The organism is Polycladidibacter hongkongensis, from assembly GCF_001561995.1.
GTDB classification, from domain to species: Bacteria; Pseudomonadota; Alphaproteobacteria; order Rhizobiales; family Stappiaceae; genus Pseudovibrio; species Pseudovibrio hongkongensis.
Genome location: NZ_LLWC01000022.1, coordinates 56,359 through 111,910, shown reverse-complemented (window position 1 = coordinate 111,910; position 55,552 = coordinate 56,359). Strand labels below are relative to the sequence as shown.

61 protein-coding genes, 1 tRNA gene, 1 pseudogene and 1 riboswitch (2 of these 64 running past the window's edge) are annotated in these 55,552 nt (G+C 53.0%); of the genes and pseudogenes, 58 read left to right on the top strand and 5 right to left on the bottom strand.

The genetic code is table 11. The annotated features are described in order from the left end of the window. From rplA to AYK82_RS08370, 48 genes are all read left to right on the top strand, one after another. Positions 1–289 carry the 3' portion of a 50S ribosomal protein L1 gene (gene rplA / locus AYK82_RS08605; RefSeq protein ID WP_068314127.1) on the top strand. Its footprint begins 407 nt before the window's first position, so only the last 289 of its 696 coding nucleotides appear in the window; its start codon lies beyond the left edge, outside the window; the stop codon is at positions 287–289. A 317-nt stretch (positions 290–606) separates the two neighbouring features. Further along, positions 607–1,125: a 50S ribosomal protein L10 gene (gene rplJ, locus AYK82_RS08600; protein WP_068314124.1), complete on the top strand. Its 519-nt coding sequence runs from the start codon at positions 607–609 to the stop codon at positions 1,123–1,125. Between the two features lie 61 nt (positions 1,126–1,186). Then, positions 1,187–1,555, top strand: coding sequence for a 50S ribosomal protein L7/L12 (gene rplL, locus AYK82_RS08595; RefSeq protein ID WP_068314121.1), 369 nt, complete (start codon positions 1,187–1,189; stop codon positions 1,553–1,555). Positions 1,556–1,749: 194 nt separating this feature from the next. After that, a complete protein-coding gene (gene rpoB, locus AYK82_RS08590) occupies positions 1,750–5,892 on the top strand; it encodes a DNA-directed RNA polymerase subunit beta (RefSeq protein ID WP_068314117.1) in 4,143 nt (1,380 codons plus the stop codon). A gap of 106 nt (positions 5,893–5,998) precedes the next feature. Further along, positions 5,999–10,198, top strand: coding sequence for a DNA-directed RNA polymerase subunit beta' (rpoC, locus tag AYK82_RS08585; RefSeq protein ID WP_068314114.1), 4,200 nt, complete (start codon positions 5,999–6,001; stop codon positions 10,196–10,198). An 81-nt stretch (positions 10,199–10,279) separates the two neighbouring features. Next, complete coding sequence (locus tag AYK82_RS08580; protein ID WP_068314111.1) at positions 10,280–10,573, top strand: hypothetical protein; 294 nt, start codon at positions 10,280–10,282, stop codon at positions 10,571–10,573. A gap of 560 nt (positions 10,574–11,133) precedes the next feature. After that, entirely contained in the window at positions 11,134–11,505 is a 372-nt protein-coding gene (rpsL, locus tag AYK82_RS08575; RefSeq protein WP_068314108.1) for a 30S ribosomal protein S12, read from the top strand. Positions 11,506–11,518: 13 nt separating this feature from the next. Then, entirely contained in the window at positions 11,519–11,989 is a 471-nt protein-coding gene (gene rpsG / locus AYK82_RS08570) for a 30S ribosomal protein S7 (RefSeq protein ID WP_068314106.1), read from the top strand. A gap of 24 nt (positions 11,990–12,013) precedes the next feature. Next, positions 12,014–14,089 (top strand): elongation factor G, encoded by a 2,076-nt coding sequence (gene fusA, locus AYK82_RS08565; protein ID WP_068314104.1) that lies wholly within the window; start codon positions 12,014–12,016, stop codon positions 14,087–14,089. 47 nt (positions 14,090–14,136) lie between these two features. Next, positions 14,137–15,312, top strand: a complete 1,176-nt coding sequence (gene tuf, locus AYK82_RS08560; RefSeq protein WP_068314101.1) for an elongation factor Tu — start codon at positions 14,137–14,139, stop codon at positions 15,310–15,312. A 64-nt stretch (positions 15,313–15,376) separates the two neighbouring features. Beyond that, positions 15,377–15,685, top strand: coding sequence for a 30S ribosomal protein S10 (rpsJ, locus tag AYK82_RS08555; protein WP_068314098.1), 309 nt, complete (start codon positions 15,377–15,379; stop codon positions 15,683–15,685). A 22-nt stretch (positions 15,686–15,707) separates the two neighbouring features. Then, positions 15,708–16,421, top strand: coding sequence for a 50S ribosomal protein L3 (rplC, locus tag AYK82_RS08550; protein WP_068314095.1), 714 nt, complete (start codon positions 15,708–15,710; stop codon positions 16,419–16,421). Beyond that, on the top strand, positions 16,421–17,038 hold the full coding sequence (gene rplD / locus AYK82_RS08545) for a 50S ribosomal protein L4 (protein WP_068314092.1): 618 nt from the start codon (positions 16,421–16,423) through the stop codon (positions 17,036–17,038). The genes rplC and rplD overlap by 1 nt, the downstream gene beginning before the upstream one ends. Beyond that, positions 17,038–17,331, top strand: a complete 294-nt coding sequence (locus AYK82_RS08540; RefSeq protein WP_068314089.1) for a 50S ribosomal protein L23 — start codon at positions 17,038–17,040, stop codon at positions 17,329–17,331. The genes rplD and AYK82_RS08540 overlap by 1 nt, the downstream gene beginning before the upstream one ends. A 16-nt stretch (positions 17,332–17,347) precedes the next feature. Then, positions 17,348–18,181 carry a 50S ribosomal protein L2 gene (gene rplB / locus AYK82_RS08535; RefSeq protein ID WP_068314086.1) on the top strand — a complete coding sequence of 278 codons (834 nt, stop codon included), beginning with the start codon at positions 17,348–17,350 and terminating at the stop codon, positions 18,179–18,181. A 12-nt stretch (positions 18,182–18,193) separates the two neighbouring features. Continuing rightward, positions 18,194–18,472, top strand: coding sequence for a 30S ribosomal protein S19 (gene rpsS, locus AYK82_RS08530; RefSeq protein ID WP_068082314.1), 279 nt, complete (start codon positions 18,194–18,196; stop codon positions 18,470–18,472). Between the two features lie 2 nt (positions 18,473–18,474). Beyond that, positions 18,475–18,855 (top strand): 50S ribosomal protein L22, encoded by a 381-nt coding sequence (gene rplV / locus AYK82_RS08525; protein WP_068314083.1) that lies wholly within the window; start codon positions 18,475–18,477, stop codon positions 18,853–18,855. Next, entirely contained in the window at positions 18,855–19,571 is a 717-nt protein-coding gene (gene rpsC, locus AYK82_RS08520) for a 30S ribosomal protein S3 (RefSeq protein WP_068314080.1), read from the top strand. Before rplV ends, rpsC begins: the two co-directional genes overlap by 1 nt. A 43-nt stretch (positions 19,572–19,614) precedes the next feature. After that, complete coding sequence (gene rplP / locus AYK82_RS08515) at positions 19,615–20,028, top strand: 50S ribosomal protein L16 (protein WP_068314077.1); 414 nt, start codon at positions 19,615–19,617, stop codon at positions 20,026–20,028. 23 nt (positions 20,029–20,051) lie between these two features. Continuing rightward, on the top strand, positions 20,052–20,252 hold the full coding sequence (gene rpmC / locus AYK82_RS08510) for a 50S ribosomal protein L29 (RefSeq protein ID WP_068314075.1): 201 nt from the start codon (positions 20,052–20,054) through the stop codon (positions 20,250–20,252). Between the two features lie 10 nt (positions 20,253–20,262). After that, on the top strand, positions 20,263–20,505 hold the full coding sequence (gene rpsQ / locus AYK82_RS08505; RefSeq protein ID WP_068314072.1) for a 30S ribosomal protein S17: 243 nt from the start codon (positions 20,263–20,265) through the stop codon (positions 20,503–20,505). A 72-nt stretch (positions 20,506–20,577) separates the two neighbouring features. Then, the gene (rplN, locus tag AYK82_RS08500; protein WP_068314069.1) at positions 20,578–20,946 is read left to right on the top strand and encodes a 50S ribosomal protein L14; all 369 of its coding nucleotides are present in this window, start codon (positions 20,578–20,580) and stop codon (positions 20,944–20,946) included. Then, positions 20,946–21,263 carry a 50S ribosomal protein L24 gene (gene rplX, locus AYK82_RS08495; protein ID WP_068314066.1) on the top strand — a complete coding sequence of 106 codons (318 nt, stop codon included), beginning with the start codon at positions 20,946–20,948 and terminating at the stop codon, positions 21,261–21,263. Before rplN ends, rplX begins: the two co-directional genes overlap by 1 nt. After that, a complete protein-coding gene (gene rplE / locus AYK82_RS08490) occupies positions 21,256–21,816 on the top strand; it encodes a 50S ribosomal protein L5 (RefSeq protein ID WP_068314063.1) in 561 nt (186 codons plus the stop codon). The genes rplX and rplE overlap by 8 nt, the downstream gene beginning before the upstream one ends. 33 nt (positions 21,817–21,849) lie before the next feature. Further along, complete coding sequence (gene rpsN, locus AYK82_RS08485; protein WP_068314060.1) at positions 21,850–22,155, top strand: 30S ribosomal protein S14; 306 nt, start codon at positions 21,850–21,852, stop codon at positions 22,153–22,155. A gap of 12 nt (positions 22,156–22,167) precedes the next feature. After that, the gene (rpsH, locus tag AYK82_RS08480) at positions 22,168–22,566 is read left to right on the top strand and encodes a 30S ribosomal protein S8 (RefSeq protein WP_068314057.1); all 399 of its coding nucleotides are present in this window, start codon (positions 22,168–22,170) and stop codon (positions 22,564–22,566) included. A gap of 47 nt (positions 22,567–22,613) precedes the next feature. Beyond that, the gene (rplF, locus tag AYK82_RS08475) at positions 22,614–23,147 is read left to right on the top strand and encodes a 50S ribosomal protein L6 (RefSeq protein ID WP_068314054.1); all 534 of its coding nucleotides are present in this window, start codon (positions 22,614–22,616) and stop codon (positions 23,145–23,147) included. Between the two features lie 11 nt (positions 23,148–23,158). Beyond that, positions 23,159–23,518, top strand: a complete 360-nt coding sequence (gene rplR / locus AYK82_RS08470) for a 50S ribosomal protein L18 (RefSeq protein WP_068314052.1) — start codon at positions 23,159–23,161, stop codon at positions 23,516–23,518. A 44-nt stretch (positions 23,519–23,562) separates the two neighbouring features. After that, a complete protein-coding gene (gene rpsE, locus AYK82_RS08465) occupies positions 23,563–24,126 on the top strand; it encodes a 30S ribosomal protein S5 (protein ID WP_068314049.1) in 564 nt (187 codons plus the stop codon). 41 nt (positions 24,127–24,167) lie between these two features. Then, positions 24,168–24,362, top strand: coding sequence for a 50S ribosomal protein L30 (rpmD, locus tag AYK82_RS08460; protein WP_068314046.1), 195 nt, complete (start codon positions 24,168–24,170; stop codon positions 24,360–24,362). A gap of 20 nt (positions 24,363–24,382) precedes the next feature. Then, complete coding sequence (gene rplO, locus AYK82_RS08455) at positions 24,383–24,853, top strand: 50S ribosomal protein L15 (RefSeq protein WP_068314044.1); 471 nt, start codon at positions 24,383–24,385, stop codon at positions 24,851–24,853. A 43-nt stretch (positions 24,854–24,896) separates the two neighbouring features. Next, a complete protein-coding gene (gene secY, locus AYK82_RS08450) occupies positions 24,897–26,243 on the top strand; it encodes a preprotein translocase subunit SecY (RefSeq protein ID WP_068314042.1) in 1,347 nt (448 codons plus the stop codon). Next, on the top strand, positions 26,240–26,803 hold the full coding sequence (locus AYK82_RS08445) for an adenylate kinase (RefSeq protein ID WP_068314039.1): 564 nt from the start codon (positions 26,240–26,242) through the stop codon (positions 26,801–26,803). The genes secY and AYK82_RS08445 overlap by 4 nt, the downstream gene beginning before the upstream one ends. Before the next feature lie 206 nt (positions 26,804–27,009). Continuing rightward, complete coding sequence (rpsM, locus tag AYK82_RS08440) at positions 27,010–27,378, top strand: 30S ribosomal protein S13 (protein ID WP_068314036.1); 369 nt, start codon at positions 27,010–27,012, stop codon at positions 27,376–27,378. Between the two features lie 79 nt (positions 27,379–27,457). Then, complete coding sequence (gene rpsK / locus AYK82_RS08435; protein ID WP_068314033.1) at positions 27,458–27,847, top strand: 30S ribosomal protein S11; 390 nt, start codon at positions 27,458–27,460, stop codon at positions 27,845–27,847. An 88-nt stretch (positions 27,848–27,935) separates the two neighbouring features. Beyond that, positions 27,936–28,958, top strand: coding sequence for a DNA-directed RNA polymerase subunit alpha (locus AYK82_RS08430; protein WP_068314030.1), 1,023 nt, complete (start codon positions 27,936–27,938; stop codon positions 28,956–28,958). A gap of 70 nt (positions 28,959–29,028) precedes the next feature. After that, positions 29,029–29,460, top strand: a complete 432-nt coding sequence (rplQ, locus tag AYK82_RS08425; protein ID WP_068314027.1) for a 50S ribosomal protein L17 — start codon at positions 29,029–29,031, stop codon at positions 29,458–29,460. A gap of 254 nt (positions 29,461–29,714) precedes the next feature. After that, entirely contained in the window at positions 29,715–31,907 is a 2,193-nt protein-coding gene (locus AYK82_RS08420) for a methyl-accepting chemotaxis protein (protein ID WP_068314024.1), read from the top strand. A gap of 198 nt (positions 31,908–32,105) precedes the next feature. Continuing rightward, positions 32,106–34,283, top strand: a complete 2,178-nt coding sequence (locus AYK82_RS08415; protein ID WP_068314022.1) for a methyl-accepting chemotaxis protein — start codon at positions 32,106–32,108, stop codon at positions 34,281–34,283. 195 nt (positions 34,284–34,478) lie between these two features. Next, on the top strand, positions 34,479–35,924 hold the full coding sequence (locus AYK82_RS08410) for a DegQ family serine endoprotease (RefSeq protein ID WP_082733823.1): 1,446 nt from the start codon (positions 34,479–34,481) through the stop codon (positions 35,922–35,924). Between the two features lie 130 nt (positions 35,925–36,054). Continuing rightward, complete coding sequence (locus AYK82_RS08405) at positions 36,055–37,371, top strand: replication-associated recombination protein A (RefSeq protein ID WP_068314019.1); 1,317 nt, start codon at positions 36,055–36,057, stop codon at positions 37,369–37,371. 169 nt (positions 37,372–37,540) lie between these two features. Beyond that, a complete protein-coding gene (gene crcB / locus AYK82_RS08400) occupies positions 37,541–37,927 on the top strand; it encodes a fluoride efflux transporter CrcB (protein WP_425272571.1) in 387 nt (128 codons plus the stop codon). A gap of 145 nt (positions 37,928–38,072) precedes the next feature. Then, positions 38,073–39,089, top strand: coding sequence for an RluA family pseudouridine synthase (locus tag AYK82_RS08395; RefSeq protein ID WP_068314016.1), 1,017 nt, complete (start codon positions 38,073–38,075; stop codon positions 39,087–39,089). A gap of 89 nt (positions 39,090–39,178) precedes the next feature. Continuing rightward, positions 39,179–39,844 carry an HAD-IA family hydrolase gene (locus AYK82_RS08390; protein ID WP_068314013.1) on the top strand — a complete coding sequence of 222 codons (666 nt, stop codon included), beginning with the start codon at positions 39,179–39,181 and terminating at the stop codon, positions 39,842–39,844. 33 nt (positions 39,845–39,877) lie between these two features. Further along, positions 39,878–40,696 (top strand): ATP12 family chaperone protein, encoded by an 819-nt coding sequence (locus AYK82_RS08385; RefSeq protein ID WP_068314010.1) that lies wholly within the window; start codon positions 39,878–39,880, stop codon positions 40,694–40,696. A 268-nt stretch (positions 40,697–40,964) separates the two neighbouring features. Then, entirely contained in the window at positions 40,965–41,450 is a 486-nt protein-coding gene (locus tag AYK82_RS08380; RefSeq protein WP_068314007.1) for a bacterioferritin, read from the top strand. Between the two features lie 476 nt (positions 41,451–41,926). Then, positions 41,927–42,589, top strand: a complete 663-nt coding sequence (locus tag AYK82_RS08375) for a YiaD family glycine zipper/OmpA-like lipoprotein (protein ID WP_068314004.1) — start codon at positions 41,927–41,929, stop codon at positions 42,587–42,589. A 320-nt stretch (positions 42,590–42,909) separates the two neighbouring features. Continuing rightward, positions 42,910–44,442, top strand: a complete 1,533-nt coding sequence (locus tag AYK82_RS08370) for an acyl-CoA carboxylase subunit beta (protein ID WP_068314001.1) — start codon at positions 42,910–42,912, stop codon at positions 44,440–44,442. A gap of 37 nt (positions 44,443–44,479) precedes the next feature. Here the strand turns inward: AYK82_RS08370 and AYK82_RS08365 are convergent, their stop codons facing one another. Both AYK82_RS08365 and folB read right to left on the bottom strand, forming a co-directional pair. Beyond that, a complete protein-coding gene (locus AYK82_RS08365; protein WP_208976442.1) occupies positions 44,480–44,794 on the bottom strand; it encodes a hypothetical protein in 315 nt (104 codons plus the stop codon). 68 nt (positions 44,795–44,862) lie between these two features. Beyond that, positions 44,863–45,225 carry a dihydroneopterin aldolase gene (folB, locus tag AYK82_RS08360; protein ID WP_068315579.1) on the bottom strand — a complete coding sequence of 121 codons (363 nt, stop codon included), beginning with the start codon at positions 45,223–45,225 and terminating at the stop codon, positions 44,863–44,865. 282 nt (positions 45,226–45,507) lie between these two features. Here folB and AYK82_RS08355 point away from each other — a divergent pair, with 282 nt between their 5' ends. The 5 genes from AYK82_RS08355 to AYK82_RS08335 all read left to right on the top strand — a co-directional run bounded on the left by AYK82_RS08355 (position 45,508) and on the right by AYK82_RS08335 (position 50,336). Next, positions 45,508–47,523 (top strand): acetyl-CoA carboxylase biotin carboxylase subunit, encoded by a 2,016-nt coding sequence (locus AYK82_RS08355; RefSeq protein WP_068315577.1) that lies wholly within the window; start codon positions 45,508–45,510, stop codon positions 47,521–47,523. 37 nt (positions 47,524–47,560) lie between these two features. Next, positions 47,561–48,223, top strand: a complete 663-nt coding sequence (locus AYK82_RS08350) for an HAD hydrolase-like protein (RefSeq protein ID WP_068313998.1) — start codon at positions 47,561–47,563, stop codon at positions 48,221–48,223. 8 nt (positions 48,224–48,231) lie between these two features. Further along, on the top strand, positions 48,232–48,654 hold the full coding sequence (locus AYK82_RS08345; RefSeq protein ID WP_068313995.1) for a gamma-glutamylcyclotransferase family protein: 423 nt from the start codon (positions 48,232–48,234) through the stop codon (positions 48,652–48,654). Between the two features lie 81 nt (positions 48,655–48,735). Further along, a riboswitch (FMN riboswitch) is annotated at positions 48,736–48,886 on the top strand. A gap of 157 nt (positions 48,887–49,043) precedes the next feature. Beyond that, the gene (locus tag AYK82_RS08340) at positions 49,044–49,940 is read left to right on the top strand and encodes a DMT family transporter (protein ID WP_068313994.1); all 897 of its coding nucleotides are present in this window, start codon (positions 49,044–49,046) and stop codon (positions 49,938–49,940) included. A 114-nt stretch (positions 49,941–50,054) separates the two neighbouring features. Further along, complete coding sequence (locus AYK82_RS08335; protein ID WP_068313991.1) at positions 50,055–50,336, top strand: acylphosphatase; 282 nt, start codon at positions 50,055–50,057, stop codon at positions 50,334–50,336. A 4-nt stretch (positions 50,337–50,340) separates the two neighbouring features. Here the strand turns inward: AYK82_RS08335 and lipB are convergent, their stop codons facing one another. Further along, the gene (gene lipB, locus AYK82_RS08330) at positions 50,341–51,072 is read right to left on the bottom strand and encodes a lipoyl(octanoyl) transferase LipB (RefSeq protein WP_068313989.1); all 732 of its coding nucleotides are present in this window, start codon (positions 51,070–51,072) and stop codon (positions 50,341–50,343) included. A gap of 220 nt (positions 51,073–51,292) precedes the next feature. Here lipB and AYK82_RS08325 point away from each other — a divergent pair, with 220 nt between their 5' ends. From AYK82_RS08325 to AYK82_RS18335, 4 genes and pseudogenes are all read left to right on the top strand, one after another. Further along, positions 51,293–51,559: a FliM/FliN family flagellar motor switch protein gene (locus AYK82_RS08325; protein ID WP_068313987.1), complete on the top strand. Its 267-nt coding sequence runs from the start codon at positions 51,293–51,295 to the stop codon at positions 51,557–51,559. 204 nt (positions 51,560–51,763) lie between these two features. After that, positions 51,764–51,850, top strand: a tRNA-Leu gene (locus AYK82_RS08320). 250 nt (positions 51,851–52,100) lie between these two features. Beyond that, positions 52,101–52,464, top strand: a pseudogene (locus tag AYK82_RS18340) (DDE-type integrase/transposase/recombinase); the annotation flags it as partial. Between the two features lie 43 nt (positions 52,465–52,507). Further along, positions 52,508–52,723 carry a hypothetical protein gene (locus tag AYK82_RS18335; protein ID WP_244265740.1) on the top strand — a complete coding sequence of 72 codons (216 nt, stop codon included), beginning with the start codon at positions 52,508–52,510 and terminating at the stop codon, positions 52,721–52,723. 34 nt (positions 52,724–52,757) lie between these two features. On the opposite strand, the gene AYK82_RS08305 is transcribed toward AYK82_RS18335, so the two are convergent. After that, positions 52,758–53,510 (bottom strand): hypothetical protein, encoded by a 753-nt coding sequence (locus tag AYK82_RS08305; RefSeq protein ID WP_068313981.1) that lies wholly within the window; start codon positions 53,508–53,510, stop codon positions 52,758–52,760. Between the two features lie 106 nt (positions 53,511–53,616). After that, a complete protein-coding gene (locus AYK82_RS08300) occupies positions 53,617–53,841 on the bottom strand; it encodes a hypothetical protein (protein WP_068313978.1) in 225 nt (74 codons plus the stop codon). A gap of 460 nt (positions 53,842–54,301) precedes the next feature. Here AYK82_RS08300 and mgtE point away from each other — a divergent pair, with 460 nt between their 5' ends. Next, positions 54,302–55,552: the 5' portion of a magnesium transporter gene (gene mgtE / locus AYK82_RS08295; RefSeq protein ID WP_068313976.1), read on the top strand. The gene runs 162 nt beyond the window's last position; 1,251 of the gene's 1,413 nt are visible here — the first part of the coding sequence; its start codon is at positions 54,302–54,304; the stop codon falls past the right edge of the window.

Sequence of the window (55,552 nt, the reverse complement as noted above, 5' to 3'; positions counted from 1 at the left end):
GATGCCAAACCCTAAGGTTGGTACTGTGACCCCTGACGTGACCAAGGCTGTTAAGGACGCCAAGGGTGGCTCTGTGCAGTTCCGCGTAGAAAAGGCCGGTATCATCCATGCAGGCGTTGGTAAAGTTTCCTTTGAAGCTGGTAAGCTTGAAGAAAACATTAAGGCTCTGGTGGATGCGGTTGTTAAAGCTAAACCAGCTGGTGCAAAAGGTACCTATGTGAAGCGCGTCGCGCTTTCTTCCACAATGGGTCCTGGCATTAAGCTTGATTTGGCGTCCGTTACCGAGTAAGGAACGGCCCTAAAGAATTGCCTCCCGTGAAAACGGGAGGTTTTTGTTGGCCTGAAACTCTTTAGGCTAACGCCCTGTCCGAGACTGCAGGTGTTGGCGCAGCCAGCTTAAGCTTTTTAAGGCCTGCATAGATGGAAAAGAATCAAGATATGGAAATGTCGCTAGAGATTTCAGTATCTGTTTCGAACCAGACTGCCTTGCCAATGTCGAGTGACGCGGGTAAGGGGACAGGAACCCTGAGCGTCGGCTAGGAGGGCTCCTCCTAATCGGCAAAGGCAAACCGGCGGCAATTCGTTGTCGCCAACTGGAGTAGGCAAGTGGAAAGAACGGAAAAGCAAAAGTTCGTTGCTGACTTCAACGAAGTGCTGTCCAGCACTGGCGTTGCTGTCGTGGCGCACTATGCGGGTCTTTCAGTTTCCCAGATGACTCAGCTGCGCGCTGAGGCACGTGAAGCTGGCGGCACCGTAAAAGTTGCGAAGAACCGTCTTGTCAAGCTTGCCCTTCAAGGCACTGACCTTGAGCACATCAGCGACCTGTTCAAGGGCCCAACTGTCATCGTGTATTCCGATGATCCAGTTGCAGCCCCTAAGGTAGCCGCTAAGTTCGCTAAGGATAATGAAGCATTTTCTATCCTTGGTGGTGCTCTGGGTACGACCAATCTCGATACTGCTGGTGTTAATGCACTGGCAGCGATGCCGTCTCTGGACGAGCTTCGTGGCAAGCTGGTGGGTATGCTACAGACCCCAGCGACCCGTATGGCGATGGTTACAAGCGCACCGGCCGGGCAACTTGCTCGCGTCTTCAATGCGTACGCCGAGAAGGACCAAGCCGCATAAGGCGGAACCACTTTAATTTTGTCAAAACCGTTAACGGTTCGAACATCAAGGTACTAAGAAAATGGCTGATCTCGAAAAGATCGTAGAAGAACTCTCCGCTCTCACCGTAATGGAAGCTGCTGAGCTGTCCAAACTGCTCGAAGACAAGTGGGGCGTTTCTGCTGCTGCACCTGTTGCTGTTGCTGCTGCAGGTCCTGCTGCTGCTGCTGCTGAAGAGCAAACCGAATTCGACGTGATCCTGGCTGACGCTGGCGCGAAGAAGATCAACGTAATTAAAGAAGTACGTGCGATCACTGGTCTGGGCCTCAAAGAAGCTAAAGAACTGGTTGAAGGTGCTCCTAAGCCAGTTAAAGAAGGCGTTGAAAAAGCTGAAGCTGAAGAGCTTAAGAAAAAGCTTGAAGAAGCTGGCGCAAAGGTTGAACTCAAGTAATCTTGAGTTTTGCTGTTGGCCCCGGAGTTATCCGGGGCCACTTTCGTACCCTGGCGGGTTTCCTGGCCGGGGTAAACGTCCCGATAGGGGCAGGATGCTCGGGAAGTTCCCGCGGGGACGGTTTCATAAAACGGTGATGTGTAGGCGTCACTGTTTCATTGAACCGTCACCTTAGAGTGATACGAGGAGCGACAATGACGCAAACGTTCAACGGTCGCAAACGGGTCCGTAAACATTTTGGATCCATCCGCGATGTAGCGGCTATGCCGAATCTTATCGAAGTGCAGAAGGCGTCTTATGACCAGTTTCTGCAGGTCGAAAAGCCACAGGGTGGTCGCGTTGACGAAGGCCTAGAGGCCGTATTTAAATCCGTTTTCCCGATTTCGGATTTTTCTGGTGCATCCCTGCTTGAATTCGTGTCCTACGAATTTGAAGCCCCCAAATATGATGTTGACGAGTGTCGCCAGCGCGACATGACTTACGCAGCGCCGCTTAAGCTGACGCTGCGTCTCATCGTGTTTGATATTGATGAGGATACCGGTGCGAAATCGGTAAAGGACATCAAAGAGCAAGATGTCTACATGGGCGATATTCCGTTCATGACAGACAACGGCACCTTCATTGTGAATGGTACCGAGCGTGTGATCGTCTCGCAAATGCAGCGGTCTCCGGGTGTGTTCTTTGATCATGATAAGGGTAAAACGCATTCTTCAGGCAAGCTGCTATTTGCAGCGCGCGTCATCCCATATCGTGGTTCTTGGCTGGATATCGAGTTCGATGCGAAAGACATCGTTTATGCTCGTATTGACCGTCGCCGCAAGCTGCCCGTGACATCGCTGTTGATGGCGCTGGGGCTGAACAGTGAAGAGATTCTGGAAACTTTCTACAACCGTATCGAGTACAAGCTTGGTAAGGGTGGTTGGGCGATGCCGTTTGATGCGGATCGTTTGAAAGGTACTAAGGCGATCAACGCGCTGGTTGATGCTGATAGCGGTGAAGTTCTTGTTGAAGAAGGCAAGAAGATCACAGCACGCGTCATCCGCCAGCTGAAGGATCAGGGTGTTAGCTCGCTAAAAGTTGAGAAGGAAGACCTGTTCACCCAGTATCTTGCTGAGGACATGGTCAACCTGCAGACTGGCGAAATCTACTACGAAGCTGGTGATGAAATCAGCGAGAAGATGGTGGACGAGTTGGTCGATCGTGGTTTCGGCGAAATTCCAGTTCTCGACATCGACCACGTTAATACCGGTGCTTACATCCGTAACACATTGGCGGCAGACAAGAACGAGACCCGAGAAGGGGCTCTGTTTGACATCTACCGTGTGATGCGTCCAGGAGAACCGCCGACCATCGAGACTGCCGAGGCGATGTTCCAGTCGCTGTTCTTCGATACGGAGCGTTATGATCTTTCTGCGGTTGGCCGCGTAAAGATGAACATGCGCCTTGATTTGGACTGTGAAGACACCGTGCGCGTTCTGCGTAAGGAAGACATCCTGTCTGTAATGAAGGTGCTACTGGATCTGCGTGATGGTCGCGGGGAAATCGATGATATCGATAACCTTGGTAACCGCCGTGTTCGCTCTGTTGGCGAGTTGATGGAAAACCAGTACCGTATCGGGTTGCTGCGCATGGAGCGCGCGATCAAAGAGCGTATGAGCTCGGTCGACGTGGATACGGTGATGCCGCAGGATCTCATCAACGCCAAGCCAGCTGCTGCTGCGGTGCGTGAGTTCTTCGGTTCTTCCCAGCTTTCCCAGTTTATGGACCAAACCAACCCATTGTCTGAAGTGACGCACAAGCGTCGCCTTTCTGCGCTTGGCCCAGGCGGTTTGACCCGGGAGCGTGCGGGCTTTGAGGTTCGCGATGTGCACCCAACGCACTATGGTCGTATCTGCCCGATTGAGACGCCGGAAGGTCCGAACATCGGTCTGATTAACTCGTTGGCGACATTTGCGCGTGTGAACAAGTACGGCTTTATCGAAAGCCCGTACCGCACAGTGAAAGACGGTATTGTCACCAATGAGGTGGTGTATCTCTCCGCTATGGAAGAGAGTAAATATTACGTCTCTCAGGCTAACGCGGAGCTGACCGAGGACAACAAATTTGCATCTGATTTGGTGCAGTGTCGTCATGCTGGGGAAAACATTCTGATCACACCGGATCGTGTGGATCTAATGGATGTTTCGCCTAAGCAGCTGGTTTCCGTAGCGTCTGCGCTGATCCCGTTCCTTGAGAACGATGATGCGAACCGTGCGCTGATGGGCTCGAACATGATGCGTCAGGCTGTGCCGCTTGTACGCGCTGAAGCGCCATTCGTTGGTACCGGTATGGAGCCAGTCGTGGCTCGCGATTCCGGCGCAGCGATTGCGGCGAAACGCGGCGGTGTGGTTGATCAGGTTGATGCGACGCGTGTTGTTATTCGCGCCACCGAAGATCTGGACCCATCCAAATCTGGCGTTGATATTTACCGCTTGTTGAAGTTCCAACGCTCCAACCAAGATACCTGTATCAACCAGCGTCCGCTGGTGAATGTGGGCGACCGGGTTTCCAAAGGCGATATTATTGCTGATGGCCCGTCTACCGATCTTGGCGATCTGGCGCTTGGCCGGAACGTGCTTGTCGCGTTTATGCCGTGGAACGGCTACAACTTCGAAGATTCCATCCTGCTTTCTGAGCGCATCGTGCGTGATGACGTGTTCACCTCCATCCACTTGGAAGAGTTTGAGGTGATGGCACGTGATACCAAGCTTGGACCGGAAGAGATCACTCGCGATATTCCGAATGTTTCTGAAGAGGCTCTGAAGAACCTTGATGAAGCTGGAATTGTTTACGTAGGTGCTGAAGTTAAGCCGGGCGATATTCTCGTTGGTAAGATTACACCGAAGGGCGAAAGCCCAATGACACCTGAAGAAAAACTTCTGCGTGCCATTTTTGGTGAAAAAGCTTCTGACGTTCGTGATACCTCCATGCGCCTGTCTCCAGGTGTATCGGGTACGGTTGTGGAAGTGCGTGTCTTTAACCGCCACGGGGTGGAAAAAGACGAACGCGCTATGGCGATCGAGCGCGAAGAGATCGAAACTCTGGCAAAAGACCGTGATGATGAACAAGCGATCCTTGATCGTAACGTCTATGGTCGTTTGGCCGAGATGCTGATTGGCCACGTTGCTGTTGGTGGCCCTAAGGGCTTCCGCAAAGGCGTGGAAATCTCTGGCGATGTTCTTAACGAGTTCCCACGTTCGCAGTGGTGGCAGTTTGCCGTTGAAGACGAAAAGCTGATGGGCGAGCTGGAAGCGCTGCGTGGGTCTTATGACGAGAGCCGCAAGCGCCTTGAGCAACGCTTTATCGACAAGGTTGAGAAGCTACAGCGTGGTGATGAATTGCCACCTGGCGTAATGAAGATGGTGAAAGTCTTCGTTGCGGTTAAGCGTAAGCTCCAGCCTGGCGATAAAATGGCCGGCCGTCACGGTAACAAAGGTGTGGTCTCCAAGATCAACCCATGTGAAGACATGCCATTCCTTGAGGATGGTACCCATGTTGATATTGTGTTGAACCCGCTAGGCGTGCCGTCTCGCATGAACGTTGGTCAGATCCTAGAAACGCACCTTGGTTGGGCGTGTGCCGGAATGGCCAAGAAGATCGGCGAGCTTTACGATGAATACCGTAAGAACGGTGAAATCGAGGCGATGCGCACCGAGATTGTTGAGCTGTATGGCGACAACATCAAGGGTGACAACGTTAAAGCGCTGGATGATGACGGCATTGTCAAGCTAGGCGAGCAGCTGAAAGACAAAGGTGTGGCGATTGCAACACCAGTGTTTGATGGTGCAAGGGAGCCGGATGTTGCGTCTATGCTGTCCACCGCAGGTCTGAAGCCTACCGGTCAGTCTACCTTGTATGATGGACGTACCGGTGAGCAGTTCGACCGTCAGGTGACTGTTGGCTACATCTACATGCTGAAGCTGCACCACTTGGTTGATGACAAGATTCACGCCCGTTCCATCGGCCCTTACTCGCTTGTGACCCAGCAGCCGCTGGGTGGTAAAGCGCAGTTTGGTGGCCAGCGCTTCGGTGAGATGGAAGTGTGGGCACTTGAAGCTTACGGTGCTGCATATACCCTACAGGAAATGCTGACTGTAAAGTCGGATGACGTGGCAGGGCGTACCAAGGTGTATGAAGCGATTGTTCGCGGTGATGACACCTTTGAGGCTGGTATCCCCGAGAGCTTTAACGTTCTTGTCAAAGAAATGCGGTCGCTTGGCCTTAACGTCGAGCTGCAAGACAAAGAACAGAAGCAAGTGTCTAATGATGATGCTGAAGCCGTGGATGCTGCGGAATAGTCTGCCTTACAGCAGAGTGTTTTGCCGCAAGACCTTTTAATCTAGCCGGACACAGGGAAGCGCGTGAGCTACGTGCTTCCCGCCCGCGCATCTAAGGAGAGAGCTGATGTCGCAAGAGGTAATGAACCTGTTCAATCAACAGGCTCCTGCACAGACGTTCGACCATATCCGAATTTCGATCGCCAGCCCGGAAAAGATCCTTTCCTGGTCCTTTGGTGAGATCAAGAAACCTGAGACGATCAACTACCGCACCTTTAAGCCGGAGCGGGAAGGGCTGTTCTGTGCCCGTATTTTTGGTCCGATCAAAGATTACGAGTGCTTGTGCGGTAAGTATAAGCGCATGAAGTACAAAGGCGTTATCTGTGAGAAGTGTGGCGTTGAAGTCACGCTGTCTCGGGTACGCCGCGAGCGCATGGGCCACATCGAGCTGGCGGCTCCTGTTGCGCATATCTGGTTCTTGAAGTCGTTGCCATCGCGCATCGGCCAGTTGCTGGATATGACGCTGAAGGATCTTGAGCGCGTTTTGTACTTTGAAAACTATATCGTTATTGAGCCCGGCCTGACGCCATTGAAACAGCACCAGCTGCTTTCAGAGGAAGAGCATGTTGCGGCGCAGGACGAGTACGGTGAAGATGCGTTCACCGCGATGATCGGTGCGGAAGCGATCCGCGAGATTCTCGCCAGCATGGACCTGAAGGCCGAATCCGAAAAAATCCGTCAGGAAATTGCCGAGGCAACCACCGAGCTGAAGCCTAAGAAACTAGCTAAGCGTTTGAAGGTTGTGGAAGCGTTCATCGAGTCCGGTAACCGTCCGGAGTGGATGATCCTGACTGTTGTGCCGGTGATCCCGCCGGATCTGCGTCCGTTGGTGCCGCTGGACGGTGGCCGGTTCGCGACGTCGGATCTGAACGATTTGTATCGCCGTGTTATCAACCGTAACAACCGCCTGAAGCGTCTTATTGAGCTGCGTGCGCCGGATATCATTATCCGTAACGAAAAGCGCATGCTGCAAGAGTCTGTTGATGCGTTGTTTGACAATGGTCGTCGTGGCCGTGTTATTCAGGGTGCCAACAAGCGTCCATTGAAGTCGCTCTCTGACATGCTGAAGGGTAAGCAAGGTCGCTTCCGTCAGAACTTGCTCGGTAAGCGCGTTGACTACTCCGGTCGTTCCGTTATTACCGTGGGTCCAAACCTGAAGCTGCACCAGTGTGGCTTGCCGAAGAAGATGGCGCTTGAGTTGTTCAAGCCGTTTATCTACTCGCGCCTTGATGCGAAGGGCTATTCCTCGACTGTTAAGCAGGCGAAGAAGCTGGTTGAGAAAGAGCGTCCGGAAGTTTGGGATATTCTTGACGAGGTGATCCGCGAGCACCCAGTTCTTTTGAACCGTGCGCCAACGCTACACCGTCTTGGGATTCAGGCATTTGAACCTACGTTGATTGAAGGTAAGGCTATTCAGCTGCACCCGCTCGTCTGTTCTGCGTTTAACGCTGACTTCGATGGTGACCAGATGGCTGTTCACGTACCGCTTTCGCTGGAAGCCCAGCTTGAAGCGCGTACGCTGATGATGTCTACCAACAACATTCTGCACCCAGCGAATGGTGGCCCGATCATCGTTCCTTCGCAGGATATTGTGCTAGGTCTTTACTATCTGTCGATCATGTCAGAGAACGAGCCGGGCGAAGGCATGGCTTTTGGTAACCTTGGCGAGTTGCAGCAGGCGCTGGATAACGGCATTATCACGCTGCACACCAAGATCCGTGGCCGCTTTAAATCTGTTGATGCAGAGGGCAACGAGACCTCCGAGATCCATGAGACCACGCCTGGTCGTATGATGATCGCGGATTTGCTGCCTAAGCACTTTGAAGTCACCTTCGACATCGCTAACAAGCTGATGACGAAGAAAGAGATCTCCAAGATGATCGACGCTGTGTATCGTGCAGCCGGTCAGAAAGAGACCGTGATCTTCTGTGACCGCGTGATGCAGCTTGGCTTCAAGAACGCTTGTCTTGCCGGTATTTCGTTTGGTATGGATGACATGGTCATTCCAAATACCAAAGCTGGACTGGTGGATGATACCGCCAAGATGGTTGCGGAATACGAGCAGCAGTACAATGACGGTCTGATTACCCAGGGCGAGAAATACAACAAGGTTGTTGACGCTTGGGCGAAGTGTACCGACAAAGTCGCTGACGAGATGATGAAGCGCATCTCCTCTACCGAACATGATGAGGAAACTGGCCGTGAAAAGCCGATGAACTCTGTTTGGATGATGGCTCACTCCGGTGCGCGTGGTTCACCTGCACAGATGAAGCAGCTGGGTGGTATGCGCGGGCTGATGGCGAAGCCGGATGGCGGCATCATCGAAAACCCGATTATCGCGAACTTTAAAGAAGGCCTGTCGGTTCTGGAGTACTTCAACTCCACGCACGGTGCCCGTAAGGGTCTGGCTGATACGGCTCTTAAAACCGCGAACTCCGGTTACCTCACCCGCCGTCTGGTGGATGTGGCGCAGGACAGCATCATTCTGGAGCGCGATTGTGGTTCGCAAAACGGTATTACCGTTGCCCCGATTGTCGATGCCGGTAACGTGATCGCGACCCTTGGTATGCGTATCCTTGGCCGTACCACCGCAGAAGATGTGGTGAACAGTGCGACCGGTGATGTGATTGTACCAAATGGTACGTTGCTTGACGAAAAAGACGTGGAACTGATCGAGGCTGCCAAAGTACAGTCCGTTAAGATCCGCTCTGTGCTGACTTGCGAAACCAAGACCGGTGTATGTGCTGCCTGTTATGGCCGTGACCTTGCACGTGGTACGCCAGTGAACAATGGCGAAGCTGTTGGTGTTATCGCGGCGCAGTCCATTGGTGAGCCGGGCACGCAGCTTACCATGCGTACGTTCCACATTGGTGGTACAGCGCAGGTTGTTGATAGCTCGTTCATCGAGGCGAACTATGACGGTACGATCAAGACCCGCAATCGCAATGTGGTACGGGACAGCTCCGGCAACTTGATTGTTATGGCGCGTAATATGTCTGTCATCATCATTGACAGTGACGGCAATGAGCGTTCCGTTCATCGCCTGACATACGGCTCCAAGCTGTTTGTCGATGAAGGTGACACTATCAAGCGCGGCGACCGTATTGCCGAGTGGGATCCATATACCCGTCCGATCCTCACCGAGGTTTCCGGTCGTGTGGGCTTTGAAGATCTGGTGGATGGTGCCTCTATTCAGGAGAATACCGACGAAACCACCGGTATCACCAAGCGTGTGGTTATCGACTGGCGGTCGACCCCTCGTGGTGCGGATTTGAAGCCGGCGATTGTTGTGCAGGACGAAAGTGGCAAGTTGCAGAAGCTGCAGCGTGGCGGTGACGCCCGTTCACTGTTGTCTGTTGACGCTATTTTGTCGGTACAGCCGGGGGATCACGTTCAAGCTGGTGACGTGCTTGCACGTATTCCAATGGAGAGCGCGAAAACCAAAGACATTACCGGTGGTCTGCCACGGGTTGCGGAACTGTTCGAGGCCCGCCGTCCGAAGGATCACGCGATCATTGCCGAAATCGACGGGACGATCCGTTTTGGCCGTGACTACAAGAACAAGCGTCGTGTGGTGATCGAGCCGCATGATGAAGCTCTTGAGCCGGTTGAATACCTCATTCCGAAGAACAAGCACTTCCATTTGCAAGAAGGTGATACTATCGAAAAGGGTGAATACCTGATCGACGGTAACCCAGCACCGCATGACATCCTTGCAATTAAGGGTGTGGAAGCGCTGGCAGCGTTCCTCGTGAACGAGATTCAAGAGGTTTACCGTCTTCAGGGTGTGGGGATCAACGATAAGCACATTGAGGTTATCGTTCGCCAGATGCTGCAGAAAGTCGAAATTACCGATGCTGGTGAAACCGAGTTCTTTGCCGGTGAGCAGGTTGACAAGATCGACTTTGAGGAAGCCAACCAGCGCGCGATCGATAATGCACGCGATCCAGCCAAGGCGGTTCCAGTGCTGCTGGGTATCACCAAGGCGAGCTTGCAGACCCGTTCGTTCTTCTCTGCTGCGTCCTTCCAGGAGACCACCCGCGTTCTTACCGAAGCTGCGGTTGCGGGCAAACGCGATCCACTCGACGGCTTGAAAGAGAACGTCATTGTGGGTCGTCTGATCCCGGCAGGTACCGGCGGGGCGATGAACCGGATCCAGAAAGTTGCGATGAAACGCGACGATCTGATTATGGAAGCGCGGCGCGCAGCATCAACCGCCGGGGCGGCGGACTCGATGCTCGAAGATTTCTCGCAGCAAGGCGAGTAAGCCACATAAGACTAAAAGGGCCGCCCAAGAGGTGGCCCTTTCCTTTTTGCTTGGCACCTACGCCACTATGAGGATTAACTAATGAGCGATGAGAATACAAACGAAGACGCAATGGTGTTCATCATTGTTGGCCGTGTTTGGGAAGAAGACAAACTTGGCCAAGATGATGCGATTGTTGTGAACTTGTTGGTGCGTGCAGCGGATGAAGATGATGCTGTGCGTCAAGGGCTTGAGGCGTTGGCTGAAGACAGTTACGCGGAAGCCGAGTTCGAACGCATCGGGGTTTTGGACGAGGCGCCAAGTGAGAAACCATTCGACGCGGCTTATGCTGATGCGCTGCAAGGGGTGGTCGCGGTTATTGCGTTCAATGAATAGCCTGCGATAGGCAGTGCTAACTACAATGAGGGCGGCAGGTGCTGCCCTTTTTGTTTTTTGAGGTTCCTCCTATAGAATCAAATGCTAGCAATTTGTTAACTATAACTTTAACGCGCATGGGCTGAGTTTGCCGATGAATACGCGCAATATAATATTATTACCAGAAATTGGTCGATTATTTCCAAAACTTACCGTGGCTCTGTCGCGGTGACGTGTGGTTGCCGTAAGAGTCAATCGCAGGGGGCAGGAATCGGCCTTTTTCCGCGAAAGCACTTGACGGGGGCAGGGCATCTGAGTAGTTTCCGCGCAACCCCATGGCAGGCGGTAAGTAAGGACCGTTTCCGGTGACGCCTCGTCCCAGAATGCTAAAGCTTAAACGCTGCCGGGTTTAAAGGCGAATAAGAGTCGAATGCATGACCGCGCAACCCGCGGTCCTCTGGTTTTTTCGCGAGGGCTTTTTTTGGAGATGGCGGCGATTGCTGCTTTCTGCAAGAGGAGTTCGTTTGCGTATGTCCACCAGCTGCTGCGTCCGGTCTAAGAGCAAAAGGTAAAAGGGCAAAATGCCGACTATTAACCAGTTGATCCGCAATCCGCGGAAAGACCCTCCAAAGCGGAACAAGGTTCCTGCGATGGAAGCATGCCCGCAGAAGCGGGGCGTTTGTACACGCGTTTACACCACGACGCCTAAGAAGCCGAACTCGGCTCTGCGTAAAGTGGCGAAAATCCGCCTGACAAACGGTTTTGAAGTTATCGGATACATTCCGGGTGAAGGTCACAACCTGCAAGAGCACTCCGTGGTTATGATCCGCGGTGGTCGTGTAAAAGATTTGCCGGGTGTGCGCTACCACATTATTCGTGGTGTGCTTGATACCCAGGGTGTTAAAGACCGTAAACAGCGTCGTTCCAAGTATGGCGCTAAGCGTCCGAAATAATAGGATATAGCTTATGTCTCGCCGTCACGCCGCTGAGAAGCGTAAAGTTCTTCCGGATCCAAAGTTCGGAGACATCGTTGTTACCAAGTTCATGAACGCGGTAATGCTCGATGGTAAGAAATCTGTTGCCGAACGTATCGTTTACGGTGCATTCGACATCATGGAAAACAAAACCCGCAGCAACCCTGTTGAAGTGTTCCATCAGGCACTTGAAAACGTGATGCCGCAGGTTGAGGTTCGTTCCCGCCGTGTGGGTGGTGCGACCTATCAGGTTCCTGTTGAAGTTCGTACAGAACGTCGTCAGGCTCTGGCGATCCGCTGGTTGATTTCAGCGGCCCGTGGTCGTAACGAAACCACTATGGTTGAGCGTCTGTCTGGCGAATTGCTGGATGCGGCAAACAGCCGTGGTAACTCTGTTAAGAAGCGCGAAGACACGCACCGTATGGCGGAAGCCAACCGCGCGTTCTCGCACTATCGTTGGTAATCTCCCCGGAAAGAGGCTGGCGAAATGTCACGCACGCATAAAATCGAGGACTACCGTAACTTCGGCATCATGGCTCACATTGATGCTGGTAAGACGACGACAACCGAACGTATCCTGTACTACACTGGTAAATCTCACAAGATTGGTGAGGTTCACGACGGTGCAGCGACTATGGACTGGATGGAGCAGGAGCAGGAGCGTGGTATTACCATTACCTCTGCTGCGACCACTGCGTTCTGGAATGACAAGCGTCTTAACATCATTGACACCCCAGGCCACGTTGACTTCACAATTGAAGTTGAGCGTTCCTTGCGTGTGCTTGATGGTGCGGTAGCCCTGCTCGACGCCAACGCTGGCGTAGAACCGCAGACCGAGACTGTTTGGCGTCAGGCCGACAAGTACAACGTCCCGCGGATGATCTTCGTCAACAAGATGGACAAGCTCGGTGCTGATTTCTACCGCTGTGTAGAAATGATCGAGAAGCGCCTTGGCGCTAACCCACTTTGCCTGCAGCTGCCAATTGGCGCTGAGAGCGAGTTCCAGGGTGTTGTCGATCTTTTGAAGATGAAGGCACTGGTTTGGAAGTCCGAAAACCTCGGCGCTTCTTGGGATGAGCTGGATATTCCGGCTGATCTTGCTGACCAGGCTGCGGAATACCGTGACAAGCTGATCGAAACCGCTGTTGAAGTGGACGAAGAGGCAATGGAAGCTTATCTGGAAGGCGAAGAGCCTTCCTTTGAAAAGCTTCAGGCGCTGATCCGTAAGGGCACCATTGCTGGTGACTTTGTTCCTGTCATGTGCGGTACTGCATTTAAGAACAAAGGCGTTCAGCCACTTCTTGATGCGGTCGTTGACTATCTGCCAAGCCCGGTAGAAGTTCCAGCGATTAAAGGTATTGATGCGAAGACCGAGGAAGAAACCGAGCGCAAATCTTCTGATGAAGAGCCACTCGGCATGCTCGCCTTCAAAATCATGAATGACCCATTCGTGGGTTCCCTGACCTTTGCCCGTATTTATTCCGGCGTGCTGACCAAAGGCTCGTCTGTCATGAATACTGTTAAGGGCAAGCGCGAACGCGTTGGTCGTATGATGCAGATGCACTCCAACAGCCGTGAGGACATCGATGAGGCCTATGCAGGCGACATCGTTGCGATTGCTGGTCTGAAGGACACCACCACCGGTGATACGCTCTGTGATCCTCTGAAGCCTGTTATTCTGGAGCGCATGGAGTTCCCGGATCCGGTTATCGAGATCGCTGTTGAGCCTAAAACCAAAGGTGACCAGGAGAAGATGGGTCTTGCCCTGAACCGCCTGGCTGCAGAAGACCCATCCTTCCGCGTGAAGACAGATGAAGAATCCGGCCAGACCATCATTGCTGGCATGGGTGAACTTCACCTGGACATCCTTGTTGACCGCATGAAGCGCGAATTCAAGGTTGAGGCAAACATCGGTGCGCCTCAGGTTGCTTACCGTGAGACGATTACTGCACCTGCAGACATCGACTACACGCACAAGAAGCAGTCTGGTGGTACCGGTCAGTTTGCTCGCATTAAACTCTCAATCGAGCCTAATGAAATTGGTGCTGGGTTTGAGTTTAAAGACACCATCGTGGGTGGTAACGTACCTAAAGAATACATCCCTGGTGTTTCTAAGGGTATTGAATCGGTTATGTCCTCTGGTCCACTTGCTGGCTTCCCGATGGTCGACATTAAAGCAACGCTTACAGACGGTGCTTACCACGATGTTGACTCCTCGGTCCTGGCGTTTGAGATCGCAGGTCGTGCCGGTTTCCGTGAAGCTATTGCGCAAGCAAAACCGAAGCTTCTGGAACCAATCATGAAGGTTGAGGTTGTCACCCCTGAAGACTACATGGGTGATGTTATTGGTGATCTGAATTCACGTCGTGGTCAGATTTCCGGTACCGAAAACCGCGGTGTTGTCACCGTTATCACTGCTATGGTTCCGCTGGCCAACATGTTTGGTTACGTGAACAACTTGCGTTCCATGTCCCAAGGGCGTGCGCAGTATTCCATGGTGTTCGATCACTACGATCAGGTCCCTCAGGCTGTAGCTGACGAAGTTAAAGCGAAATACGCTTAAGCTTTTAAAGACAGTCCACAGGATCACAGAGAGAACGGAGTAATCCGATGGCTAAAGAAAAATTTGAACGTAATAAGCCGCACGTCAACATCGGCACGATTGGCCACGTTGACCACGGTAAAACCACTCTGACTGCTGCGATCACCAAGTCTTTTGGTGACTTCAAGGCATATGACGAGATTGACGGTGCTCCAGAAGAGCGTGCTCGCGGTATCACCATTTCTACCGCACACGTTGAGTATGAGACCGAAGCTCGTCACTACGCTCACGTTGACTGCCCGGGTCACGCTGACTACGTGAAGAACATGATCACCGGTGCAGCGCAGATGGACGGTGCTATCCTGGTTGTGAACGCAGCTGATGGCCCTATGCCACAGACCCGCGAGCACATCCTGCTGGCACGTCAGGTTGGCGTTCCTGCTCTGGTTGTCTTCATGAACAAAGTTGATCAGGTTGACGACGAAGAGCTGCTGGAACTGGTTGAAATGGAAGTTCGTGAACTTCTGTCTTCCTACGAGTTCCCGGGTGACGATATTCCGATCATCGCTGGTTCTGCTCTTGCAGCCCTTGAAGATCGTGATGCAAACATCGGTACTGAGAAAATTGCAGAACTGATGGCTGCTGTTGACGAGTACATCCCTACTCCAGATCGTCCGCGTGATCAGGCATTCCTGATGCCTATCGAAGACGTGTTCTCTATCTCTGGCCGCGGTACTGTTGTAACCGGTCGTGTTGAGCGCGGTGTGGTTCACGTTGGCGACGAAGTTGAAATCGTTGGCATCAAAGAAACCTCCAAAACCACCGTTACCGGTGTGGAAATGTTCCGTAAGCTGCTCGATCAGGGTGAAGCTGGGGATAACATCGGTGCACTGATCCGCGGCGTTGGTCGTGAGGAAGTTGAGCGTGGCCAGGTTCTTTGTAAGCCGGGTTCTGTTACTCCGCACACCAAGTTTAAGGCAGAGGCATACATCCTCACCAAAGAAGAAGGTGGTCGTCATACCCCGTTCTTCACCAACTACCGTCCACAGTTCTACTTCCGTACAACTGATGTGACCGGTGTGGTTACTCTGCCAGAAGGCACCGAAATGGTGATGCCGGGCGATAACATCTCCGTATCTGTTGAGCTGATCGTGCCGATCGCTATGGAAGATGGTCTGCGCTTTGCTATCCGTGAGGGTGGTCGTACCGTTGGTGCGGGCGTTGTAGCAGCAATCATCGAATAAAATAATTGAGTTAGGTGGCAGTCTCTGCTATGAGGCTGCCACTCTTACTCAGTAGGGATAAGTCATGAACGGTCAGAATATTCGGATCCGCCTAAAGGCGTTTGATCACCGTGTTCTTGACGCTTCCACCAAGGAAATCGTCAACACGGCGAAACGGACTGGCGCACAAGTGCGTGGACCGGTTCCGTTGCCAACGCGGATCGAGAAGTACACCGTACTTCGTGGGCCGCATATCGATAAAAAGAGTCGTGATCAGTTCGAGATGCGCACACACAAGCGCCTGCTCGACATCGTCGATCCAACCCCGCAGACAGTTGATGCTTTGATGAAGCTCGATCTGGCTGCTGGTGTGGACGTCGAGATCAAACTCTAGGCGGCCATAAGGGGACACACCGATGCGTTCTGGAGTGATCGCCCAGAAAGTGGGAATGACACGGGTTTACAATGAGGCAGGTGAACACGTGCCTGTAACCGTGCTGGCCCTGGACAAGTGCCAGGTCGTTGCCCACCGGACGGAAGAAAAGAATGGCTACACAGCGCTACAGCTTGGCGTTGGTGCAGCAAAAGTAAAAAATACGGATCGCGCTATGCGCGGCCACTTCGCAGCCGCGAAGGTGGAGCCAAAGCGTAAAGTCGCCGAGTTCCGCGTAACCACAGACAACTTGATTGAAGTTGGTGCAGAACTTACTGCTGACCACTTCGTGAATGGCCAGTTTGTTGATGTTACCGGCACATCTATCGGTAAGGGCTTTGCAGGTGCTATGAAGCGTCACAACTTCGGTGGTGGTCGCGCTTCTCACGGTGTATCTATCTCTCACCGTGCGCATGGTTCTACGGGTCAGTGTCAGGACCCAGGTAAAGTGTTCAAAGGCAAGAAAATGGCCGGACACATGGGTAGCGAGCGCGTTACCACTCAGAACCTCAAGATCGTTCGTACCGACGCTGAGCGCGGTCTGATCTTGGTTGAAGGTTCTGTACCTGGTTCTAAGGGCGGTTGGATCCTGGTTCGTGATGCAGTTAAAAAAGCTCTGCCAGAAGCAGCGCCAGTTCCTGGTGCCTTCCGTGCGGCTGAAGCTGCAGCGACCGAAACCGGGAAGGAAGGTGAGTGATGGAACTCGAGGTTAAGACCCTCGCTGGCGGCGCAGCCGGTTCGATCACCGTGTCTGAAGACATCTTTGGTCTTGAGCCACGTAAGGACCTGATCCAGCGCGTAGTACGCTGGCAGCTCGCTAAGCGCCAGGCTGGTACTCACAAAACTTTGGGTCGTTCCGAAGTTACTGGTACCACTAAAAAGTTCGTTCGCCAGAAAGGTTCTGGCGGAGCACGCCACGGTAACCGTAAGGTTCCTCAGTTCCGTGGTGGTGGTCGTGCATTTGGTCCGGTTGTTCGCTCGCATGCGTTCGACCTGCCAAAGAAAGTTCGCGCGCTTGGTCTCAAGCATGCTCTTTCTGCTAAAGCTGCTGCTGGTGATCTGATTGTGCTGGACGAGGCGAAATCTGCTGATGCTAAAACCAAGGCACTGAAAGGTGCACTTGCTAACCTTGGCCTGAACAGCGCGCTGTTCATCGATGGCTCTGAGGTTGATGCAAACTTTGGTCTGGCATCCCGCAATATTCCGTTGGTTGACGTGCTGCCGGTACAGGGCATCAACGTTTACGACATTCTTCGTCGTGAAAAGTTGGTTCTGACCAAAGCGGCCATCGCAGCCCTGGAGGAGCGCTTCTAATGAGTAAGATTGCTCACTACGATACAATCGTTTCTCCGGTCATCACCGAGAAGGCAACTATTGCTTCTGAACAGAACAAAGTTGTTTTCAAGGTAGCGAACACAGCGACCAAGCCTGAAATCAAAGCAGCTGTTGAAGCTCTGTTTGGTGTGAAGGTTAAAGCGGTTAATACTCTTGTCCGTAAGGGTAAGGAAAAGCGTTTCCGCGGTATCATTGGTCGTCAGTCTGACTTCAAAAAGGCTGTTGTTACTCTTGAAGATGGCGAAGCCATCGACGTGACAACCGGTCTTTAAGGGGGAGTGAGAACAAATGGCACTTAAGACATTTAATCCCACATCTCCTGGCCGTCGTCAGCTGGTTCAGGTTGACCGTTCAGAATTGTGGAAAGGCAAGCCAGTCAAGAAATTGACTGAAGGCCTGTCCAAGACCGGTGGTCGTAACAACTACGGCCGTAAAACCGCAAACAACATTGGTGGTGGTCATAAGCGCACCTACCGTATGGTTGACTTCAAGCGTCGTAAATTCGACGTTGTTGGCACCGTAGAGCGCCTTGAATATGACCCGAACCGCACCGCATTTATTGCTCTCATCTCCTATGAGGATGGTGAGCAGGCATACATCCTGGCTCCACAGCGTCTTGCTGCTGGCGACAAGGTTGTAGCTGGCGAGCACGTGGACGTGAAGCCAGGGAACGCGATGCCATTGGCATCCATCCCGGTTGGCACCATCGTTCACAACATTGAGCTGAAGCCTGGTAAAGGCGCTCAGGTTGCTCGTTCTGCCGGTGCTTACGCGCAGATCGTTGGTCGTGACTCCGGTTACACCTTGATCCGTCTGCTCTCTGGCGAGCAGCGTCGCGTGCTTGGCACTTGCATGGCAACCGTTGGTGCGGTTTCCAACCCTGATCATGCCAATATCAACCTTGGTAAGGCAGGTCGTTCCCGTTGGCTTGGTCGCCGCCCGCATGTTCGCGGTGTTGCGATGAACCCGATCGATCACCCACATGGTGGTGGTGAAGGTCGTACATCCGGCGGTCGTCATCCGGTTACTCCTTGGGGTAAGCCGACTAAAGGTAAACGTACGCGGCGTAACAAGTCGAGCGATAAGTACATCGTTCGTTCCCGTCACGCACGTAAGAAGTAAGGGGAACGGATCGTGGCACGTTCGATCTGGAAAGGGCCGTTCATCGACGGTTACCTCCTGAAGAAGGCGGAGAAGGTTCGCGAGTCTGGCCGTAATGAGGTCATCAAGACTTGGAGCCGTCGTTCCACTATTTTGCCGCACTTCGTGGGGTTGACCTTTGGCGTTTATAACGGTCAAAAGCACATTCCTGTTTTGATCTCCGAAGACATGGTTGGTCAGAAGTTGGGCGAGTACTCCCCAACCCGCACCTACTACGGTCACGGAGCTGATAAAAAGGCGAAGAGGAAATAACGATGGGCAAGCAGAAGCTTGAGCGGACGCTCGCCGACAACGAGGCAAAGGCAGTATGCCGCATGCTGCGGACTTCTCCGCAGAAGCTAAACCTCGTTGCAGCATCGATCCGCGGTAAGAAAGTTGGTAAGGCTCTTGCTGATCTGACCTTCTCTCGCAAGCGTATTGCTGGCGACGTCAAGAAAACCTTGATGTCTGCTATTGCGAACGCAGAAAACAACCACGACCTCGACGTCGACAATCTTGTTGTCGCCGAGGCATACGTTGGCAAAGCGCTTGTAATGAAGCGCTTCCAGCCTCGGGCCCGTGGCAGGGTAGGGCGGATCATGAAACCGTTCTCTAACCTGACCATCGTTGTTCGGGAAGTTGAGGAGAGCGCCTAATGGGTCAGAAGATTAATCCAATTGGGTTCCGCCTCGGCATCAACCGTACTTGGGACTCCCGCTGGTATGCTGACAAAAACGAATACGGTAATCTTCTTCATGAAGATTTCCGCATCCGTGAGTTCCTTCTTGAGGAACTCAAGCAGGCTGCCGTGTCTAAGGTCGTTATCGAGCGTCCTCACCGCAAGTGCCGCGTAACCATCCATTCTGGTCGTCCAGGTGTGGTTATCGGTAAGAAAGGTGCTGACATCGAGCGTCTTCGCAAGAAGATTGCAGCGATGACCGACTCTGAGGTTGTTCTCAACATTGTTGAGGTTCGCAAGCCAGAGACTGATGCACAGCTGGTTGCCGCTTCTATTGCTCAGCAGCTGGAGCGTCGTGTTGCTTTCCGTCGTGCCATGAAGCGTGCAGTTCAGTCTGCAATGCGTCTTGGCGCCCAGGGCATCCGTATTAACTGCGGCGGTCGTTTGGGTGGTGCGGAAATCGCACGTATCGAATGGTATCGTGAAGGTCGCGTGCCGCTGCACACTCTGCGTGCGGACATTGACTATGGTACTGCTACTGCGCACACCGCTTATGGTGCGTGTGGTGTGAAGGTGTGGATCTTCAAGGGCGAAATCCTTGAGCATGATCCAATGGCATCTGAGCGCCGCGCTACCGAAGGTGGTGGTAAAAATGAGCGCCAAGGTGGCGGTCGCCGTGAGCGTGCTGCGTAAGCAGCACCTCTTCACGACAGATCTAGTTTAAGAGAGAGAAGCGATGCTGCAACCAAAGCGAACTAAGTTCCGCAAGCAGCACAAGGGCCGCATCCATGGTAACGCCAAGGGCGGCACTGACCTCAATTTCGGCGCTTTCGGTTTGAAAGCGCTGGAGCCAGAGCGGGTAACCGCTCGTCAAATTGAGGCGGCCCGTCGTGCAATGACCCGCTACATGAAGCGTGCGGGTCGCGTGTGGATCCGTATCTTCCCGGACCTACCTGTGTCCTCCAAGCCGGCTGAAGTCCGCATGGGTAAGGGTAAAGGTAGCCCAGAATATTGGGCATGCCGGGTGAAGCCTGGTCGGATCATGTTTGAAATTGACGGCGTGTCAGAAGAAGTTGCTCGTGAGGCAATGCGTCTGGCAGCAGCCAAGCTCCCAATTAAGTGCCGCTTCGTGCAGCGCATTGGCGAGTAATCGGACATCGAAAGGAACAGGCCATGAAGGCTAGCGATGTACGGGCAAAGACCGAAGATCAACTGCGGGAAGACCTGGAGGGACTGAAAAAAGAACAGTTCAACCTGCGTTTCCAAAAGGCGACTGGTCAGCTCGAAAACACCGTGCGTGTACGACAGGTTCGTCGTGACATTGCACGGATTCAGACAATCCTGCGTGAAAAGCGCATGTCTGATAACGCTTAAGGAGCTCTAAATGCCAAAGCGTATTTTGCAGGGCGTCGTTGTCAGCGATGCGAATGACAAGACGGTTACGGTGAAGGTAGAGCGCCGCTTTACCCACCCGCTGCTGAAAAAAACTGTGCGCCGTACGAAGAAGTATCGTGCACACGATGAACAAAATTCTTACAAGGTTGGTGACACCGTCAGTATCGAAGAGTGCGCACCTATCTCTAAGAATAAGAAATGGGTCGTCGTCTCTAACGAGGCTGCGAACTAATCACGCATCCAGTTGTTCTGCCCGCTGTTAAAAGCGGGTGGATCGCTGAACTAAAGAATAAGGCGACGAGTCATGATTCAGATGCAAACAAACCTCGATGTGGCCGATAACTCCGGCGCACGTCGTGTCATGTGCATCAAAGTGCTCGGCGGTTCCAAGCGGAAGTATGCTGGCGTTGGCGACGTAATTGTTGTCTCCGTCAAGGAAGCTATCCCACGGGGCCGTGTCAAAAAGGGCGACGTGATGAAAGCTGTTGTCGTACGTACGGCGAAGGACATTCGCCGTCCAGATGGCAGCGTGATCCGTTTCGACCGCAATGCGGCCGTGCTGATCAACAACAACAAAGAACCGATCGGAACTCGTATTTTTGGCCCTGTTCCTCGTGAACTACGTGCCAAGAATCACATGAAGATCATTTCGCTTGCGCCGGAGGTGCTCTGATGCCCGCGAAAATCAAAAAAGGCGACACTGTAGTAGTGATCGCTGGCCGTGATAAAGGTAAATCCGGTGAAGTCATCCAGATGATCGCCGCCGAAAACCGCGCTGTCGTGCGTGGCGTAAACTTGGTGAAACGTCACCAGCGCCAGACCCAGCAGAGCGAAGGCGGTATTATCTCTAAGGAAGCACCGATCCAGCTTTCCAACCTGGCGATCGCAGATCCTAAGGACGGCAAGCCTACTCGCGTAGGTTTCAAAGCAAGCGAAGATGGTACCTTGGTACGCTTTGCAAAGCGTTCGGGAGATGTTATCGATGGCTGAAGCTAATACCCAACCACGGCTTAAAGCGCATTACGATGAAGTGGTGCGCAAACAGCTGCAGGAGAAGTTCAACTACTCCAACCCAATGATGATCCCATCCATTGAGAAAGTTGTTCTCAACATGGGCGTTGGTGAAGCAGTTGGTGATAGTAAGCGAGTTAAGACTGCTGCTGCAGATCTTTCCTTGATTGCTGGTCAAAAGGCGGTTATTACCCGTGCACGCAAATCTATCGCGACCTTTAAAGTTCGTGAAGGTATGCCGCTCGGTGCCAAAGTTACCCTTCGTCGTGCCCAGATGTTCGAATTCCTCGATCGTTTGGTCACCATCGCGCTGCCTCGAGTTCGTGACTTCCGTGGTCTGAACCCGAACGGCTTTGATGGTCGTGGTAACTACGCAATGGGCCTCAAAGAACACATTGTTTTCCCTGAGATCGACTACGATAAAGTTGATCACATGCTGGGTATGGACATTGTTGTTTGTACGAGTGCTAATACCGATGAGGAAGCGCGTGAACTACTGCGCGCGTTCAACTTCCCGTTCCGTGCTAAATAAGCACGGTATACGGGAAAGGAACGAGGACAGACGATGGCGAAGAAAAGCGCGGTCGAAAAAAACAAGCGGCGCGAGCGTCTTGTAGCTAAGTACGCTGATAAGCGCGCAGCCCTTAAGGCTATGGCCAAGGACGAGAACTTGTCCCTGGAGGAGCGGTTCAATGCACGGCTGAAGCTTGCTGAGCTTCCGCGCAATTCCGCGCCTATACGGGTACGCAACCGGTGTGAAGTCTCAGGTCGCCCACGCGGTTATTACCGCAAGCTGAAGATGTCACGTGTGGCACTTCGTGAGCTGGGTTCCCTGGGTAAGATCCCGGGTCTCGTGAAGTCGAGCTGGTAAGGAGTTACTGCAATGTCGATTTCCGATCCAGTCGGGGATATGATCACGCGCATTCGCAATGCGCAGATGCGTCGCAAGGGTAAGGTTTCTACACCTGCCTCCAAGCTACGCGCACGTATTCTGGACGTACTTGTTTCAGAAGGTTTCATCCGCGGTTACACCGCAGTTGAGTTTTCTGCTGGCAAGTCCGAACTTGAAATTGAACTGAAGTACTTTGATGGTGAGCCGGTTATCCGTACCATCGAGCGCGTGTCCAAGCCTGGGCGTCGTGTGTATTCTTCAGTGAAGAACATCCCTCACGTTGCAAACGGTCTGGGTGTGTCTATCCTTTCCACCCCTAAGGGTGTAATGGCTGACCATCAGGCACGTGATGAAAACGTGGGTGGTGAGGTGCTTTGCCGCGTCTTCTGATGCGGCATTGCCAACATTATTAAAACAACAACAGACAGGTTGATCTTATGTCTCGTATTGGCAAAAAGCCAGTCCCCGTGCCTAGCGGGGTAACGGCAACGATCAACGGCCAGGAAGTTGTCGTGAAAGGCCCGAAGGGGGAACTCTCCTTCGTGGCCCACGATGCTGTTCAGGTCGAAATGACGGATGATGGCATCCGCATTGATCCACGCAACCAGACCAAGCTGGCTCGCTCCATGTGGGGCATGTGCCGCACAATGATTGCGAACCTCATCACTGGTGTGACCGCAGGCTTTGAGAAAAAGCTTGAAATTACTGGTGTTGGTTACCGTGCACAAGTGCAGGGTTCTACACTCAATCTTGCTCTGGGTTTCTCTCACGATGTCAAATTTGCCATCCCTGAGGGTGTCCAGATTGCTTGCCCAAAACCGACTGAGATTGTAATCAACGGTATTAACAAGCAGCAAATCGGACAGGTCGCCGCGAACATCCGCGAATACCGTCCGCCTGAGCCGTACAAAGGCAAGGGTATTCGTTATGCGGACGAGCATATCGTTCGTAAGGAAGGCAAGAAGAAGTAACGGGTCGGACCATGGCGAATGGCAATTCTTTCGAACGTCGTCGCGCACGTGTGCGTCGTTCGATCAAAAAAGTAGCGAATGGGCGTCCAAGACTGTCCGTTTTCCGCTCGTCCAAACAGATCTATGCGCAGATTATCGACGATACCAAAGGTATCACCGTTGCTGCAGCATCTACGATCGAAACGGACATCAAGGGTACCTTGAAAACAGGTGCTGATAAGGAAGCCGCAGCGGCTGTTGGCAAGCTCATCGCTGAGCGCGCTATTGCTGCTGGCGTAAAAGAAGTCGTGTTCGATCGCGGCGGTTACATCTACCACGGCCGTGTGAAGGCTTTGGCTGATGCCGCTCGTGAAGGCGGACTGAATTTCTGATCAGCGCCTTTGCAGGTGCTCTTTAAGAAACGGAAGACATTAAAATGGCAAGACAGGACAACCGGGATCGTGAAGAGCGCGACAGCGAATTTGTCGATAAGCTCGTTCACATCAACCGTGTCGCAAAAGTAGTTAAGGGCGGTCGTCGCTTTGGCTTTGCTGCGCTCGTTGTCGTTGGTGACCAGAAGGGCCGCGTTGGCTTTGGTCACGGTAAGGCACGCGAAGTGCCTGAGGCAATCCGCAAGGCAACCGAAGCTGCAAAACGCTCTATGATCCGCGTTCCACTGCGCGAAGGCCGCACTCTACATCACGATGTAGAGGGGCGTCACGGCGCAGGTAAGGTGCTGCTGCGTGCAGCGCCATCTGGTACCGGTATCATTGCAGGCGGTCCAATGCGTGCAGTGTTCGAAACACTTGGTGTTCAGGACGTTGTTGCAAAGTCTCTGGGCAGCTCGAACCCATACAACATGGTTCGCGCAACCTTTGACGCATTGACGAGAGAAGATAGCCCGCGTTCCGTTGCAGCGCGCCGTGGCCTCAAAGTTTCCGCTTTGCAGGCACGCCGTCGTGACAATGATGATGCGGTTGTGGTGAGGAGCGAAGCGTAAGCTTCGTTCTGTCCGCAGAAATTTGAACAAGGGTTAGTGTCATGGCTAATACTGAAAAGACCGTAACGGTCGAGCAGGTCGGCAGCCCACTTCGCCGTCCAAAAGATCAGCGTGCTACGCTGGTCGGCCTTGGCTTGAACAAGATGCACCGTCGTTCCACACTGAAGGATACTCCTGAAGTTCGTGGCATGATCCGTAAGGTCCAGCATCTCGTTCGCGTCGTTGATGAAGCGTAATTGGTGCCAGGAGAAAAACGATGAAGCTCAATGAACTTCAGGACAATCCGGGTGCAGTTAAAGAACGTACTCGCGTAGGCCGCGGTATCGGTTCCGGTAAAGGAAAAACCGGTGGCCGTGGTGTAAAGGGTCAGAAGTCCCGTTCTGGTGTTGCGATCAAGGGTTTTGAAGGTGGTCAGATGCCATTGCATCGCCGTCTGCCAAAGCGCGGGTTCACCAACATCTTTGCAAAAGACTTCACTGCTGTTAACGTAGGCCGCATCCAGACTGCTATCGACGCAGGTAAACTGGACGCCTCTGCGACTGTAACTGCAGAAGCTCTTAAAGCAGCTGGCGTAATTCGCCGCGTAAAAGACGGTGTCCGTCTTCTTGCCGGTGGTGAGCTGAAAGCTGCTGTGACCTTTGAAATTGCTGGTGCTTCGAAAACTGCTGTTGAAGCAGTTGAAAAAGCAGGCGGTAAGGTCGATATCAAGGGAGCTAAGGCCGAATAGGCCTTGCTCTTTTTTTTGGGGATTTTAACGACCGGAGCGCAGTATGGCTTCTGCTGCCGAGCAACTTGCTTCAAACCTTAACTTTTCGGCCTTTACCAAGGCTGAAGAACTGAAGAAGAGGATCTGGTTTACACTGGGCGCTCTTTTGGTTTACCGGTTCGGTACTTACATCCCTCTACCTGGAATTAATCCTGATGCGCTCGCGCAGGCTTTTGGCAACGTACAGACAGGCATTATCGGCCTGTTCAATATGTTTGCCGGGGGTGCTGTCGAGCGCATGGCTATTTTTGCACTCGGCATTATGCCGTACATTTCAGCCTCGATTATTATCCAGTTGATGACTTCGGTAGTTCCTTCGTTGGAGCAACTGAAGAAAGAGGGCGAGACCGGGCGAAAAAAAATCAACCAGTACACACGCTATGGCACCGTACTGTTGGCGACTTTTCAAGCCTACGGCATTTCTGTCGGGCTAGAATCGAGTGCCAACGTCGTTGTTGAGCCGGGCATGTTCTTCCGACTTTCCACCGTGCTTACGCTGGTGGGCGGTACCATGTTTATGATGTGGCTGGGTGAACAGATTACGTCCCGCGGGATCGGTAACGGCATTTCGCTGATTATCTTCTCTGGTATTGTTGCAGGCCTGCCGGTGTCTTTGGCTTCCACGTTGGAGCTTGGCCGTCAGGGTGCTTTGGCTGGCTGGGTGATTGCCGCTGTGATTGTTATCGCAGTGATTGTGATTGCCGTTATTGTGTTTATGGAGCGGGCGCAGCGTCGATTGCTGATCCAGTATCCGCGCCGACAACACGGTAACAAGATGTATGAGGGTAACTCCTCGTTCTTGCCTTTGAAGCTCAACACTGCCGGTGTCATTCCGCCGATTTTTGCAAGCTCCTTGCTGCTGGTTCCTGCGACTTTGTCAAGTTTTCAGGCAAGTGGTGCCGAGACTTCTGCTGCAACCGAATGGCTCACAACGATCACGGCCTTTCTTGGTCATGGTCAGCCGGGCTACATGGTGATGTATGCTGCGCTGATCATCTTCTTCTGTTTCTTCTACACCGCGATTGTTTTCAATCCCAGTGAGACAGCAGACAACCTGAAGAAGCATGGCGGCTTTATTCCGGGCATTCGTCCTGGTGAGCGTACTGCCGAGCACATCGATTTTGTGTTGACGCGTATTACCGTTGTTGGTGCGATTTACATTACCCTCATCTGTCTCTTACCCGAATTCCTAATTTCGGCGACAGGTGTTCCGTTTTACTTTGGCGGTACTTCGCTGCTGATTGTCGTGAGTGTGACAATGGATACTGTTTCCCAGATCCAAGGACATTTGCTGGCGCATCAGTACGAGGGGCTGGTTAAGAAGACGAAACTACGGGGTAAACGTCGATGAGACTCATTTTGCTTGGCCCTCCTGGGGCAGGTAAGGGCACGCAGGCTGCCCGTCTGGTGGAGAAGCACGGAATTGTGCAGCTCTCAACTGGCGATATGCTGCGTGCCGCTGTAGCTGCTGAGAGCGAGGTCGGTCTCAAAGTGAAGGGTGTGCTGGATCGCGGCGAATTGGTATCGGACGAGTTGATCGTGTCGATTATTGCAGACCGCATCGAAGCGCAAGATTGTGCCAATGGTTTCATTCTTGACGGCTTCCCGCGCACCATCGCTCAGGCTGATGCTCTTGAAGAGCTGCTTGCAAACAAAGGTATCAAGCTGGACGGCGTTGTTCAGCTTGAGGTCGACGAGGCGATCCTGCTGGACCGAATCAAGACCCGTGCTGCGGAAAGCGCTGAGGTGCGTTCCGATGACAATGAAGAGGCGCTAAAGAAGCGTCTTGACGTTTACAACAAGCAAACAGCACCGTTGGTTGACTACTACAAGGGCAAAGGTTCCTTGAAGCCAGTTGACGGCATGCAAAGTGTTGATGCAGTTGCAGCACAGATTGATGCGGCTCTTTAGGGGCTTAACGATCTATTAATTTTCTGCGAGGCGCTTGCGCTTTTATGCAGAATAAAGTATAGCCGGCGCACATCGAAACCATATTCGATTGGCGCCGGTTTTCCTTGGGAAACCGAGGCCAATCTTTTTGCTGTGGGGAGAGCTTATGTTCAACCTGCAGGAAATGGGAGAGGGGACATCCCGTTCCCTCGTAAAGGAGAGAAAACGTGGCCCGTATTGCTGGCGTCAATATTCCGACGAACAAGCGCGTAGTTATCGCGCTGCAGTACATTCATGGTATCGGCCCGAAGTTCGCTGCTGAAATCACCGAAAAGGTGGGGATTGCAGCCGAGCGCCGGGTGAACGAACTTTCTGATCAGGAAGTTCTGCGTGTCCGTGAAACCATCGATGCAGACTACCTCGTAGAAGGTGACCTGCGCCGTGAAACTGCAATGAACATCAAGCGTCTCATGGACCTTGGCTGCTACCGTGGCCTGCGCCACCGTCGTGGTCTGCCGGTTCGTGGTCAGCGCACGCATACCAACGCACGTACCCGTAAGGGTCCTGCGAAAGCGATTGCTGGTAAGAAGAAGTAAGCTACCGGCTATAAATCGCTAGGTGGAGCCGCCGGGATATAAGCTACGGCGGTGCAGATATCGAAAGATAGGAAACAAGATGGCTAAAGATTCGGCGCGTGTGCGTCGTCGCGAACGGAAGAATATTTCTTCTGGTATCGCGCATGTGAACTCTACGTTCAACAACACCATGATTACCATTACCGATGCACAGGGTAATGCGATTTCCTGGTCTTCTGCCGGCGCACTCGGCTTTAAGGGTTCTCGTAAGTCGACCCCTTATGCTGCTCAGGTTGCTGCCGAAGAGGCTGGTAAGAAAGCTGCCGAGCACGGGATGCGGACTTTGGAAGTAGAAGTTCGCGGTCCAGGTTCTGGACGTGAATCCGCTCTGCGCGCGCTTCAGGCTGCTGGTTTCGTGATTACATCTATCCGTGATGTAACCCCGATCCCGCACAACGGTTGCCGTCCGCGCAAGCGTCGTCGCGTCTGATTCATTCTCAGGCAAATTGTAAACTCTTGGCCAAGTATGGTTGGCCTTAACATGTTAAGGCCGACGGGATAGCCAGAAGGGTAAAAACGTGACAATTCAAAAAAACTGGCAAGAACTTATCAAGCCAACCCAACTTGACGTACGTGCAGGTGATGACAGCCGTTTCAAAGCTGCTGTGGTTGCCGAGCCTCTGGAGCGTGGCTACGGCCTCACTCTTGGCAATGCGCTGCGCCGCGTGCTGCTCAGCTCCTTGCAGGGTGCTGCCGTTACTGCGATCCAGATCGATGGTGTGCTGCACGAGTTCTCCTCCATTCCGGGCGTTCGTGAAGATGTTACCGACATCATCTTGAACATCAAAGAGCTTGCTCTGCGGATGGATGGCGATGGTCCAAAGCGCATGGTACTGCGCAAGCAGGGCCCGGGTTCGGTTTATGCCGGTGACATTACCCCTGTTGGTGATGTTGAGATCCTCAATCCGGATCTGTTGATCTGTAACCTTGATGAGGGCGCGGAAGTGCGCATCGAGTTTACTGTCAACAAGGGTAAGGGTTATGTGGCTGCTGCGGCTAACCGTCCGGAAGATGCGCCAATTGGCCTTATTCCGGTAGATAGCCTGTATTCACCGGTCAAGAAAGTGTCCTACAAGGTGGAAAACACCCGTGAAGGTCAGGTTCTTGATTATGACAAGCTGACACTGACTGTTGAAACCGACGGTTCTGTTGCGCCTGAAGATGCTGTGGCTTTTGCGGCACGTATCTTGCAGGATCAGCTGTCTATCTTCGTGAACTTCGAAGAGCCAAAGCGTGAAGTACAGGAAGACGTGGTTGCGGAACTGGCCTTCAACCCTGCTCTGTTGAAAAAGGTTGACGAGCTTGAGCTGTCCGTTCGCTCTGCAAACTGCCTGAAGAACGACAACATCGTCTATATTGGCGATCTCATCCAGAAGACAGAGGCAGAAATGCTTCGTACGCCGAACTTCGGTCGTAAGTCTTTGAACGAGATCAAAGAAGTTCTGGCGCAGATGGGCCTGCATCTCGGTATGGAAGTGGCCAACTGGCCGCCTGAAAATATCGATGATCTAGCCAAGCGCTATGAAGACCACCAATATTGATTTAACATGGTAGCAAGTTGCTGCCCATCAGGCCCCAAAAGGGCCGTGTAGAGACACAAAGGAGAGGGCCATGCGCCACGGTAATTCCGGCCGCAAGCTCAATCGGACGTCTAGCCATCGTAAAGCTATGTTTGCCAACATGGCTGCTGCTCTTATCGAGCACGAGCAGATTGTAACGACGCTTCCGAAAGCTAAAGAGCTTCGTCCAATCATTGAGAAGCTGATCACTCTTGGTAAGCGCGGCGACCTGCATGCACGTCGTCAAGCGATTTCCCAGACGCGTGACGTTGCTATGGTACGCAAGCTGTTTGACGTACTGGGCGAGCGTTACAAAGACCGTCAGGGTGGTTACGCACGCGTTCTGAAGGCCGGTTTCCGCTATGGTGATAATGCACCAATGGCTGTAATCGAGCTGGTTGACCGCGATGTGAATGCACGCGGTGCTGCTGATCGTGCACGTGTTGAAGCTGAAGAAGCTGCCGGCGACGAAGCTGCGGCATAATAGCTTAGCTTAGTAAAGCAATCAGGAAGGCGCTCCCGTATTCGGGTGTGCCTTCTTTTGTTTTTGTAAATGGTTGATATTGAATATATTTCTGATAATTAAAAATGTAATAGCAGCGTATACAGTAACGGGAAATTGACGATTTAGCTGCATTTTTCTTTATACTAATGGTTTTACAGTACTCGACGTACAAGCATAGTTAAATTAACCTAACCACCATTGAGGCAACCGCTGATTTGTGATTGGGGAATTTAATGAAGAAGAATAGGGACACAGAAAAGCGTCGTAGTAATTCAAGCAATCGTCTTCATCGTATTGCCCTTCGGCTACCGATACTCATGACAGGTTTGGCTATTTCTGCGACATTGGTTGTATCTTTGCTTGCCTACAATCAAGGGGAGAGTACGCTTGTTGCCAAGGCGCGGCAGGAAATGTCGTTGCTGGCGAATTCGCGCGCAGAATCATTGGCGGAACGGCTGAAATTCATGGAAGCGGATATGGTCCGACTTACCCGGAGCGCTTCCATGCAGGCAACAATGGGTGACCTTAACAATGCGTTGCGTTCGATTGAAGCGGATCGCGAGGAACTTGTTAAGTACTTCCAGCCAGAAGATTCTACTGTAGAGGAGCGCCGTGAAAAAACAGGAAAAGGGCATCCTTCCGTTTATGCATGGCGGCATACGGCCGTACATCAGGATTTCATCGATACGATCGAAATTGGCCATTACAAAGACATAGTAGTGGTCAACAATGATGGCAATGTGGTCTACACCGCGAACAAGGGCTATGAATTCCTTCGCGGGGTCGCAGATAGCGGCATGCAAACCACTTATGTGGCGAAGATTGTTGACTATCTAAAGGACGCCAAGGTTGGCGAGTTTTTTATTAGTCCGATGCATGCCTATGGGCCGGATCTTGGGCAACCCTCTGTAGTAGTCGGCATTCCGATTTATCTTGAGAAATTTCAAAAAACGGTACGTAGTGGCACACTCCTTTTGCGTCTTGATACCAACTATTTTGATGCGGTCGTTGGCAATCGCAAAGGCTTGGGCGAGACAGGTCAGACCTATCTTGTAAACCTTGGCGGTATTGCGATTTCCGATATTCCGTTAAAAGAGGGCAGTTCTGCATTGGCTGCGCGTCTACCTGCCGAAGTGAATACTCTGCTTGATTTTCAGGGATTGGCGTCGGGCAAGGTGAAAAGCACCTTCACCGAATATGATGGCAAATTCTACTACGCAGCGCGGGTGCCAATGAAGGATTACCCAAGTATCGTGATAGCGGAATATGCTAAGGCTGAATCTCTCTCGGCGGTTCAAAAGCTGTTTGATTCAATGCTGGTTAGCGGGTTGTTGGTGCTGCTGGTTATAACTGTGATTGGCTATGTATTTGCGCAGCGCATCACATCGCCACTTGGCCGCTTGACAAAAACGCTGAACGATATCGAAGCCGGTAATCTTGACGTAGACATTCCGTCCGCGCGGCGTAAGGATGAGATCGGTGATATTGGGAAAGCCGTGCGGAGCTTCCGCGAGGGACTGAAGCGCGCAAAAATGCTTGATGAGGAAGCGCACCAAGCGCAGGAAGAGCGCAATAAGCGTGCTGAACATCTTGCGGAGATCAACGCTGAGTTTGATCAAGGCATACGCGGCGTGTTGCAATCTGTCTCTCGGTCAGGTGACCAGCTTGGCCAGACAGCGGAGAGCATGGCGGCAATTTCCGAACAGACGAACTCAGAAGCTCAAACGGTGTCTTCAGCCTCAGAGCAATCGCTCATGAATTTGCAGGCGGTTGCAGGGGCGGCTGAAGAGCTATCAGCTACTGTCGGTGAGATTGATCGGGAGGTACGCCGTTCCGCCGAGATATCGCAGAGCGCTGCTGAAAAAGCGAGCGCTGCGCAAGGTTCGGTGCAGGGCTTGATGGAAGCGGCCAATCGTATTGGTGAGGTGGTTTCTCTCATCAATGACATTGCGGAGCAGACAAACCTACTTGCGCTTAATGCGACAATTGAAGCGGCACGCGCTGGTGAGGCGGGTAAAGGCTTTGCGGTTGTTGCGTCGGAGGTGAAGGGGCTTGCCAACCAGACTGGCCAGGCGACCGGTGAGATTTCGGTGCAGATTCAAGCGGTGCAGCGCGAGACAGAAAAAGCTGTTGGCGCGATTGAAGAGATTGCCGAGGTCATAACGCAGATCAACGAGGTAGCAACAGCTATTGCCGGGGCAATTCAGGAGCAGTCTGTGACAGCGACAGATATTTCTGGGAATATCCAACAAGTGACTGCCGGATCTTCAGAGGTGGCGCAGGCGATTACGCGGGTGTCCAATATTGCCGCGGATGCGGGCGGGGAGGCTGAGCAGGTGCTCACTGCGGCTAATCAGCTTAACGAGCAATCTGAAAAGCTTCGGGCAATGGTGGAGAGTTATCTTCAAAATGTGAAGGAAAGCTAGCGCGAAAAAAGGAGGCCTCGGCCTCCTTTTTTTTGTCCTGCATATGGGAAAATTTTAATTAATATAATGGGTTGCGTAAAATTTGTCCCGCTAAGTCACTTTACAGTTGCAAACTGCTTGTATACGCTACTTCTGAATTAGGGGGCGAGAAAATTAGTGTGAAGCGGCCTGCAAGCCGCGTGTTTTAGGGGAAGTATTGTGGCTGCAACTACAGATATTAAAGGGGCGAAACCCGGCAGGAAGCAGAAATGGGCATTTCGTGCTTCAGGCATCGGGTTTTTATTGCCTGTTGTGATTGCTGGTCTGGCACTTGTCGGTGTCGCTGCTGTTGGTGTTTTCGCAGAGTTTACCTCGCGTCAAGTTGTACTTGGTGAAGTCGAAAAACAACTTGAACTCACAGCGGAAAGTCGTCGGGGCGCACTGCGCGCCAGAATTGACAATGCAACGCAGAGCCTTTTGTCGCTTGCCAATGGCCCTGTTCAGCAGCAGCTGACGGATGTCATTTTCCAAGCAATTGGTATTGCTGAGGGCATGGAAACTGGCCTTGAGCAGATTAAGGCTGACTTCCAAGGTGAAGATACAGATGCCTTTGAGCGCTCGGAAAACTTTGGCAGTACGACAACATTTTATGGCTACAAGCACAAAGGCATTCACCAGCCTTTTTATGATCTTTATTTTTCCGGGGCCGTGGAAGACCTCTACGTGGCAAGGCCAGATGGTTTCATCGTCTATTCTGTCACCAAGAGCCGTGAGTTTCTTACAAACATTAATGATAGTGACTATGATGGCCAAGGCATTCGCATGGCTTTTGAGCGCGGCCTGAAGCTGCGGCAGGGCCAAAGCTTTGCCACGGATTTTCGACCTTACGCTTTTGGCGATGGATCGATGAGCCTGTTTTTGTCCTACCCTATTTATAAAGCCGATCAGGTCGTTGCAGTTCAGATTGCCCGTATTTCCACCCACTTCGCAAAAGGGATATTGAGCGAAAGCTCGTTGCTGGGTGATCGCAACTTGAACTATCTAGCGACGGTAAGAGGTGAGATGCTCACCATTCCACGTGGCTTGAAAGGTGTAAAGCCGCTTGATGTGCATGTCCCCTTTGTGCAGGACGCAAAGTTGGCGCTTGGGCAAAGTAAAATCTACAGAGTGAATGACAAGCTTTATGCAGTTGAAGCAGCCGATGTGTTTGCCAATCTCGATTACCTTGTCTCTGAGCTGCCAATGGAAGTTGCGACCCAAAGCGTGACCAACGTGCGCAATGCAATCATGGTGGGGGCTGGCGTTGTCGGCTTAATTGTGCTGGCACTTGGCGTGCTGCTGGCTAGATATTTTGCAACGCCGCTGGCTGCTCTCAATCGCTCAATCGGCGATATTGCTGATGGTGATCTGGAGCGGGGTATTCCTGCGATCAAGCGTCGTGATGAAATCGGTGATATTGCGCGTGCGGTTGATTTGTTCAAGCAAGGTTTGCAGGATGAGCGCGAACTGCGCAAGGAACGTGCAAGAGAGCAGGAAGAGCGCAATCAGCGGGCGGAATTGATGGAAGAGCTTAATGCCGAGTTCGACCAGAAGGTTCGTGGAATCTTGCAGGAAGTTACCGAAGCGGGAGACACGCTCAACACAACTGCCAAGTCGATGGCGCGGATGTCCGAGCAGACCAACTCTGAAGCACAAACGGTGTCATCGGCCTCCGAGCAGTCGCTGATGAACTTGCAGGCAGTGGCCGGGGCAACGGAAGAACTGTCGGCGACTTCGGGCGAGATTGATCGCGAAATCCGCCAGTCGGCGGATATTTCCCGTGAGGCGGCAGAAACCGCAAGCAGTGCGTCCACAACCATTCACGGTTTGCAACAGGCGGCCGTTCGAATTGGCGAAGTTGTTTCTCTGATCAACGATATTGCCGAGCAAACCAATCTGCTGGCGTTGAACGCAACCATCGAGGCAGCGCGTGCTGGCGAGGCAGGGCGCGGTTTTGCCGTAGTGGCATCGGAAGTGAAAGAGCTGGCCAACCAGACCGGCAGCGCGACAGGCGAGATCTCGGCACAAATTCAGGCGGTGCAGAATGAAACGCAGCAAGCGGTTGCGGCGATAGATGAGATCGCCAAGGTCATCGCACGTATCAACGAGGTTTCCAGCGCTGTGGCGGGAGCTGCCGAAGAGCAGTCCGTCACCTCCACAGAGATTTCCGGCAATATCCAACAGGTGACGTCTGGATCGCAGGAAGTGGCTTCTGCTATTTCCCGTGTGAGCCAGATTGCGGAAGATACAGGTATAGAAGCGCAAGGGGTTTTGAAAGCAGCTGATAAGCTATCTGGACAGTCTGAGCGGCTATCCGGACTGGTCGAGACCTACCTCAACAACATCAAGGCAATCTAAGGACGTTGCCCAGCAGCCTTCTTCGGGCCCTCGCGACTTGGTTGTCGCGGGGGCCTTTTTGTTGTGATGCGGTGCGGCGATCTCCCATGAAAGGCAGAGCCAGCAAAAATGGGGAAAGTGTTTTTGCGGCTTATTGCTGCCGCAGTTAAAGCGCTATGGTTTGTCCAGTAGTTTGCAAAATCGGGACAGTTTTTGATGGCTTTGTTTAGCTTTTCTAAGGGGCGGCGCTTTGGTGCGCTTGCCGGGGTGGTACTGGCACTGGCGTTTTCTGGCTCTGTGCAGGGGTATGCGGCAGAGCGCACAACACCGCAAGATGCTACGCAGGTGAAGCTCTCGTTTGCGCCGGTGGTCAAGCAGGTTGCCCCGGCGGTGGTGAATGTTTATGCGCAGCGGCGCGTTCGGGAACGGGTGGCGAGCCCGTTTGATTCTGATCCCTTTTTTCGGCGGTTTTTTGGTGGCAACAGCCCCTTTGGGGCGCCGCGCACGCGGGAGCGTGTGAAAAGCTCGCTGGGTTCCGGGGTGATTGTGTCTAAAGATGGCACAATCATTACCAACCATCACGTGATTGAAGGTGCGCAAGATGTGCGTGTGGTGCTTTCGGATAAACGCGAGTTTGAAGCCAAGGTGTTGCTCAAGGATGAGCGCACGGATCTGGCGATTTTGAAGATAGATGGCGAGGGAGCAGATCTGCCGATGGTTGAGTTCGCCGACTCTGATGGCTTGGAGGTTGGCGATCTGGTGCTTGCTATCGGCAACCCGTTTGGTGTTGGTCAGACGGTGACACAGGGGATTGTCTCGGCTGTGGCGCGCACTCAGGTGGGGGTCTCTGACTACCAGTTTTTTATCCAGACAGATGCGGCGATCAACCCAGGCAACTCCGGTGGCGCATTGGTGGATGTAGATGGTAAGTTGGTGGGGATCAACACAGCGATCTTCTCTCGCTCTGGTGGCTCAAACGGTATTGGCTTTGCTATTCCCGGCAACATGGCCAAGATTGTTGCCACAGCGGCGGGGCATGGCGATGTGGTGCGCCGTCCGTGGGTAGGCGCCAAGTTGCAACCCGTATCGCAGGATATTGCAGCCAGCCTTGGTATGGATCGGCCGAACGGAGTGATGGTGACGCGGGTGCTAGAGAACTCCCCGGCGCAGGAAGCAGGCCTCAAGGTCGGCGATCTGATCACCGCGGTGGCGGGCGAGCAGGTGTCTGACCCCAATTCATTTGGTTATCGTTTGGTGACGCAGGAACTGGGCAGCGATGTCGCTTTTGCCGTGCTGCGTGATGGAGAAGCGTTGACTTTATCTGTGCATATGCGGGTAGCACCGGAAAGCGTGCCACGGGATCGGCGCGAGCTGAAAGGCACCTCACCATTTGCAGGTTCTGTGGTGATGAATTTATCGCCAGCGGTGGCTGAAGAGTTGCGTATGGGAGATGAAACTGCGGGCGTCGTGGTTGCCGAAGTTTTAGAAAGCTCACGGGCGGCCTATGTGGGCTTCCGGCGCGGGGACATTGTGCTTGAAGTGAATGGCGAGAGTGTGGACAGCGCAAAGCAGCTGGCAAAGCTAAGCAAACGCAAGATCCGCACTTGGCATATTAAATTCCGCCGGGAAGGTCGCGATATTTCCACAACACTGCGGCTTTAAGGCCAATTAGTTGATTTGAATAGAGATTAGGCCGCCCAATGATCCGGGCGGCCTTTTTGTTTGGCTTGTAAGGGGCTATTAATAGAGAGGAGAAAGTAGTCTGGGTCGAGTGAAGGACAAGGACAGAGCGATGGCAGATCTGTTTGCACAAAGCGGAGAGGAAACTGCGGCGGCCAACCGGCCCTTGGCTGACCGTCTGCGTCCAGATGAACTTGCTGCGGTGGTGGGGCAGGGGCACTTGCTCGACGAGGATGGTGTGTTGGCGCGGATGCTGGCCTCTGGAACGCTTGGCTCGCTTATCTTTTGGGGGCCACCGGGAACGGGCAAGACCACTGTGGCGCGCCTGCTCGCGGATCATACCGAGTTGCAGTTTGAACAGGTTTCCGCGATTTTTTCCGGTGTTGCAGATTTGAAGAAGGTGTTTGAGCGTGCGCGGATGACGCGGCTGACGGGGCGCGGCACCTTGTTGTTTGTCGACGAGATCCACCGGTTTAACCGGGCGCAGCTGGATAGTTTCTTGCCCGTTATGGAAGATGGGACCATCACCCTTGTGGGGGCGACCACGGAAAATCCGAGTTTTGAGTTGAATGCGGCGCTGTTGTCGCGGGCGCATGTATTGGTGTTTGAACGGCTGGACGAGGCGGCGCTGGATGCGCTGTTGTGCCGGGCGGAGGAGGAAACCGGCGCGGCCTTGCCGCTTGACGGGGATGCGCGGCGGGCGCTTATCCAACTTGCCGATGGTGATGGGCGGGCGGCGCTGACATTGAGTGAGGATGTGTGGCGCACGGCCAAGCCCGGCGAGACATATGATGCAGCACAACTTGGCAAGATGGTGCAGCGGCGGGCGCCGCTTTATGACCGCAAGCAGGATGGGCACTACAATCTGATCTCGGCGTTGCATAAATCCATTCGCGGTTCGGATGCGGATGCGGCGCTTTACTGGATGGGGCGCATGTTGGATGGGGGCGAGGACCCGATGTATCTGGCACGTCGGTTTGTGCGCATGGCGGTGGAGGATATCGGTCTGGCTGATCCGCAGGCGCTGGTGCAGGCCAACGGCGCCAAAGAGGCCTATCAGTTGCTGGGTTCGCCGGAAGGGGAGCTCGCTTTGGCGCAAGCCTGCGTTTATCTGGCCTGTGCGCCGAAATCAAACGGGGTTTACACGGCCTACAAGGCCTCACGGGTGGCAGCTCAGCAGCATGGCTCGTTAATGCCACCGGCGCATATCCTGAACGCTCCAACAAAGATGATGAAGCAAATGGGATATGGGGATGGTTATCAGTATGACCATGATGCACCGGATGCGTTTTCCGGACAGGACTATTTCCCGCAGGAAATGGGGCGACACCAGTTTTATGCACCGCCTGAGCGTGGCTTTGAGCGGGAGATTAACAAGCGGCTGAGTTACTGGCAGCGGCTGCGCAAAGAGCGACAGGGCACCGGCTAGGCCAGCGTTGCTGGCGCGTTGGATTTCGTGGAGGGTGGCACGCCTAGGCAACCCTTTTTAAATAACAAAGGGTGCTGTTTAACCTCGCATTGAGCGGCTGCATGCTATGGCGAACTCAGTCTCGCCGGGGATGCCCGCGCATTGTGCAACTCGTGAAAGACGGAAAAAAATGATAAGAGATTTGCTTCTGGTTGCACTTGGTGGTGGCGCTGGGGCTGTGTGTCGGCACTTGGTTTCGCTTGCGGGGCTGCGTGTGCTTGGCGCTGGCTTTCCTTGGGGCACGATTACCGTCAACATCCTCGGCTCGTTCTTAATGGGGGTGTTCATCGAATACCTTGCCCATCGGCTTAATTCCTCGCTGGAATTTCGGCTGATGATTGCCACGGGCTTTTTAGGCGGGTTCACCACTTTTTCGTCTTTCTCGCTGGATGTGGCGGTGTTGTGGGAGCGCGGCGAGCCCGGACTTGCCTTTGTCTACGTGGCAAGTTCGCTGCTGATTGGGGTGAGCGCGCTGTTTGGCGGGCTTTATCTGGCACGTGCCACTTTTGCAGCCTAGGCGCAGGCGGGGGCGTCGCGTCGTTTTTTGCGCAAAAAATGACGTCCGGCCCTTGCGTCTTATCCTATTGCCTGTCACAGAGAGCGCAACAAACAAGAGGTGCTGCGGGCGATCCTGCGGCCTAAAGTAAGCAGGACGGCGGCCCATGAGCGCCATTGAGCAAAGAAAAGTTGATGCGGATGAGGCGGGAATGCGCCTTGATCGCTGGTTTAAACAGCATTTCCCCGATTTGGGATTTGGGCGCTTGCAGAAGCTGCTACGCACCGGGCAGGTGCGGGTTGATGGCAAGCGCGCTGAGGCAGCGACACGGATTGCCACTGGTCAGGTTATCCGCATTCCGCCGCTGGGTGTGAGCGTGAACGCCGATGACCAGCGCAACGCCAAGCCGCGCGCCCGCAAGCTGGTGGAAAGCGACCGTGAGGCCATCGAACAGATGGTGCTGTTTGAAGATAATGATGTGATGGTGCTGAACAAGCCTGCTGGGCTTGCTGTGCAAGGCGGATCTGGGGTCAACCGGCATGTTGATGGCATGCTGGAGGCTTTCACCGATCGCAAGGGCAACAAGCCGCGCCTTGTGCACCGGCTGGACCGGGAGACGTCCGGTGTGTTGATGGTGGCCAAAACCCGCCGTGCAGCGCAGGAGCTGACCAAGGCGTTTCGCCATCGCAATACCCGTAAGATTTATTGGGCGATCCTTGCGGGGATTCCAAAACCGGCGCAGGGGCGGATTTCCTCCTATCTGGTGCGGGATGAAAGCGGCGAGAAGATGCGCATTGCCCGCCATGGCGAGGATGAGGCGCAGCACGCGGTTAGTCTTTACAATGTTGTTGAGCGCTCCGGGCAGAAGTTGGCTTGGGTGACGATGCAGCCTGTTACCGGCCGGACGCACCAGCTGCGTGCTCATGCAGCTTCGATGCGCCATCCGATTATTGGGGATCCGAAGTACTTCAATATTCAGAACTGGGAGCTGCCCGGCGGTATTCAAAACAAGCTGCATTTGCTCGCGCGGCGGATTTTGATCCCGCATCCTTCCGGGAATGGCATGATTGATGTGTCCGCGCCGTTGCCGCCGCATATGCAGCAGACTTGGAACTTGCTCGGGTTTGATGTGAACGATTATGACCCCGAGGAGCATGAGCCCGCTCCGGGAAAAGCAAAATAACAACAACAAAAGGCGAGGTACGCTGCTGCGTGCTTAACGCTGGAATTCAGGGTCCTGCTTGCAACACAGCAGGAGGTGGGAGCATACGCATGTATCTGGTATTGTTTGACTGTGACGGCACTTTGGTCGATAGCCAAGACTCCATTATGTATGGATTGCGGGCTGCGTTTGCGGCGCTGGATTTGCCGCAGCCAACACGCGCTCAAGGGCTTTCCATTGTCGGGCTTTCACTGGATGAGGCGTTTTTGCAGCTGGTTGGCGAAGAGCGTGCCGACATTGTTCCGGCGATGAGTGATGCGTATCGAAAGGCAGCCATTGCGCGGCGCACACGCGGTGAGGATCTTTCGCCGCTCTACCCCGGCGCGAAGGCTGCGCTTGAGGTGCTGTCAACGCGCGACGACGTGTTGATGGGGGTGGCAACGGGCAAGCATTCGCGCGGTGTGGCGCATATGGTGACCGAGCATGGGCTTGAGGGTAAGTTCCTGACTGTGCAAACGGCAGACCGCGCCCCCTCCAAGCCGCATCCGGCGATGATCCAGCAAGCGATGGACGAGCTGTGCGTGACCTCAGAAAACGTGGTGATGATTGGTGACACCACCTATGACATGCAGATGGCGCGCAACGCAGGTGTTGCAGGCCTTGGGGTGAACTGGGGGTATCACGAGCGTGATGCGTTGCTGCAGGCGGGCGCCTTTAAGGTGTTGGAGCAGTTTGATGCTTTGCTGCCAGCGCTTAGCGAGAAATTTGGCTGGTAGAGCCATCAGAGTTTAGAAAGAGGCGAGGCGCGCATGCGTGACATTTTTGAGCAAATCTCCGAGGATATCTCCAAAGGAAAAGTTGATCCGATCGAGCGGGCCAAGGAGCTGTCCCGGCGCGAATTGCCAAAACGCTTCTACGAGCGGGTAAGTGTTGAGCAGGCGGATGGGCTTTATCAGGTTTTGCTGGATGGTCGGGCTGTGAAAACGCCGCAACGCCGCGCTCTGGCATTTGCGCAGGAGCACGTGGCCAGTACCGTGGCGGCGGAATGGGAGTTGCAAGAGGAGAAAATAGACCCGGCAACCATGCCGCTGACCCGCCTTGCGCATTCGGCTATAGATGCCGTTGCAGACCGACCTGCAGAAGTCATTCAGGAAATTGGTCGCTTTGCTGGCAATGATCATTTGTGTTATCGCGCAGATGCTCCGCAAGAGCTGGTTGCGCGGCAAGAAGCGCATTGGGAGCCGCCCCTGAAATGGGCTGAAGACAAGTGGCAGGGCGTATTTGTCCGCGTTGGCGGCATGATGCACAAGGAACAGGACGTCGACTTTATCGGGCGCATTGAGGCGTCACTTAGCGCCTTTGACCCACTCGAATTGGCGGCAGTGCATACCCTCATGTCTATCAGCGGCAGTGCTGTGTTGGCGTTAGCGCTGGCACATCAGGCCATTGATGCGGAATCGGCGTGGGCAGCTGCCTATGTGGACGAGGATTGGAACATCGAGCAGTGGGGTGAGGACGCGGAAGCCGCGCGGGTGCGCCAATTCAAACGTGAAGAGTTTGATACAGCGGTGTTGGTACTGAGCCCTGCGCCTGAAGAGCGGGATGCGGCTGGGGAACTGCTGGGCTAACTCCCCCCCCCCTTTGCAATTGTTTTGAGAGGAGAGGCCGCACTGATATTCGGTGCGGCCATTTTTCATTCACGATAATGCGTCACTGGGAGGGAAGCGGCTGGCAGGGCAGCCACTGGTAGCCAACGTCTGGAAGCGCCGCTAAAGGGCGGCCTACGGCAAAACGCGTGCGTATTATAGATTATAACAATTCTAAAGTGTTGATTGCAATTGCGGGATGCCCTATTCTCCGGCTAACTAGTTTTTCTAATAGGAATAGGGGGTTGCAATGAAAGACAGCGAGAAGGTTATTGAACGTTTGAACGCAGCGCTTCGGCATGAGCTCGGCGCAGTCAGCATGTACCGCTTGCATAGTCAATTGCTAAACGAGATGGGCATAGGCAAACTGGCCGCCAAAGAGCTGGAAGAAGCTGTGGAAGAACAGGAACATGCGGACCAGTTGGCAGAGCGTGTTCTCTTCCTTGGCGGCGTGCCTGATATGCGCCCAGAATTTGTACCAAGCATGAAAGACAGTGTTAAAGCGATTCTCGAAGCTGATCTGGCTGGTGAGAAAGATGCCCGCGAGGCCTACCGTGTTTCGCGTGAGATCTGCGATGCGGAAGGGGACTACGTCTCTATGCAACTGTTTGATCAATTGCTTGCAGACGAAGAGGGGCACATCGATTTTCTCGAGACGCAGCTTGAGCTGCTCGGCAGCATTGGTGAGGCCAATTATGGTTTGCTGAATGCGGTTGCCGCGGATGCACAAGCCTAAGAGTTAAAAAAGACATGTCGCAATGAGGGGGGGGCTTGGCTCCCCCTTTTTGTGTTTGGGAGCTGCAGCGTTCCTATCGCTTGATTTTGTGGGGCTCTACGCGTTTTGGTATGTCGATATCGCGTGTTAGTGGCTTGGTTTATAAGCAAAGGCCGTGGTCTCGCAAGGGAAAATGCGCCTAGCTTCTTCGCGATGGTCAGAGTGGCGTTTTGAGTTAAATGAGCGGACTACAACGGCGCCAATGGTGCGCGATTTAGTTTTACTTGACTGCTTTTTTAAGCGGCTCCCCGTTGCTCGCGGAAGAAGAGTGGCGGCTGAAATGTGGCGGGAATGTGCGGTTTCCACATGCTGTCACTGGTTTTCATCACTTGAAGCCATTCCTTACTTGCAAGGCTGACAAAGGCCCCTAATAGTATTTGCATGTGAGCGCGGTCTGCTTCCGTGTCCTATACTATTTGAATTAGGAAGAGTTTCAGATGAAGGCATATCTCCGGGGGGCTGCTGTTGCCCTGACTTTGGTGGGTTTGGCTGCTTGTCAAACAACCAATCCGTATACTGGCCAATCAAAGGTTTCAAATACAGCCGCGGGTGCCGGTTTGGGTGCTGCTGCTGGCGCTGTTATTGGTGCAATCGCAGGTGGTGACAGTGCGCGCGTCGAGGGTGCACTGGTCGGTGCCGCTGCCGGTGGGTTGATCGGAGGCGGTATTGGCAACTACATGGACCAGCAAGAAACTGCGCTGAGGCAACAATTACAAGCAAGCGGCGTATCTGTGACACGTGTTGGCAATCAGATTAAACTGAATATGCCAAATGATGTAACGTTCGCGACCAACCAAACAGCGCTGAGCCCACGGGCTATGCAGGTTCTGACCAGTGTAGCGGTGGTCGCAAAAGAGTACACGCAGACACGCCTCAATGTTTATGGGCACACAGATAATGTCGGTTCTGCGCAATACAATATGCAGCTTTCGCAGCAAAGAGCGCAGATAGTGGGCTCCTATTTGATCAACCAAGGCATTCCTGCGCAACGCATTGCCGCGTTCGGCTATGGGCTCTCTCAGCCAATCGCATCGAATGCAAGCGAAGCGGGGCGCGCGCAGAACCGGCGGGTGGAAGTGGTCCTTTCCCCCTTGCAATAGTTCCAAGAGATTGATTTGTGCGTGTCTGACTAAAGGTGCGTATGAGGTGAGACTAGGGCTTGTCGCAGCTTTGCGGCAAGCCCTGTTTTTTTTACCGCGCTATTTTGTAGGCAGATTTCAGCGGATTTACTTAAAAAGCGCAAAGCATCATTGTGAACAAGTAGCGAACGATGATTGGTTTGATGGGTCGTGTAAGGAGTGGAATTTGCGGGATTTTTCGCTGCTGATTGGAGACAAGGCTTAAACCAAATGGATGACTGGTTGTCGTCTATCTCAACATGTTAGGACTAAGCCCAACTAGGTGGGAGCTGGTTTTTATTATGAAAGAAGTCCTTGCGGAACTGGAACTGCGTCGCGAAGACGCGAAATTGGGTGGTGGTCAACGCCGTATTGATGCGCAGCATGCAAAGGGCAAGTTGACGGCCCGCGAGCGTATAGAGATTCTTCTCGATGAAGGGTCATTTGAAGAATACGATATGTTCAAGACGCATCGTTGTACCGATTTTGGTATGGATGAGAGTCATATTCCTGGTGACGGAGTGGTTACCGGATGGGGCACAGTAAATGGTCGAACCGTTTATGTGTTTTCGAAGGATTTTACCGTCTTTGGCGGATCCCTATCAGAAACACATGCGCAAAAAATTATGAAAATTCAGGATATGGCTTTGCAAAACAGAGCGCCAATTGTTGGTCTGTTCGATGCGGGAGGGGCACGTATTCAGGAAGGTGTCGCAGCGCTTGGCGGCTATGGCGAGGTATTTTGGCGCAATGTGCAGGCATCCGGTGTGATCCCCCAGATTTCAGTTATTATGGGGCCATGTGCGGGCGGCGATGTGTATTCGCCTGCGATGACAGACTTCATTTTTATGGTTCGAGACAGCTCGTACATGTTTGTCACTGGTCCTGACGTAGTAAAAACCGTTACAAACGAGACTGTTACAGCGGAAGAACTTGGCGGCGCCAGTGTACACTCAACCAAATCATCTATAGCTGATGGTGCATTTGACAGTGATGTGGAAGCACTCCTACAGGTACGCCGACTACTCGATTATCTTCCCATGAACAATCAAGCTTCGCTTCCAGAACTCGCAGTATATGACGATCCAGCGCGCCTTGATGATAGTCTTGATCGCTTGATCCCTGACAACCCGAACAAACCCTATGATATGCGCGACGCGATTTTGAAGTGCATTGACGAGGGCGACTTCTATGAGATTCAGGAGAAATTCGCGGCAAATATTATCACTGGGTTTGCGCGCATAGAGGGGCGCACCGTAGGTATTATTGCAAACCAACCGATGGTACTTGCCGGTGTTCTTGATTCAGACGCTAGTCGCAAGGCTGCCAGGTTTGTAAGGTTTTGCGATTGTTTCGGAATCCCGCTTGTTACATTTGTTGATGTTCCAGGCTTTTTGCCAGGTACAGCGCAAGAATATGGTGGACTTATCAAGCATGGCGCCAAACTTCTCTTTGCCTATGCGCAAGCGTCTGTTCCCAAGATCACGATTATTACACGCAAAGCATACGGCGGAGCATATGATGTGATGAGTTCCAAGCATATTCGAGGGGATATCAACTATGCATGGCCGTCTGCCGAGATTGCGGTCATGGGTGCAAAAGGCGCGGTTGAAATCTTGTACCGTGCAGAGCTGGGCGACTCTGAGAAGATTGCAGAGAGAACGCAGGACTATGAGACCAGATTTGCCAATCCGTTCGTCGCGGCGGAGCGTGGTTACATTGATGAGGTCATAATGCCCCATTCAACGCGTCGAAGGGTGTCTCGCGCATTGGCGATGCTAAGAAATAAACAGTCGGAGCTACCTTGGCGGAAACATGACAATATACCACTTTAGGGAGTATTGAACATATCAACTGCTGGGAGCCTTGCAGCTAATCAAAGGCATCCCAGTAGTTTGGCGGTTCGCATGTATAGCCGATAAAACACTCTTTCTTGTCCTTGGTTGGAACCCATGCGCCCTGCAATACTTCATCACGTTGGCAATAACGGCGTTCAGCGACGTATCTGTCAAACAAACGAGTGCTCGTATTGAGAACAATCGCGCCCTTGCTTTTGACGAGGTTCTTTGTTTTTTCACAGGTCATGAGGCGAGTGTCTGGCCGGGATTGGGCTGGGGCGGTAGTGCTCCAAAAAAGGAAGAGTGAGACTATGAGCGCTGTTATCTTGTTTTCATACTCACCGCGCATTGAATTCACGCCTCCTTTGCTTGAGCTTCTCGTTGCAAATAAGCGTAGGCGAATAATGTTAAGCGAATTCAAATGCGCTGTTGCGTGATCTCAACTTTGAAGCATCCTGTTGCGACAGGAACGGGTGCGGACGGTTTGTGCAAAGTAATTGAAACACGTTCAATTCTACTATCATAATCTAAAACCGCCTCGCAAATGGCACCGGCCAAGCGTTCGATTAGATTAAAGCGGTTGTTGGTAACAACACTCTCTACAAGCTTTGCAAGGCTACCATAGCAAACTGTGTCCTCGTATTTGTCGCTCTTGGATGCGGCCGAAAGATCTAGCTCGCACTTGAGATCGACTATGAAGCGTTGCCCGAGACGAGCTTCTTCCTCGAATAGACCGTGATTTGCAAAAAACGATAGGCCTGTTAAGTAGATCGTGTCCATTTTTTCCCCTTTTTCGTCTCTTTGATTTTTAGCAGTGCTTTGCACGATTGGCTAGTGATCCCCTGTTCTTGATTAGCCAAAAGAACAACCCGATTGTTTCTCCCTAAAATGCACTTGGCTTGGTATGCCGGTTCTAATTTTTTCTATGATTTCATAGGGATATGAAAGTTCATTTCATCTTGTATAGTCGAGATCTAGGGGGCGTGTTCTCCTTTTTGCGAGGTTGATCCTGTGTTGTTTGGCTCATAGAAATTCACTAGATAAATGGGGATTGGGCCTGAGATGTTTTCGAAAATACTAATAGCCAACCGTGGTGAAATCGCTTGTCGCGTAATCAAGACTGCCAAGCAAATGGGGATAGCGACTGTTGCTGTCTACTCTGATGCTGATCGCGATAGCATGCATGTGGAGATGGCGGACGAGGCGGTACACATTGGCCCTGCTGCGGCAGCAGAATCCTATCTGCAGGTGGGGAAAATCATCGAGGCGTGCCAAAAAACTGGCGCGGAAGCTGTGCATCCCGGCTACGGCTTTTTGTCCGAGCGCGCTGAGTTCTGTGCGGCACTGGCTGCGCATGGCATAGTTTTCATAGGCCCAAACCCAAAAGCCATTGAGGCGATGGGTGATAAGATTACATCTAAGAAATTTGCCGCCAAGGCAGGTGTGTCTACTGTCCCTGGTTATATGGGGCTCATTGAAAGCCCTGAAGACGCTATGCGGATTTCTAATGAAATTGGCTACCCTGTGATGATCAAGGCCTCGGCTGGCGGCGGTGGTAAAGGAATGCGCATTGCATGGAATAGCGACGAGGCTGCGGAAGGTTTTGAGCGGGCGCGTTCGGAGGCGGCGAGCTCGTTTGGCGATGACCGTATTTTTATAGAGAAGTTTATCGAAAACCCACGTCATATCGAGATACAGGTGCTCGGAGATAAGCATGGGAACACTGTGTATCTAGGTGAGCGGGAATGCTCTATTCAGCGGCGAAACCAAAAGGTGATTGAAGAAGCGCCCTCGCCACTTTTGGATGAAGCGACACGAAGAATGATGGGGGAGCAGGCTGTTGCTCTGGCACAGGCTGTTGACTATGACAGTGCTGGCACTGTGGAATTTGTCGCTGGGCAGGACAAGAGCTTTTATTTCCTTGAAATGAATACGCGATTACAAGTTGAGCACCCTGTTACCGAGCTTATAACCGGGGTGGATCTTGTTGAGCAGATGATACGTGTGGCGGCTGGCGAAACCCTTAGTATGGCGCAAGAGGATGTGCGCCTAGATGGGTGGGCCGTTGAGAGCCGGATATACGCAGAGGATCCTTTTCGCGGGTTCTTGCCCTCCATTGGCCGCTTGAACAAATATCGCGCGCCAGAAGAAGGTAAGACTGGCGATGTGACTTTGCGCAACGACACAGGGGTGAGCGAGGGACACGAGATCTCGATGTTTTATGATCCGATGATCGCTAAGTTGGTAACACATGCGCCAACGCGTTCGGAGGCTATTGAAGCGATGAGTTTGGCGCTTGATGGGTTTGTCGTTGACGGCATAGCGCATAATGTGCCGTTTCTTGCTGCGTTGATGCGACACAAGCGTTGGCGCTCGGGTGAGCTTTCGACCAGTTTTATTGCCGATGAGTATCCGGAGGGGTTTGTACCCGCGGAACCTGACAGCAAAGCAAAGGCGTTATTTGCTAGTGTGGCGCTATCGATGCATTTAATCGAGCGAGAGCGGCTGGATCATCTTCCCGGGCGTTTGCGGCCACACTCAGGCGCAGTGCGGACAGATTGGGTGGTTAATCTGGACGGCGAGCCCGTTCAAGTGAAATTGTGTGAAGGGCACACGGCAACGCCGATTGATATGGATGTGTCTGTTGCCGGGGGCAGTGCGTCCGCGCTGCGATCAGATTGGACGCCGGGCGACATTTTGTGGCGGGGTTCTTATGAGGGGCAGCCGGTTCAGGTTCAGATTCGCCCTGTGCTCAATGGGTATCAGCTGGACTGGCAGGGCATGCGGGTGCTGGCAAGGCCAATGACGCCGCGCATTGCCGAGCTGGAAAGATTGATGCCTGAAAAAGTGAAGCCCGATACTTCGAACTTGTTGCTTTGCCCGATGCCGGGGCTGGTTGTTTCTATCAATGTGGGTGAGGGGCAAGAGGTCAAGGCTGGTGAGCCGCTGGCGATTGTCGAGGCAATGAAGATGGAAAACATTTTACGGGCCGAGCGCGACTGTGTAATAAGTGCAATCAAGGCAACGCCGGGGGACAGCTTGGCGGTTGATGCAGTTATCATGGAATTTCAAGTGTAGCGATTGAGCTCTGGCTCTATCGCGGGATGGAGCCAGAGTGGACGCGGTACTTTTTGATCTGGATGGGACACTTACCAATCCTTACATCGGAATAACGTCAGGTTTTCAGCATGCGTTGGCGAAGATGGGGCGCGATGTGCCGGAACGTGATGTACTGAAGATCTATATCGGTCCACCGATTGAACAAGGCATTGCCAGTGCGCTGGGCAGTGATGATCCGGCCGAAATTGAGGCAGCGGTTAAGCAATATCGCAGCTATTATGACGCGCAAGGCTTGTTTGAAAACCACATTTATGACGGTATCGTTGAAGTATTGGCGGCATTGACAGACATGGGGGTGCCGTTGTTTGTTGCGACTTCAAAGATTGAAGGGGCTGCACGCCGCATCGTTACGCATTTTGGTTTGGAGCCATATTTTAAAGAGATTTATGGCAGTTTTGCCGGCGGCGCACGCGCCGACAAAGGCGAGCTCATCAAGGCGCTGCTGGAGGCAGAGGGGCTTGCCAGCGACCGGGTGGTGATGATTGGTGACCGTAAATATGATCTGATCGGCGCAAGAAAAAACAAGGTTACCAGCATTGGGGTGCTCTGGGGCTTTGGCACTCAGGACGAGCTGGAGCAAGAGGAGCCTGCGCATTTGGCTGCGAATCCCGCCGAGCTTTTACCAGTATTGCGGCAGTTTGCTGCTGATGCGCGATAGGGGCTACTATGCCACTTTACTTCTCATATGGCCGCTTGATGAATCGCGATGTGATGGCAAAACGCTGTAAGCGTGCGAAAACCCTTGGCCCTGCGCAGATGGATGGGTACCGCTTCATTATTGGACGCGGCGGTGTACCAAGCCTGTTGAAAGCGCCGATGCAGTGCGTGCACGGTGTGCTTTGGGATTTGCATGTCAGCGATGTGCCAAGTGTCGATAGCGCGGAGGCGTTGATGCGCGGCGCTATGGACAAAGTGTTTATTCCTGTTCGTCATCAAGGTATTACGCGATCCGCTCTTGTTTACGTGACGCGCAGTGCGGCTAGTGGCCGGGCGCATGACAAGGCGATAGAGGGGCTGGCCGATGCGCTTGAACAATGGCAGATGCCGCAGCTGTATAGACAGCATGTTCTGAGCTTGTTGCAACGTTAGGCGAGTCTTTTCAGTGATACTGAAAAACTAGATGCGTCCTCCTATTATTTCTGCTAGTAAAAGTTGGCGTGGTCAAGGCTGCGCGCTTCTCAGGGCGGGGTGAAAGTCCCCACCGGTGGTGATGTTTCCTGTTGAACGGAAACTAGTCCGCGAGCGCCTGCGATGTGCAGGGTCAGCAGATCCGGTGTGATTCCGGAGCCGACGGTTACAGTCCGGATGAAAGAGATGATCAACTTGTGCAGCCTGTGCTGTCGCAGGGCGACGTTTGTCCTGATTCATATGTTCTGGTGCGTGGCTATCCGCCGCAGCGCCCTTTGAATCAGAGGTTGAAGTGAAGAAAAAGATTTTGATATGCGGGCGCCTTAGGTCCGCAACGGCGGGGGCGCATTATGAGTGAGGCGCTTTCTCGTATGGGCTTATCCCATCGGCTCGTTGGGGCCGCTTGGATGGTGTTTGCCGGGGCGGTGTTTGCCCTAGTAAACGCTGCAATGCAATATCTGACGATGAACTTGGGGCTTGGGTCCGCCAGTGCCACCTTTTGGCAGTACTTCGTTTCGCTTGTGGTGTTGTTGCCGCTGGTGCTGCGTGGTGGTGTGGCGGCGCTGCGCACCAAGCAGCTGGGTTTGCACGTGTTTCGTGTGGTGCTGGCAGCTTTGGGCGTGCAATTATGGACCGCTGGATTGGCGCAGGGGGTGCCGATCTGGCAAGCAATTGCATTGCTCATGACATCGCCATTTTTTGTGACCATTGGCGCTGCGCTGTTTCTGGGCGAAAAAGCGAGCTACGAGCGTTGGTTGGCAACAGCTGTTGGTTTTGTCGGCGGTATGATTATTCTAGCGCCATGGCAGGATGATTTTAAACTTGCGGCATTGTTGCCGGTTGGCGCTGCTCTGTTGTGGGGTAGCTCCATCTTGGTGATGAAAAAGCTGGAAGGTACGGAGAGCGCGCAAAGTGTAACGCTTTACCTGTTGTTGCTGCTGACCCCGATTAATCTGGTGTTGGCGCTGTCTGCAGGCGGTGGTGCGCTTGAGCTACCAAGTGGCCAGTCGGCTTGGGCGCTGGTTGTTGTCGCCGGGGTGCTCGGTGCAATTGCGCAAGGCAGCCTGGCGTTGGCCTATGAAAAGGTTGATGCGGCATTCTTGCAGCCGTTTGATCATGTGAAGCTGCCATTTAATGTGCTGACAGGGCTGGTCGTCTTTGGCTGGGTGCCTCCGGGCAATCTTTGGCTCGGGGCATTGATGATAATTGGTGCCTCGCTATATCTTATAAGAGTAGAAAGAGCGTAATCTTGTTGTCGGGCGGCCTTCGGGTCGCCCTTTTTTGTATGTGTAATAACTCGTGAATTTAGTTAGCGATATCGCATAGTGGTTTTAGTGCTTGGTCACTCGAGGGAGGAGCGAATGCTGGCACAGAAGTTGATTATCAGTGGCCGTGTTCAGGGCGTTGGGTATCGCCGCTGGTTTGCAGAACAGGCAAGGATGCTTGGAGCTGCCGGATATGTACGAAATTTACCGGATGGGCGGGTGGAAGCCGTGATCGCGGGCACAGATGTCTCGACAACGCTGCTCATGCAAGCAGCAGAACGCGGCCCCACCTATGCGCGGGTAAGCGAGGTGGAGCTGGCCGGTGTGATCGAATTGGACGCAACCACCTTGAGTGGCTTTGTCATTGCGCGAGGTTGATCGGTTATTCGGCGCCCGCAGCAAGGCCTGACGGGCCAATGGGCTCAATCGGGCCAAAGATCTGCTGGAACTGGTCTGCCATCACCATATCCACTTCTGGCATGGTGACGAGCTGGCCGAGATCTTCAAAGCTGGTTGTACCGTGTTGCTGCACGCCGCAGGGGACAATGCCAGAGAAATGCTCTAGCTCTGGCGCTATGTTGATGCTGATGCCGTGGAAGGTGACCCACTTGCGCAGGCGGATGCCAAGAGCGGCGATTTTGTCTTCAACGCCAGCGCCTTTCTCTGGGCGTTGGACCCAGACACCGACGCGATCTTCACGGCGTTCGCCGCGGATATTGTGCGCTTCAAGTGTATTGATGAGCCACTGCTCCAGTGCCGAGACAAAGGCGCGCACATCTTGCTGACGGCGTCGCAGATCAAGCATTACATAGGCGACGCGCTGGCCAGGGCCATGATAGGTATATTGTCCGCCGCGCCCGGTCTCATAGACCGGAAAGCGGTCTTTGGCGAGAAGATCTTGCGGGTCGGCGCTGGTGCCTGCGGTGTAGAGCGGCGGGTGTTGCAAGAGCCAGACACGCTCGCGGGCCTCTCCTGCTGCTATGGCGGCAACACGCTGCTCCATCTCCGCGGCGGCGGCTTCATAGGTGACAAGTTCATCATCCACCACCCATTCAACGGGTGGTGTGCCTGTTTGGGCGTGAAAATCCAAGGTGAGTTGCTGGCGCTGTGCCATGGCTGGCAATTCCTTACGCTGTCATCTTTAACGCAAGAGTGGTTGGGGACGGTACGAACCAAACCCGCTGGCAATGATAGACCGGCTCTTGCAATTCCTATAGGGTTGTGCCGCTGCGGCCTGCAGCGCCGCCGCTTGTGCTTAGCGATTAGCATATGGAGCGGATGGGCTCGCTTCGTCAAGCGCGCGGGCCGGATTTTGGAGTTGTGAAGGGGACGTGATGACCACTTTTGACGATATCTCGGTGGAAATCTCTGTGGTTCTGGGGCAAGCGGAAATGCCGATCCATCAATTGTTGCGCATGGGGCGTGGCGGGGTGATCGGGCTGGACGCCCATGAGAGTGATGATGTGCTAATTCTGGCAAACAAGACACCCATCGCCCGCGGTCAGGTTATGGTGATTGGCGAGAAGGTTGGCGTGCGTATCACAGAAGTATTGGAGCGTGGTCCGGAGGTGCGGCCAGAAGCGCTGGATGCTATAATCTAAGCCGCGATCTAGGGTTACTTTTGTTGCGTGCGGTGGATAAGTTGCTTACCTACAAGGGGAAATAGCAATTTTTACGGCATTTTGTGAATAAAGGTGCTTTTGCCTCTTGCGCGCTTTCCAGCAGGGGGCTATATCACCGCTCACCAGCCGAGAGGGCGCAACACTTCTTGAAAAAGAGTGAGTAAGAACTCGGTGCTACAGCGTGCGGCCGTGGCGGAATTGGTAGACGCGCAGCGTTGAGGTCGCTGTGGGGTAAAACCCGTGGAAGTTCGAGTCTTCTCGGCCGCACCATTTTTCTTGAAATATCCCAGTATAGGCAAGCTCTTATGTGTTTCTGATGTGCTCTGGTACAAAAAGAGGCGCAACAAACGGCAAAGAGCCTTCGGGGCACCAGCCCCCGCTTCGTTATCTTTCCACTAGAGACAATCACATGCGTTGCCCAGGGGCAGTCCCTGTCAGTTTGAGCCGCAAGAAACCAAGCACCACTAATCTTTGGCATCTAGATGAGATCCTGCAAAATCGGCGCAGTACATCTCGTGAATTGGGGCAGCGAAGCGATTACTGACCTATTCTTTGAAGAAGCAAGGTGTCGCGACAACGCGGATGGTTAGAGATAAACTCGGCTCCTATGGAGCGGCAAGACGCAAGGTGGTACCCGCTGTTGAGCACCTTCGCCACAAGGGCTTAAACAACCGGGCCGAGAACTCTCATTTGCCGTTTGATCCCTAGAGCGCGCCATGCAGGAGTTCAAATCGCAGGGGCAACTGCAAAGGTTTCTGGAAGTATTTACCGGCCTTCGAAATCTCTTTGTTTCCGCTCATCACCAACGCTTTGCGATCGACATTCACCTCCATCGCATCAACACTTTTGCTAGGTGGAAACAAGCCGCTAAGCTTAACGCCTAAAATGCCTCTAGAGAAAACCAGTGCGGCCAATGGCAGGCTAAGCTTGCAGCACCCTCTAGGGTATTGGCTGCCATTAAAACAGATCAACTCGCTAAACCCCAAGCCACGAATTGAGAGCGAGCTGATTGTAGTCGAAACGCCAGAAGCGCGAAACCGCGTAAGCTTTGCGGCACAACCCTGTATAGTGCTGGTGAGTTCCAGAAACCGCGTGAAAGCCATGCGCGAGATCCTTGCCGCCGTGCGTGGCTGCAAAGAGTGAATAGAACCTCCACCCATGGTGGAGGTCGCAATCGCTATTTGCGCAGGGATTTGATTTTCGTATACAAATCCACGAGCTCACTCGAAACAAATGTCTTAAATTCTAGCGGTTTTACTTTTTTCGAAAGTGCTGGGTATCTTTTCTTAAATTCGGTTCTATCTGCAGCAGTGGGAACACGGCCGGTCGGAAAAACAGAGCCTAAAGAAAAGAAACTCGAGTCTTCTGCTGTCACCAAATCCAAGCTACCCATATCATATACTTTTCCGCTTGCTACAGCGAATTGTGGTGCTTTTACCATTAGTTCCGGCATGTCGAGAATGCTGTAGTCTCTTCTGCCTCTATACAACTGCACGTAAAAACCGGCGCATCCTACGTAAGTTACTACATATTCTCCGGGTTCAATGGTGTTGAGCTCGCCGTTGCTTACGACTTCAAGATTTTTGTTGGAGATATTTACGGCGCGAAAGTAGCCGTTGTTACAAGTTTCACCATTGTTTTTGACACGAGCGTATGCGATCGCATGGTCTTGTAGCTGCTCGATTGCTTGTCCTTCAGACATTGGCGCTCGATTGGTTACGCAACCAGTAGTGGCAAAAATTACTAGTAATAATAATGGTTTTATATTCATTGCGTCGATTCCATTAAAAATAGTCTGTTTGTCTTCCATGTTTAGCACGGTGTTTTTTATTGCCAAAGTGAAATTGCTGATTTTATCAAGCACATCTTTAGATAAATGGATGTAGTCGGAAAATAAAATTTTACGTAATATTTGCCGCATGCCTTTCATTGGTGCCTTTTACCGAGAGGTGCGTCTCAGCTGAACGGCAATCGTCTTTTGGCCCATCCTTTCACTGTATAGTAGGTCGAGAGGGGAACCCCCTCCCTCCATTTCTTTATTTTACAACATGCATGCCCGGAAATAGCGGGGTAAAGGCGGCTATCAATTGGTCGTCGTCTGCGGTTGCGGAAGTGTAACGCGCTGTCGTAACAGAAGCGTCGTAATCAAGCTCAACGTACCAGCCGGGGTTCTCTTCGTTAACTTGATCGCGTGCTGCAATCGACGCGTAATGGCTTGGGCCGTTGCTAGGGTTGTCGCCGAAAACTCTGATGCTTCCCATAGGTCTCTCCTTGATTAATGGCACTAAGGTTGACGGTTCGCCGTCACGTTTGTGAATTTTCAAGAAATTTACCACCGCTCCCATCGGGCTATCGGCCTAGGCTGTGCGTGAGCAGGGGTTGGGAAGGAAGGCTGGCAAGAGCGGCAAAAAGCACCGGCCTCGTTTGAGAGAAGTAGTTGCCCTGCATTTGGATTTTTGATGAGTTAAAGTATTAAAATTATTTACTACGTGCTTTGCGGTGCGATTAGGCCGCCCTAAAAAGCCCTTGGTTCTTCGAGCCATGACTTACTTGTTTTGGCCTTTTCATTTGCATCAACGTGCTTTCTTGCCACTACCCACTTGAATTGTTGGGGGGCATTGCCCTTTTGTGTGTAAGTGTCTTGCGGCTGAGACGCGGCTGGGGCAAACATGAAATAACCCCTAGCACCAATTGGTATTCGCGCATTTTACAGGAGGCTTGATGATCGAACAGATCCGTGCAGATGCGCAGGAGACACCGGTTTCTATAAGCGTGCGAGATGATGACGGGCACTTGCTCAGCGATTTTGTCAAGGAATTGGAGCAGGCGGTACGGGCGCTTGATAACGCACGTGTGTACGAGTTGGCCGCAGGTTTGCACGAAGCGGATATGGGCGATGTGCTGGAAACGCTGAAGAGTGATGACCGGCTTGGCCTTATTCAACTGCTTGGCGACGCGTTCGATTTTACGGCCCTGACCGAGACTGATGAACAAGTGCGCACCGAGGTATTGGAGGCGCTGCCAACCAGCGATGTGGCCGAGGGGATTGGCGAGCTTGATTCTGATGATGCGGTGTATCTGCTGGAAGATCTGGAAGAGGATGACCAAGAGCGGATTCTTTCCAAGCTCTCCAGTGTTGACCGCGTACAGATTCAGCGCTCGCTTGACTATCCGGAGGAAAGCGCAGGGCGCCTCATTCAGACCGAATTTGTCGCTGTGCCTGCCTTCTGGACAGTGGGACAGCTGATCGACCATTTGCGATCTTCCTCCGGATTACCGGAGAAATTCTATGAAATTTATGTGGTGGATCCGGGATTTCATTTGCTTGGTGCGGTTTCTTTGGACCGGGTGTTGACCACCAAACGCTCCAAAAAGCTTTCTAAAATCATGGAGGAAATGCGCTTTTCGGTGCAAGCAACGCAGGATCAGGAAGAGGTGGCGCGCCTGTTTGAGCGTTACAATCTTGTTTCGGTTGCGGTGACGGATGAGGATGAGCGGCTGGTCGGTATCGTCACCATTGACGATATTGTTGACGTTATTCAAGAGGAAGCCGAGGAAGACATGCTGGCGCTTGCCGGTGTGGGGGATGAGGAAATCTCCGATAGTGTCTTCGAAATTGCGCGCTCGCGCATTGGTTGGTTGGTAATCAATGTGGGCACGGCGCTGTTTGCAGCGACGGTTATTTCACTATTTGAAGAAACGATCAGCCGTATGGTGGCACTGGCGGTGTTGATGCCGGTGGTGGCCTCAATGGGGGGGAACTCCGGCACGCAAACTATGACGGTAACCGTGCGGGCAATTGCAACGCAGGAGTTGAACCGGCGCAATTTTTTCCGTGTTTTGCGGCGTGAATTTTTGGTGGCGCTGCTGAATGGTAGCGGGCTTGGGTTGCTTATTGGGATCATAGCCGGGCTGTGGTTTCAAGGGCTTGATATCGGTTTGGTTATTGGTTTTGCTGTTTTGGTAAACTCG

Excerpts from the sequence above, each read along its gene's own strand:
- rpsL (WP_068314108.1), top strand. The coding sequence starts at position 11,134 with ATGCCGACTATTAACCAGTTGATCCGCAATCCGCGGAAAGACCCTCCA.
- AYK82_RS08420 (WP_068314024.1), top strand. The coding sequence starts at position 29,715 with ATGAAGAAGAATAGGGACACAGAAAAGCGTCGTAGTAATTCAAGCAAT.
- AYK82_RS08390 (WP_068314013.1), top strand. The coding sequence starts at position 39,179 with ATGTATCTGGTATTGTTTGACTGTGACGGCACTTTGGTCGATAGCCAA.
- AYK82_RS08405 (WP_068314019.1), top strand. The coding sequence starts at position 36,055 with ATGGCAGATCTGTTTGCACAAAGCGGAGAGGAAACTGCGGCGGCCAAC.
- AYK82_RS08395 (WP_068314016.1), top strand. The coding sequence starts at position 38,073 with ATGAGCGCCATTGAGCAAAGAAAAGTTGATGCGGATGAGGCGGGAATG.
- rpmC (WP_068314075.1), top strand. The coding sequence starts at position 20,052 with ATGAAGGCTAGCGATGTACGGGCAAAGACCGAAGATCAACTGCGGGAA.
- rplE (WP_068314063.1), top strand. The coding sequence starts at position 21,256 with ATGGCTGAAGCTAATACCCAACCACGGCTTAAAGCGCATTACGATGAA.
- rplD (WP_068314092.1), top strand. The coding sequence starts at position 16,421 with ATGGAACTCGAGGTTAAGACCCTCGCTGGCGGCGCAGCCGGTTCGATC.
- AYK82_RS08340 (WP_068313994.1), top strand. The coding sequence starts at position 49,044 with ATGAGTGAGGCGCTTTCTCGTATGGGCTTATCCCATCGGCTCGTTGGG.
- AYK82_RS08335 (WP_068313991.1), top strand. The coding sequence starts at position 50,055 with ATGCTGGCACAGAAGTTGATTATCAGTGGCCGTGTTCAGGGCGTTGGG.
- AYK82_RS08355 (WP_068315577.1), top strand. The coding sequence starts at position 45,508 with ATGTTTTCGAAAATACTAATAGCCAACCGTGGTGAAATCGCTTGTCGC.
- rpsN (WP_068314060.1), top strand. The coding sequence starts at position 21,850 with ATGGCGAAGAAAAGCGCGGTCGAAAAAAACAAGCGGCGCGAGCGTCTT.
- rplF (WP_068314054.1), top strand. The coding sequence starts at position 22,614 with ATGTCTCGTATTGGCAAAAAGCCAGTCCCCGTGCCTAGCGGGGTAACG.
- rpoC (WP_068314114.1), top strand. The coding sequence starts at position 5,999 with ATGTCGCAAGAGGTAATGAACCTGTTCAATCAACAGGCTCCTGCACAG.
- rpsQ (WP_068314072.1), top strand. The coding sequence starts at position 20,263 with ATGCCAAAGCGTATTTTGCAGGGCGTCGTTGTCAGCGATGCGAATGAC.
- AYK82_RS08380 (WP_068314007.1), top strand. The coding sequence starts at position 40,965 with ATGAAAGACAGCGAGAAGGTTATTGAACGTTTGAACGCAGCGCTTCGG.
- tuf (WP_068314101.1), top strand. The coding sequence starts at position 14,137 with ATGGCTAAAGAAAAATTTGAACGTAATAAGCCGCACGTCAACATCGGC.
- AYK82_RS08345 (WP_068313995.1), top strand. The coding sequence starts at position 48,232 with ATGCCACTTTACTTCTCATATGGCCGCTTGATGAATCGCGATGTGATG.
- AYK82_RS08325 (WP_068313987.1), top strand. The coding sequence starts at position 51,293 with ATGACCACTTTTGACGATATCTCGGTGGAAATCTCTGTGGTTCTGGGG.
- rpsG (WP_068314106.1), top strand. The coding sequence starts at position 11,519 with ATGTCTCGCCGTCACGCCGCTGAGAAGCGTAAAGTTCTTCCGGATCCA.
- crcB (WP_425272571.1), top strand. The coding sequence starts at position 37,541 with ATGATAAGAGATTTGCTTCTGGTTGCACTTGGTGGTGGCGCTGGGGCT.
- rplR (WP_068314052.1), top strand. The coding sequence starts at position 23,159 with ATGGCGAATGGCAATTCTTTCGAACGTCGTCGCGCACGTGTGCGTCGT.
- AYK82_RS08580 (WP_068314111.1), top strand. The coding sequence starts at position 10,280 with ATGAGCGATGAGAATACAAACGAAGACGCAATGGTGTTCATCATTGTT.
- rplQ (WP_068314027.1), top strand. The coding sequence starts at position 29,029 with ATGCGCCACGGTAATTCCGGCCGCAAGCTCAATCGGACGTCTAGCCAT.
- rpsC (WP_068314080.1), top strand. The coding sequence starts at position 18,855 with ATGGGTCAGAAGATTAATCCAATTGGGTTCCGCCTCGGCATCAACCGT.
- secY (WP_068314042.1), top strand. The coding sequence starts at position 24,897 with ATGGCTTCTGCTGCCGAGCAACTTGCTTCAAACCTTAACTTTTCGGCC.
- rplL (WP_068314121.1), top strand. The coding sequence starts at position 1,187 with ATGGCTGATCTCGAAAAGATCGTAGAAGAACTCTCCGCTCTCACCGTA.
- AYK82_RS08375 (WP_068314004.1), top strand. The coding sequence starts at position 41,927 with ATGAAGGCATATCTCCGGGGGGCTGCTGTTGCCCTGACTTTGGTGGGT.
- rpsK (WP_068314033.1), top strand. The coding sequence starts at position 27,458 with ATGGCTAAAGATTCGGCGCGTGTGCGTCGTCGCGAACGGAAGAATATT.
- rplX (WP_068314066.1), top strand. The coding sequence starts at position 20,946 with ATGCCCGCGAAAATCAAAAAAGGCGACACTGTAGTAGTGATCGCTGGC.
- folB (WP_068315579.1), bottom strand. The coding sequence starts at position 45,225 with ATGGACACGATCTACTTAACAGGCCTATCGTTTTTTGCAAATCACGGT.
- rplN (WP_068314069.1), top strand. The coding sequence starts at position 20,578 with ATGATTCAGATGCAAACAAACCTCGATGTGGCCGATAACTCCGGCGCA.
- rplB (WP_068314086.1), top strand. The coding sequence starts at position 17,348 with ATGGCACTTAAGACATTTAATCCCACATCTCCTGGCCGTCGTCAGCTG.
- rpsH (WP_068314057.1), top strand. The coding sequence starts at position 22,168 with ATGTCGATTTCCGATCCAGTCGGGGATATGATCACGCGCATTCGCAAT.
- rpsE (WP_068314049.1), top strand. The coding sequence starts at position 23,563 with ATGGCAAGACAGGACAACCGGGATCGTGAAGAGCGCGACAGCGAATTT.
- AYK82_RS08540 (WP_068314089.1), top strand. The coding sequence starts at position 17,038 with ATGAGTAAGATTGCTCACTACGATACAATCGTTTCTCCGGTCATCACC.
- rpoB (WP_068314117.1), top strand. The coding sequence starts at position 1,750 with ATGACGCAAACGTTCAACGGTCGCAAACGGGTCCGTAAACATTTTGGA.
- rpsJ (WP_068314098.1), top strand. The coding sequence starts at position 15,377 with ATGAACGGTCAGAATATTCGGATCCGCCTAAAGGCGTTTGATCACCGT.
- fusA (WP_068314104.1), top strand. The coding sequence starts at position 12,014 with ATGTCACGCACGCATAAAATCGAGGACTACCGTAACTTCGGCATCATG.
- rplP (WP_068314077.1), top strand. The coding sequence starts at position 19,615 with ATGCTGCAACCAAAGCGAACTAAGTTCCGCAAGCAGCACAAGGGCCGC.
- AYK82_RS08385 (WP_068314010.1), top strand. The coding sequence starts at position 39,878 with ATGCGTGACATTTTTGAGCAAATCTCCGAGGATATCTCCAAAGGAAAA.
- rplO (WP_068314044.1), top strand. The coding sequence starts at position 24,383 with ATGAAGCTCAATGAACTTCAGGACAATCCGGGTGCAGTTAAAGAACGT.
- rplV (WP_068314083.1), top strand. The coding sequence starts at position 18,475 with ATGGGCAAGCAGAAGCTTGAGCGGACGCTCGCCGACAACGAGGCAAAG.
- lipB (WP_068313989.1), bottom strand. The coding sequence starts at position 51,072 with ATGGCACAGCGCCAGCAACTCACCTTGGATTTTCACGCCCAAACAGGC.
- AYK82_RS08445 (WP_068314039.1), top strand. The coding sequence starts at position 26,240 with ATGAGACTCATTTTGCTTGGCCCTCCTGGGGCAGGTAAGGGCACGCAG.
- AYK82_RS08370 (WP_068314001.1), top strand. The coding sequence starts at position 42,910 with ATGAAAGAAGTCCTTGCGGAACTGGAACTGCGTCGCGAAGACGCGAAA.
- AYK82_RS08305 (WP_068313981.1), bottom strand. The coding sequence starts at position 53,510 with ATGAAAGGCATGCGGCAAATATTACGTAAAATTTTATTTTCCGACTAC.
- AYK82_RS08410 (WP_082733823.1), top strand. The coding sequence starts at position 34,479 with ATGGCTTTGTTTAGCTTTTCTAAGGGGCGGCGCTTTGGTGCGCTTGCC.
- rplC (WP_068314095.1), top strand. The coding sequence starts at position 15,708 with ATGCGTTCTGGAGTGATCGCCCAGAAAGTGGGAATGACACGGGTTTAC.
- AYK82_RS08365 (WP_208976442.1), bottom strand. The coding sequence starts at position 44,794 with ATGCGCGGTGAGTATGAAAACAAGATAACAGCGCTCATAGTCTCACTC.
- rpmD (WP_068314046.1), top strand. The coding sequence starts at position 24,168 with ATGGCTAATACTGAAAAGACCGTAACGGTCGAGCAGGTCGGCAGCCCA.
- AYK82_RS08300 (WP_068313978.1), bottom strand. The coding sequence starts at position 53,841 with ATGGGAAGCATCAGAGTTTTCGGCGACAACCCTAGCAACGGCCCAAGC.